Origin of the sequence: Brasilonema sp. UFV-L1 (genome assembly GCF_012912105.1) — a bacterium.
Taxonomy (GTDB): Bacteria; Cyanobacteriota; Cyanobacteriia; order Cyanobacteriales; family Nostocaceae; genus Brasilonema.
Genome location: NZ_QMEA01000027.1, coordinates 1 through 55,532, shown reverse-complemented (window position 1 = coordinate 55,532; position 55,532 = coordinate 1). Strand labels below are relative to the sequence as shown.

Sequence of the window (55,532 nt, the reverse complement as noted above, 5' to 3'; positions counted from 1 at the left end):
AGGGGGGACAGAGGGGGGTTGGCAGTGGGATATTAAGCTACTGAAAGACATTGATATCACTGATAATGTCGTTGAATTGATGATTAATCAGATTCAGAAATTATCACTGAAGACACAGAATATCCTAAAATTAGCTGCTTGTATTGGAGATAAATTTACCTTAGATGTTTTGGGTATTGTTAATCAAAAATCTTTGTCTGAAACAGCAGCAGATTTGTGGGAATCTTTGCAGACGGGTCTCGTTTTACCCTTAGACCAATCTTACAAAATTCCTTTAGTTATTAGTAGTCAGCAAAATGAACAACTAACAAATGACCTAGACGAGCAAGCGACTTCCCGTACGGTAGAACAACTGACAATTGCCTACAAGTTTCTACATGACCGAGTACAGCAAGCAGCTTATGCTCTCATTCCAGATTCGCAAAAAAAAGAAACTCATCTCAAAATTGGTCAATTATTACTACAAAATATTACGCCTGAAGAACGAAAAGAAAATATCTTTGCTTTAGTCAACCAACTGAATTATGGTACCGATTTACTCACTTTAGAGTCGGAAAAATATGAGCTGGCTGAACTTAATCTGATTGCAGGGCAGAAAGCGAAAGCAGCAGCGGCGTATGAATCTGCTATGCGCTATCTGAAGGTGGGTTTGGAATTATTGGCAGTCAATAGCTGGCAGAATCAGTATGAGCTAACATTGGCACTTTATGAGTCAGCAGTAGAAACAGCGTACCTCAACGGCGATTTTGAGCAGATGGAGAAATGGGCAACTGTTGTTCTGCAGCAGGCAAAAACCCCTATTGACAAAATGAAAGTTTATGAGGTCAAAATCCAAGCCTGCATGGCGCAAGTGAAACAGCTTGAAGCGATCAACATTGGGTTACAAGCACTAGAACTACTAGGAATCAGCTTCCCAGAGTCGCCTAGCCTTTTGGATATCGAGCAAACACTGACTCAAACAGCAAGAAATTTGAGCGGGAGAAATATCGAAGACCTGATTAACCTACCATTAATGACCGAGGTTGATAAACTAGCCGCTGTACGGATGTTAGCATGCCTAGGTTCTCCGACGTATCAAGCTGGACCTGCGTTGTTGCCGTTAATTGCGTGCGAACAGCTCAATTTGTCAATCAAACATGGAAATTCACCCTTCTCAGCTTATAGTTATGTTCTTTACAGCATCATGATCAACGGGTTATTTCAGGACATTGAGTCGGCTTATCAATTTGGTAAGTTGGCGTTAAGTCTTGTAGAACGATTCAATGCTGTAGAACTCAAAACAAGTGTCTTTTTTGTGGCAGGTTCATCTGCGTTTCATGGAAAAGTTCATGCTAAGGAAACGTTGCCACTTTTGCAGAATTCATACTCTAGTGGATTGGAGAACGGACATTTTGAATATGGTGGCTATGCCGCCATGCAAAAATGCTACTATTTATATCTCATCGGTCAAGAACTGGCAAAAGTTGAACGAGAAATGGCAGCAACCAGTAATATCCTTGCTCAACTCAAGCAAGAGAACGCCTTGAGTTGGAATAAAATATTTCAGCAGTCAATTCTTAATTTGCTAGAACCTTTTGAAAAACCGTGCTGTTTATTGGGTGAAGCATACAACGAGGAGAAATCTTTACCGCTGCTTAAGCAAGCAAATGACAGAACCGGACTTCACTACTTCTATTCAAACAAACTGATACTCTGTTATTTATTTGGAGAGCATCATCAAGCATTGGAAAATGGAGTTCAAGCCGAACAGTATTTAGATGGGGTAAAAGGATTTTTGATTGTGCCTGTGTTTCATTTTTATGATTCTTTAGCACAACTCGTGATTTATCCATCAGTACCACACTCGCAACAAGAACACCTCTTGAGTAGAGTGATCAAGAACCAGGAAAAGATGCGAAAATGGGCAGAAAATGCCCCAATGAATTTTCAGCATAAGTATGACTTAGTAGAGGCAGAGAAAGCGCGGGTATTAGGTCAATATTGGCAAGCAACGGAATATTATGACCGAGCCATTGCTGGAGCGAAGGAGCAGGGATATATTCAGGAAGAGGCGCTTGCAAATGAACTAGCAGCAAAGTTTTATTTTGAGCGTGGTAGAGAAAAGGTGGCTCAGACTTATCTCACTGATGCTTACTATGGATATATTCGCTGGGGAGCAACTGCAAAAGTTAGAAATTTGGCAGCCAGATATCCTCACATTTTCGCCCAAACACTGAACCGACAAACCAAAGGTTTAGAGATGAATCGGACAATTAGTTTTACGACTACAGGTACTCCCCGAGTTCTGGATTTAGCTGCAGTCATGAAAGCATCTCTTGCCCTTTCTGGTGAAATGGTTTTGGATAAGTTGCTAGCTAAATTGATGCACATTGTCCTTGAAAATGCTGGAGCAGAAACAGCATTTTTAATTTTAGAAAAAGCAGGACAGTTACTCATAGAAGCTTCTGGAAGTGTCGGGCAAGATGAGATAACCGTCCAACCATCGACACCTGTAGAATTCAGTCAGCAGCTACCTATATCCGTCATCAATTATGTGCGTCGCACTCAAGGACATGTCCTACTGAATGATGCTAGCTTGGAACCAGTCTTTGCAACAGATACCTATATTATTCATTATAAACCAAAATCTATTTTATGTACGCCAATTGTGAATCAAGGTAAACTCATTGGCATTCTTTATTTAGAAAATAACTTGACAATTGGAGCATTTACACAAGAGCGATTGGAAGTTTTACAACTTTTATCTTCTCAAGCAGCAATTTCAATTGAGAATGCACGTCTTTACAATGATTTAGAAGAATATAATCGGACATTGGCAGCGAAAGTCGAAGAGCGAACGCTGGAGTTACAACATAAAAATTTACAACTTCAACAGGAAATCAAAGAACGCCAGCGAGCAGAAGAAGCAGCCAAAACTGCTAACCGTGCCAAGAGCGAATTCCTGGCTAACATGAGTCATGAACTCCGTACCCCGCTCAATGGTATTTTAGGTTACACTCAAATTTTTAAGAAAGATAAAGCTTTAACTGCTCAACAAAAGAATGGTATTGATGTTATTCATCAGTGTGGTGAACATCTACTGACACTGATCAACGATATTTTAGATCTGTCCAAAATTGAAGCACGGAAAATGGAACTTTATCCAAAAGAATTTCATCTTCCGGAATTTATTGAGACTATTGCTGAGATTTGCCGCATCCGTGCCGAACAAAAGGGAATTTCGTTAATTTACCAAACGCTTTCTCCCTTACCAAGACTGATTCGAGCAGATGAAAAACGGTTGCGTCAAGTCTTGATTAATTTACTTAGCAATGCGGTTAAATTTACAGAAAAAGGTAGTATAACTTTCAAAGTAGGCTATCAGGAGGATAAACTTCGTTTTCAAGTAGAAGATACAGGTATTGGCATCCCATCTGAGCAACTAGAAGAAATATTTTTGCCATTCCACCAAGTGGGTGAGGAGAGTCGTAAAACTGAAGGAACAGGATTGGGATTGGCAATTAGCCGTCAATTAGTTCAGATGATGGGTAGCGAACTAAAGGTGAAGAGTACTTTAAGTCAAGGCAGCGTTTTTTGGCTTGATTTAGATTTGCCTGAGGTTTTTCAACAAAGTGATGTTCAGAGCATCGATGACGCCAATATCATTGGTTTTATGGAACCTGCGCGGAAAGTTTTGGTGGTAGATGATAAATGGGCAAATCGCTCTGTTTTAGTGAATCTACTACAGCCATTGGGGTTTGAAGTCACAGAAGCAACAAATGGTTTAGACGCTCTTGACAAAGCGCGTGAATTTAAACCAGATGTGATTTTTATGGACTTAGTCATGAGTGTGATGGACGGCTTTGAAGCCACCCGTCGCCTCAGAATGTTACCAGACTTCAAGGAAGTGGTTGTCATTGCGATCTCAGCTAGTGTTTTTGAGTGGGATCAAAAGCAAAGTCGAGAGGTTGGTTGCGATGATTTTCTACCCAAACCGATCCGAAAAGCGGAGCTTTTAGAAAAATTACAGGTGCATTTAGGGTTGGAATGGATTTATGAGCAGCCCGAAAATCAAGTCAGGGCGCAAAGCGTTGCACCTGCACAGACTCAAGACTCACTTATCGCTCCACCCGCAGAAGAACTTGCAGTCTTGCTTGATTTAGCAATGAGGGGCGATCTCAGAAGTATTGCACAACGAGCTGCAAAACTAGAGGAATTGGATGAACAATGGGTACCATTTGCTACTCATTTGCGTCAATTGGCTAAAGGTTTTAAAGGAAAACAAATCTTGGAGTTTCTCAAAAAATATTAAGAAAAAAGGAGTCAGAATGCTGAATTGGTAAATTCAGAATACTTCACTCATAAAGGAATGAGTTTTAGGAAGAGTATTTATACTGATTTCGCCTCTTCTGGAACGTTAGCGTCGCGGGAGGAAGTCCGGTTTTCAACCAACAACCAGTACCACTCCTGGAGAATTCATGACCAATTCCCTTGTCAATTATCAGTTATCAGTTATCGATTTGATAATTGTTCATTATTTGTTCATTGATGTTGACAGATTCTGACTCCTGATATCAAATCAATTTGTAGCAGAATTATTTCTCCTTCCTTTCGCTCAAGAGCGTCTGGTGCGGTTTTTTGATTATTCAAATACTACCGGATTTGATATGACTCCTGACTCTTTGTTGATAAATTAATAAGAGGTTTTATGAATATTGACCCGACTCAAAAAGGTGTCATCTTAATTGTTGATGACACTCCCACTAATTTAGAAGTGTTGTTCGATTTTTTAGCCGCTTCTGGATTTTCAGTCTTGGTTGCTGAAGATGGTGAAAGTGCGCTCGCCAGATCTGAATATGCGCCACCTGACTTGATTTTGTTGGACATACTCATGCCAGGAATGGATGGTTTTGAAACCTGCAGCCGTCTAAAAGCTAATCAATTAACAAAAGACATTCCGATCATTTTCATGACCGCACTTTCCGAAACAGTGGATAAGGTCAAAGGATTGAATCTTGGTGCAGTGGATTATATCACCAAACCGCTTCAGCACGAAGAAGTTTTAGCCCGGATCGAACTCCATCTGAGGCTGCAGAACCTAACAAAAACACTTCAGAAACAAAACCAGCAAATCCGCGAACAGGCTGCTCTGTTAGAGATTACCACAGATGCAATTCTTGTTAAAGACTTGGACAACCAAATCCGTTTTTGGAACAAAGGGGCTGAAGATTTGTACGGATGGAAAGCAATAGAAGCAATTGGCAAGAATGTCAATCAGCTTCTGTATTCAGTGGAAACCGAATTTCAACTTCAAAACCTCGAAGAAAGTTTAGCTCTTAGTGGCTCATGGCAGGGCGAGTTACATCAAGTGACGAAAGAAGGCAAGGAAATCATTGTTGCTAGCCGCTGGACTTTGATGCGCGATGAAGATGGGCAAGCAAAATCAATTCTTACAGTCAACACCGATATTACAGAGAAAAAACAACTCGAAGCACAGTTTCTTCGTGCCCAGCGACTGGAGAGCATTGGCACACTTGCAGGCGGCATTGCACATGACCTGAACAATATTCTGACTCCAATTCTGACAGCAGCGCAACTGTTGCAGCTAAAACTGCCAAATATTGATCAGCGGAGTCAGCAAATGTTTAGCACAATAGAAACTAACGCTAAACGCGGAGCAGCTTTAGTCAAGCAAGTGTTACAGTTTACACGTGGCGTTGAAGGCAAGAAACGCACGATTGTGCAAGTGAACCACTTGTTCTCAGAAATAGAGCAAATTGTTCAAGAAACATTTCCTAAATCTATCGAATTTTCCATAAATATAAAGTCAGATCTTTGGGCGATCGTTGGTGATGCGACACACCTGCATCAAGTGCTCATGAACTTAGTTGTCAACGCTCGCGATGCCCTACCCGATGGCGGAACTTTAAAGATTTCTGCAAAAAATGTGTTTATAGATGAACACTATGCCCGCATGAATCTTGAGGCAAACCTTGGTCCTTACATTATGATAAGCGTTACCGATACAGGAATCGGTATGTCGCCAGAAGTCGTGGATAGAATATTTGAGCCGTTTTTCACCACTAAAGAATTTGGCAAAGGTACAGGATTAGGTCTTTCAACCGTCAGGGGAATTATCACAAGCCACGGTGGTTTTGTCAATGTATCCAGCCACGTTGGTAGAGGAACTGAATTTAAAGTGTTCTTGCCAGCTGTGGAAGCAACAGCAACACCGCTTGTAGAAAACCTCGAATTGCCAAAAGGAAATGGAGAATTGGTTCTTGTTATAGATGACGAAGCCCCAATTTTAGAAACGACCAAAATCTCGTTAGAAACTTACAATTACAAAGTCTTAACAGCTAGCGATGGAATTGAGGCACTTGCATTATATGCTCAATACAAAGATAAAATTAGCATCGTGTTAGTAGATATGATGATGCCGTCAATGGACGGAGCACTAACTATTCGCGCATTGCAAAAAATGAATCCGCATGTCTTGATTATTGGTGTCAGCGGTTTGGTAGCTGGCGACAAACTGATAGAGACTGCACGAGTTAAAGCATTTCTTTCTAAGCCCTATACGACAAAGGAATTATTGCAAACTTTACACAGTCTTCTTTTTCAAGATGTGAGAAACACTAAGAGTGCAACAAATTGGAATAGATGGGACACAATAGGAACAAATCCTATCATTTGTTACCTTGAAAATACCCCAAAGAATCATCATTTTTAGCTGATGTCTTGTACTGTGACATCCTCCCTTACCCCCACGTTAGATAAAAGTCTATGACTCACTAAACTGTTTTTGCTCTATTTTTTCTAGTCATGTATTTCAGTTGAAAAGAACACAGAACGTAGAACTGTTGAGCTAGAACACCGATTCACTCATCCCAAAAACCCAGTTTCTGTTACCGCAAAGACCGAAATTACGCTTTTGCTTAACAGGAATAAACCAGGTTTTTTAGTCACAATTATGAATATTGAATCAATGTTCTAGGAATAATTCCACGGATGAACCCGCTTAGTGAAAAAACGGGTATATTTTTGGTATCTTTTTTGTAGAAGCCATTTTCTACTATCGAGTCAAAGTGAAAGTTAGTTACTGTATCAAACTGTAGTGGCTCGTATTTCTAAGCTTTCCATGAGATACGAGATTGAACTGTAAAAAATTTGTCCAATAACCGTAAAGTTACTGAATTCATAAAATTTTTACTATTACAAAACAAGTCATCAGGAACTGCTTGTCACAGCAGTGTGTTAATAATTGCATGTACAAACAATTGACTAAGACTCTGTGTGAAGGTGAAATTCACAACAACACAACAGGGGAATTATCTAAGATAACAAACCGAAATAACTACTATGGAAAGAATTGGTTATCTTCAGCTTGCAACAGCAAACGAAGCATCAACAACAAATGAGCATACTCCTTCTGTGCAGTTTGATTTTAATCTTTTTGCTGAGTTGAAGTGGAGAAAACTGTCGAGTCATGCAATAACACATCTTTTATCAGTAGCACTGACTTTGGTAGTATCGAGTATAGCAGAGCGTGCATTAGCAAACCAGCAAGTAGGAAGTACTGGAGCTCAAGTCTCAAGTATCCAAAGGTGTTTAAGCAAGTTGGGCTACTATAATGGTCCGGTAACAGGTAAGTTTGCTTCTTTAACCCGAGATGCTGTCATTCGATTCCAGCGAGCAAATGGACTACCAACTGTTGGATCTGTTGGTCCAAGAACTCAACAATTGCTACAATCTCAATGTCAAGCTAGAAGACCTGGTGCAAGTGTCAGCAGTGGTCTACAAACAGGTAGCAAGGGTCAAGCTGTTACCAGGTTACAACAGGATTTGCAGCGTCTAGATTACTTTAATGGTCCGATAACAGGTTACTTTGGTCCAGAAACTCAGCAAGCAGTCATCAGATTCCAGCAATCACGTGGAATAACTGCTGATGGTGTTGTCGGTGCGAGAACACAAGAAGCAATACGTATTGTTCTTAGCAGAAATAATTCTTTTGGTGGTGTCGATCAAGATAGATTACCCAATGCTTTAAATTTGGGTGACTCAGGTGGGCAAGTCAGACAATTGCAACAGGATTTGCAGCAGTTGGGATATTTTAGACTAAATCCAACTGGTTATTTTGGTCCAACAACCCAGGAAGCAGTAGCACGTTTTCAGCAAGATTATGGCATAGTACCCAGTGGTGTTGTTGACTCACAAACCTTAGGGGCAATAACGACAATTTTAGAAAGGCAAAGTTATGAACAAAACTCTGGACAAGGTTATGGACAAGGTTATGGACAAGGTTATGAACAAAACTCTGGACAAGGTTATGCTTGTTCGGCTAACGGAGATATTTGTCAAGGTGAGAAAAGTCAGCGAGTGAGTCTCGTACAACAACGTTTGCAAAATTTGGGATTTTTTAGAGGTGATGTCACTGGTTATTACGGTTCAGCAACTAGAGATGCGATCGTTCAATTTCAGCAATACAATAGGTTAGAAACGACAGGAACTGTCAATTTTCAAACTTGGCAAGCATTGGGGTTGAGCAACAATGCTAACAACTCTACACAATTGAATCCTCAAGATAATCGCTATGTTGTCATCATCCCGATTTCTAGGAACGACACTTTAGATCAAGTGCGTCAATTCATTCCTGAAGCTTTCCGCGCTGAATCTAAATTAGGTCCCTATGTCAATGCTGGACAATTTAGAGAACGCTCACAAGCGGAAGATTTATCTAAGTGGTTACGCTCACGTGGGTTAGATGCGCGGGTAGAATACTTCTAAAAGTCAAGAGCTACGAGCGAAAAGTGAGGAGTCATAACTTATAATTCCTCACTCTTGATTGTGTCGCTTGATTTCTCACTTGTTTTGGAAATCTAAAAATAATGGCAGAAACTCGGATTGGAATTATTGGTGGCAGTGGTTTATACAAAATGGATGCCCTCAAAAATATCGAAGAGGTTCAAATCCAGACACCTTTTGGTTCACCATCAGATGCTTTGATACTAGGGACTTTAGAAGGTACACGAGTCGCTTTTTTAGCACGTCATGATCGTAATCATACGCTATTGCCTTCTGATCTGCCATTTCGCGCTAATATCCATGCAATGAAGCAACTGGGTGTGGAGTATCTTATCTCTGCTTCCGCTGTAGGTTCTTTGAAAGAAGAAGTCAAACCACTGGATATGGTGGTTCCTGATCAATTTATTGATAGAACTAAAAATCGGGTTTCAACGTTTTTCGGCGAGGGAATTGTTGCTCATATCGCCTTTGGTGACCCGATTTGTAAAAATTTGGCACTTGTTGTAGCAGAGGCGATCGCCGGACTTAACTTACCAGATGTCACAGTGCATCGTGGTGGTACCTATGTATGTATGGAAGGACCAGCATTTTCGACAAAGGCGGAATCAAATCTTTACCGCAGTTGGGGAGCAAAGGTGATTGGAATGACCAATTTGCCAGAAGCAAAGTTAGCACGGGAAGCAGAGATTGCTTATGCAACCTTAGCTTTAGTGACAGATTATGATTGTTGGCATCCAGATCACGATAGCGTGACAGTGGAAATGGTGGTTGCTAATTTGCAGCGAAATGCAGTCAACGCTCAAAAAGTGATTCAAGAAACAGTACGGCGTTTGAGCGAAAACCCACCCTCAAGTGATGCACATTCTGCACTCAAGTATGCAATTTTGACAAACTTAGATAAGGCTCCCGCCGCAACGAAGGAGAAGTTGGAATTGTTGTTGAAAAAATATATGTAAAGACGAAAGCATCATATAAGGAAGGTGGGGAACTCGGAGCCTGCACGGAGGAGCCAGTGCGGACGCCACATGCCTGGCTGTCGGGAAACCCTCAAAGCAGCAGTGGCTCGTCTTGGGGTTTCACGCCAGGTGCTTTAAGCGGGGGAACCCCGCCAACGCACTGGCTCCCCAAGTGGAGCATCTGGCGTTGGGGATTAGGGGCGGTGGGCAGATGAAGTGAGATTCCAAATTTTGAATGCGTGTTAGCGCAGCGCTCCGCAGCGGAGCCGGAGCCGCTCCGCCTCCGGTCCATTTTGAATTTTGAATTATCTTGTCTCCCTCACCCAATTTCTTGATTTCACATTTTCAGACATCCTCTCATCATTCTTTAGATTTCATCTGCGCTGCTCCTTATTGTTCATGTATCGAATAATCAGGTAACTGATTGCCAATGAAAAAATTGCAACTGCCAATCCTATCAAATCTATTCCCGAAGATTTACTAAAATCGAAAATAATGATTTTACGAGCAACGGCAATTAAAGATGTGACAATCACTAACTCAACTTGAACGACATGTTTTTGCAGGTAAGCTGTGATATTTTCTAAAAGTTCTAGGGCAATTAAGATATTCAAAAATAAACCAAAGACTTGAATCAATATCTTGTTGAAAAAGCCCGTTGGAGGTGAAATTAACTCCTGAAATAGGAAGACTCCCAAATCAAAAATTGCCACCAAGATCACAACTACCATAGCAATAGCTAATGCTTTAGAGACAAAATTTTCTATTTGTTTGATGAACCACAGAAAATTCTCGTCTTTCCAGCTCGTTGCTGTTTGCTTGACAAATTTATTTTGTTGCCGCATTATCTAAATTTATTCGTCGTGAGCAAAACGGTGATAGAGGAAGTCCAAGGCTTGATTTCGCAGATTGTAGTATAGAGGATCTTCCATAATCCGGACGCGATCGCGCGGACGTGGAAATGGAATCCGCATCACTTCACCGATGGTTGCTGCAGGACCATTGGTCATCATCACCAGTTTATCTGCTAAGAACAGCGCTTCATCGATGTCATGGGTAATCATCAGCACAGTGCAGCGGTGGTCGTTCCAGATTTTCAGCAGTTCTTCCTGTAACTCTTCTTTGGTAATCGCATCCAAAGCACCGAACGGCTCATCTAAAATCAAGACTTGGGGACGAATTGCTAAAGCCCTTGCTATAGAAACCCGTTGTTTCATACCGCCGGAAAGTTGAGGCGGCTTTTTATCAGCGGCTTCCAACAAACCCACCATCGCGAGATTTTCCCGCACAATCGCTCTTTTTTCAGCTTGTGGCTTATTTGGATAAACAGCATGAACGGCTAGGTAAATATTTTCAAAAGCTGTCCGCCAAGGTAAGAGAGCATAGTTTTGAAACACGACCATGCGGTCAGGTCCCGGTTCGGTAATCTGCTTTCCTTGCAAGCGCACTTCTCCGCTTGTGGGATGAGCAAAACCCGATACCATATTCAGCAACGTTGATTTGCCACAGCCAGAGTGACCAATAACGCAGATAAACTCACCTTGTCCTACAGTTAAATTAACGTTTTGGAGTACTGTGTAAGGACCTTTCTTGGTAGGATAAACCTTAGAAACATTCTCAATTGCTAAAAATGGCTCGCGTCTTGTGGTAGTTGTCGTTGATTTTTGAGTTGCTTCGGTAGCAGAAAAATTCAGAGAACGGTTAACCATTGGTTTGATTGTAAGTATGAGTCAAATGGACAAGTAACAAGAATTGAAAGTTAGAAGGTTAGAAAAAGCTATAGCAATCCGCGCAGGATTCGTGAAATTCTCTCTTCTCTCTTTTCTTGGCGTTCTTGGCGTCTTGGCGGTTGTAAAAAAAATAGTTTTCACACATGAAATAGGATTGCTATACCAACCTTCTACTTTCTAAACGGCGATCGCTATACGAGGTGCATCAAGAATAACTTCCGCGATGCTGAAATCACGTTTAATCTCTAAACTATTGAGATAGCCAATGGGGTCTTCCGCAGTGAATGTCGTACCATCAAACATGGCGATCGCACCGCTGGTATACTTCACATCCAACACGCCAAGTTCTCGTGCGGCTGTGCTAAACACGCTCACTCGACACACCCGTTCCATAATTTCTACCCAATTCCGGGGGAAAGGCGTATGTCCCCAACGCGCCAACTGAGTCATATGCCAAAGGTGTTCGGTTCGACTGGGACGGTTGACGCCATCTCCAAAAAACAGGTGATGAGCATACTCGCGCATCGGTTGATCTAATGAACAAAAAACTTCGTTGGGATTTCCCAAATGGATATAAGCGACATCTGTATTGACATACTCTCGCTGGGCGACAATCTGACGCACCTCTTGGTCGTTGTTGGGGTCAGCACAATACTGCGCTGCTTCTAACAACGCTTTGACTAAAGCAATATGAGTGTTGGGATAAGCGTTTGCCCAGTCTTCGCGAACACCAAGAACTTTTCCTGGGTGTCCGGGCCAAATTTCCAAGTCTGTCGCGACGGTAAAACCAACTCCTTCCATAGCTGCTCGCGTATTCCACGGTTCCCCAACGCAGAATCCGTCGATGGTTCCTTTTTGCAAATCGACAATCATCTGAGCTGGAGGAATGCTTTGGAGTGACAAATCCTGGTCGGGGTCAAGACCACCAGAAGCCAGCCAGTAACGTAGCAGCAAATTATGCATAGAGGAAGGATGCACCAATCCCATCCGGTGCAGACGTTGCGGGGAATTGAGCAGCATCCGCTTAAAATCGGCTAAAGTATGTATTCCTTGCTCGTAAAAGCGTTTATCCAGGGTAATACCATTGCCATTACGAGTCATAGTCATGGCAGTGACGACGGACAAAGGTCGGTCTTGATGTCCTCCCAAAGTTAACCAGAGGGGCATACCCGAAGGCATTTGAGCCGCGTCTAAATAACCTCCAACCATACCATCGACAATACCACGCCAGCTGGTTTCGCGCACAAGGTTAACTTCGTCTAAGCCATGTTTAGCAAAGAAACCTTTTTCTTTAGCAACAGCAAGGGGAGCGCAAGCGCTTAGGGGAACAAAACCGATATCGAGGTTAACTTTTTCCAAACCATGACGTGCAACGACAGCTGTTTTCCTCGCCCGCATTTTCTTGATGCGCTTTTGCTGATTGAGGAAGTAAATCATTTCACTGCGCAAGCTATAGTAGCTGGGATGTTCTACCACTTCCATCCGCTTACGAGGTCGGGGAATATCCACCTCTGAAATTTGACCGATTTTGGAACAAGGTCCATTTGTCAGCATAACAATTCGGTCAGATAAGAGCACCGCTTCATCCACATCATGGGTCACCATGATTGCTGTAACTTGGTTTTCTTGGCAGATTTTCATCAACTGCTCTTGCAAATTGCCCCGCGTTAGAGCATCTAGCGCCCCAAAGGGTTCATCGAGGAGAAGCAATTTGGGACGGATAGCAAGAGCACGGGCGATCGCAACTCGCTGTTTTTGTCCACCCGATAACATTGCAGGAGCTTTATCAGCATGAGGGCGTAACCCAACCATGTCAATGTGTTGCTCCACAATGGCTTTGCGCTCACCAAAAGGCGCATCTTTCATGACTGCGTTCACAGCAAGAGCAATATTTTCTCGCACTGTCCGCCAAGGTAGAAGGGAATAATTCTGAAACACCACCATTCGGTCTGGTCCCGGTTGTTTAACTCTTTGCCCTTCTAGAGTCACGACTCCCTCAGTTGGCAAATCCAAACCTGCAATCATATTCAATAGAGTAGACTTACCACAACCAGAGTGACCGATAAACGAGATAAACTCACCTTTCTTAATCTGAAGGTCAATCCCTTTGAGAGCGATATATTCGCCACCTCCGGCGAGTGAAAAAACTTTATCAACTTGGTCAACAGCAACAAAAACAGACATGGCAATAAAAAGTATGAAGTTTCAAAAGTGTAGAAGCCTTTAACTGATCCAAATCAACGAAGAGATATAGGAGTCCTATCTGATTTGTGAAAAATATCTATGAAGAAACGAACCACACCAGACGCTCCAGAACACAGAGCTAAGACACAGAGGAAGAGAATTAGAGAGAGTATTTCGATTTTCACAAATGATTTAGGATTGCTATATCTGTGGTTTTAAATCGGTTTTAAATCTCTTAAACCTACTACAAAGAATAGGTTGTTATCGCTGTTCTGTTGGCAGAATTAACGTCTGAACCCAAGACATTAATTTATCTAACACCAAACCAACCACACCAATATAAACCAGGGCTAAGATAACTTCACTAACTTTGTTAGCCTGATAAGCATCCCAGATAAAGAAGCCAATTCCGACAATACCAGACATCACAATTTCTGCCGCGATAATTGCCAACCAAGCTAGACCAATTGCAATCCTCAAACCTGTGAAAATGTAGGGAAGAGCAGCAGGAATTAGGATGTTAAAGAAATATTCTCGCTTTGTCAGTTGCAGAACTTTGGCGACGTTGTTGTAATCTTGAGGAATTTGCTTCACGCCCACTGCTGTGTTGATAAGAATTGGCCAAATTGCTGTAATAAAAATTACGAAAAGTGCGGCAGGTTCATTTTTTTGCAAAGCGGCTAAGGAAATCGGCACCCAAGCCAGAGGCGGAACGGTTCGCAGTAACTGGAAGATAGGGTCTAAAGCCTTGGACATCATCTTATTTGTACCTATCAAGATACCCAAGGCGATACCAACAATCGCTGCAAGTGTGTAACTAATAGCGACTCGCTGCAAACTAGCAAGAATCTGCCAAAACAAACCCTTATCGGTTCCACCTCGATCATAAAAAGGCCAGCCAATCAGTATCCAGGTGTCTTGAATAACTTGTATCGGACCTGGTAGTGTTGCTCCTGGAGTCCAGGAAAAGAGCTGCCATATAACCAGAAAAATTGCGATCGCAATTGCGGGTGGTACAAGTTCAGGAAATTGCTTCTTCAGTCGCGACACCCAAGCGTTTGGGAAATTACGAGTTGAAGCGCGTCTTTGGAGTGTTGTCATGATTTGATTCTTCCTATATGTTAATGATGGATTGTTGATTAATGCTTATGAGCAAGCTACAAACAGCAAAGAACTAAACTCACTAAAGTTTGACTTTCTTGATTTTCAGGCTCTTCAAGTAAGCTTCTGGGTTTTCTGGGTCAAATTTGACGCCATCAAAAAATTCTTCAACACCACGAGATGTACTCTTGGGAATGTCAGCATCGGGTATCCCTGCTTCTTTAGCAGCTTGTTTCCAAAGGTCTTCTCTGTTGACTTTATCGATAAGAGTTTTTGCATTTGCTAATCTCTCTTTAGGTAAAAAGCCCCAACGAACGCATTCTGTTAAAAACCAAAGGTCGTGACTTTTGTAGGGATAAGAAACGCTACCTTTTTGATCTTTCCAGTAATACGGTGCCATTGATTTATCATCAATAACGCGTTCACCCATGTTGTACTTGCCCATGAATGGGTCAAAAAGAACTTCTTTTGGAACGTTAAAGTAATCGCGCCGAGATAGAATTTCTGACAACTCTTTACGGTTATTAAAGTTATCGCACCATTGCTGGGCTTCCATGATTGCTTTTAAGATTGCTTTAGTCGCCTTGGGATGTTGGTCAACCCAGTCTGCTCTCATTGCCAAGTATTCTTCAGGATGGTTTTTCCAAATTTCTGCGGTTAATGCAGCGACAAAGCCTATTTTCTCAGCAACAATTCGATAAGGCCAGGGGTCGCCCGTACTGAAAGCATCCATCGATCCTGTCTTCATATTGGCAACAGTTTGAGCGGCTGGAACTGTCAGAAGTGAGATATCATTATCTGGATCAATGCCTCCTGCTGCTGCCCAGTAACGAAGCCACAATTCCTGGTTTGCTTGAGGAAATGTGTAAGCAACTTTGAACTTATTGCCTGATGATTTGAGTCCATCAAAAAGGGACTTTGTACCATCAAGTTTTAAATTAATATTTTTGCCGAGATGTTTATTCGCAATTGCAATTCCATTCCCCTGAGTATTCAACTGAGCCAACACATACATGGGAATTTTTTTGTTACCTTTGGTGATTAAACCTTCAGAAATTTGATAGGGCATAGGCATTTGCCATTGACCTCCATCAATACCACCGCCCGCAGATCCAATTTCTACATTGTCTCTTGCTGAACCCCAGTTCGCTTGCTTGGAAACTTCAACTTCAGTCATGCCGTACTTAGCAAAGAAGCCTTTTTCCTTAGCAATAATCAGAGGAGCAGACTCTATAATTGCAATATATCCTAGTTTGACTTTGGATGTTTCCGGTTTTTGTTCTGGTGTCAGTTTAACAGGACTACTTATTTGTGCTTGAGTATTGCTACCAAAATCTGGTGGGTTTCCCAAGCAGCCATGTAGTAATATAGAACCGGCTGCTGACGCTCCAGCAGTTAACAGAAATCTCCGGCGGGAAAATCTTGAAAAATCGGTCATAATATCTCCTGACAACTAACTAAACTAATCCTTATGAAAACTAGTAACCTGACTTGGAAGTATTTTGTGCAAGCTCCGGCTATTCAATCAGCCATGAAATTATGGTTGATTGAATACATAAAACTTGAAAATCGTTTAAATTTTCATTATGATTTGAGTGAATATCACCTAAGATGACTTCACTGTGTCTGATGTAATAAGTAGAAAACAGAAAGTAAAAGGCTTTGCGTCTCTTGTTTTTTGTGAGTGCCGTTTTACGTTGAATTCTGTCCAACGACTTATTACATTATTTTATTGAATTTCAACTTAAGTATTAGATTACCATTTATAGCTAATGATTAATTAGCAAAAAAATCAAAAAATAAACAAAATATTAAATGATTACTATAAATACAATCATGAGTTCTTCGCTTCTGAGATAGTAATCAGTCTATTTAATAAGTGTTTATTGATGGTAACCATTTGTTTCATCTATAATTGGTTATGAAAAAATCATGAGTTCTTCGTTTTTGAGATAAGTAGGTAGGCACAAATAAACCTAACTATGTAACAAAATATAAAGTTGTCAAAACCCGCAGCGATTGCTAAGAAAGCGGGAAGCCCCCTCCGGGGTCTACGTTCCACTGCGTTCCACTCACTGCGGACAAACTGATAAATTTTCCCGCCCAGCTACTTAGTAAAAAGTTTATGGAATGCGTCTTAACTTATGGTAATCATCTAGTTTATCTATACTGATATCTTGCAGCATTCTCAACAAGACCCAAAAAAACCGGGTTTGGAGAACCAGAAATTAAGGTTTATAAGAGCAGGCATTGTCAAGAAACCCGGTTTTTAACTCAGGTGCAAGATCTGAGCCTCCGACTAGTGGCTTCGCAGCAAGCATTATATGAAAGAAACACCTTTTTTCCTTACACCCCTACACCCCTGTGTTTCTTAGGAGTATAGAAAAGCAAGAATCACATAGCCATCCTGTCTGATTTTGAGCAAAGGATTGCAGATAAAACCCTTATGAAACCTTATGAAACAGGTTTTTCAGTCTCAGTCCAGTCTCAGTATGTTTTCAAAAATCTTTGGAGGAGTCCTATAGGGGTTCTGTTGTTGTATCCAACCCTGCAATTTACGTCTCATAGCAGATATCGATGAATGCCCAATGGCAGAATTCTCCACTCAAACCAGGTGTTATTATTTTTTTCAGTGGTAAAACAAACTGCATCAGTTACCAGTCATCTACAACTATAAAAACTCGTTTACCATCCATCGCACCAAAAAGCTGACGAATATCACAGATAACTTATGTTGCCAATCTGTCACGAGAAGCAGTGATAGGGGTGATAATAGAACTGTGAGGAGATAAACGGAAGCTACTTGTATTACAAAGGGGGAAATCATATGAAATCCAAGATTATAGCAGCTCTAACCTTACTCGCTCCCCTATTCTTAGCTACTTCAGTCAACGCAGCGAATCCGCAGCATGTTAAAAAGTTGCTTTCTACTGGGGAGTGTGCTGGGTGTGATTTATCGAAAGCAAACCTCAGTGGCGCACATTTGATTGGTGCTGACTTGAGAGATGCAAATCTCCAAGGAGCAAACTTGACAAAGGCGAATCTTGAAGGTGCTGATCTTACAGGTGCTAACTTAGCAGGTGCTGACATGACGTCAGCTTTTGCAACGAATGTTGATTTCAAGAAAGCCAATCTTAATAAAGTCAATTTCACTCGTGCTACGATTCACGATTCTAATGTATATGGGGCATCAATGAATGACCTCAATATTACCAATGCTGAAATATTCAACACAGGTATCGGTGTTGGTGGTGAAGACGGAGAAGTTCCTGATTGGAAATAGAGAAATAGAACTAACTACAGTATTAGCATCGATTGCGAGAAGTAGGGATTAGGGCTGAAAACGGAACAGATTTTCTGATTAGGTTTATTAGTTTTACTAATCAGTCGCTCATAAGTGAAGATAAGCCGAAAAACAGGTTAACTATGGGCGATAATCCCTAAACCCTCTTCCTCTGATTAGAGACACAGGGCTGTTTGAGTCTAAAAGCAAAAAACTTGTGCCTTTTTCTTTTCTCCTTATATAAGGGGAAAGATGTATGAGGCGGATAGAAATAAACTGCGGTTATCAGGTAAGGCAAAGAATTGTCAATAGTCGATTGCTAATTTCTCTGTTGGAGAATGGAACAGCCCTGCTAATCAAAGATATTTGTTTCGGCTTCTGTATGAAGGTGTATCGCGGATATAAGAAGCAAAAATTTTTTTGGCGTATCGCAACAGCAAAAGTGTAGAAAATATTTTGCTTCACCTTACACAAGTAAATTGACAACGCAAAAGAGCGTGTCTCCACCTGAGTTGACAATGAGCAGGGAGAGAGTCAGGAAAAGAAGATTTTTATGATCACGAGTGTACACAGTTCATGATGGCGACTCTATAATAACTTTTCTAAAAAAATATAAAAAAAGTATAAAAATTATTAAGCTGATTTCAACCATTTGTTGTATGCATTCAGTATAATACGCAACTTTTCTGAGGTATGAATATCAACTAAATGTCTTGCTCAAAGATAGCAGCTTAAGATAGCTTAAATATCGGGTAAAATCGGCGTTTAGACTTGTATAAATGAAAGGTGGACTGAATTTTTGCATGATTTGTACTTTAGACGAGTACCATGAAGCAACCTACACAGCGTAGGACAACCCTACATTCAAGACTGTGGTCCATTAAAAATGAACTTAGAACACGACTTCTAAGCCATGCTACTGGTTAAATAGCTACTACCTTTTTAGCGGTTTTCTACCTTGTAGTTGATGAAGTAGTGATCGAGAGACAATTATGGTTATAGACAACTATGACCTGGTTGTACGCCAAAATTAGTTGTGTGGATGCACCGGTGCATCGCCTAGTCAACAGCCTTTTGGTTGTAACTGTCCGGATGAAAGTAACTTAAGTTTGAAAATAATGGAAGCCCAAATGCAAGAACCGGAAAATGTGGAAACTAAGTCTCCAGAGGCAACAATGCCAAATATCAACAACCAAACAGGAACCATAACCAAACTCCAGCCAACTGTGCAGTCTCAGGAACAATGGCTAAAATATGGAGAACAAGTTTCTGGCTTTTTAGCGACACTGCCCGACTATCTGGGAATCTTTTTTAATAAATACAAACAACCCCTGATTAGCATTGGTTTAATTGTGGGAGCAATTGTCGCTGTCAAGATAGTCTTGGCGATATTGGATGCTTTGAATGACATTCCTTTGGTAGCACCTACCTTTGAATTGATTGGTATTGGTTACTCCACATGGTTTATTTACCGCTATCTACTCAAAGCTTCAACTCGGGAAGAGTTAACCAATGAGATTACAACTCTCAAATCACAAGTTGTTGGCAAGCAAGTTTCAGGAAGCTAAATAGCTGCTATTGACGCAGTGCTAAGCCCTTTTGGCTGATGCGCTCTCTATTGGGACAGGAGTATTGCCTTCCAAATTTAACGTCTTCGGATGGAAGTCTGAGGTTAGCAAAACAAAGCCTGCGTAAGCAGGCTTTGAGTTTATGAGTAGCCACTGTTTGCTATTGTTTATTTTATAGAAAGTATTTTATAGAAAGACTCGGTTCAAGAAATCAGCACAACTATTGCCAACACATTAGCCAAAAGTCATGACAGCTAAACTGGAATTACCACAACAGCAACTGTCGAAAACATCAACTTTCATAGGAACTGCCTCGTTATTTGTCGCTCTGATTCCCATATCTTTGGCACCAGTCTTGGTCAAATTGTGCGAACGTGAAATTAGTGCAAATGCTGTCGTATTTCATCGTGCTTGGATTGCCACAATCGTCTTCGGGTTGTGGTGCGGACTTCAAACTTTGCTGCGTCAAAAGTCTGATGAGCAACCGATAGAACAGAAGCCTTTGACGAGAGGGGAACTGGCGCTATTGGTGGCAATGGGAACTGCAGGAGCTACGTATTTACTTTTGTGGGCTTGGTCCCTGACTCAAACTAGCGTTGCCAACGTGGCTTTACTATCTAATTTGAACCCCTTGTTTGTCGGCTTGGCGGGGTACTTGTTATTTGGTCGGCGCTTCGATAACAGATTCGTTATTGGTATGATTATGGCGGTAGGTGGGGCGATCGCCATTGAACTCAATAAGGTACAATTTGCGACTGACCAAATACTTGGTGATGCGCTCGCTTTACTAACTGCGATTTTTATCGCCGCGTATCTAATGTTGGTAGAACGCCTGAGAAGGCGATTTAGCACTGCAACTATTATGCTGTGGCGCTGCGGAGTCACAACAGTGTTTCTGTTGCCCGTCCTGCCCTCAGTCGAAGATAGATTGCTTCCCTATACATGGATGGGGTGGTTTTTCGTGATTTTCCAAGCTTTGTTGTGCCAAGTGTTTGGTCAAGGACTTTTGGCTTACAGCCTTAGTAAATTATCCTCAGGAGTTGTCGCCGTTACGCTGCTTCTCGAGCCAGTTCTTGCTTCTTTCTTTGCTTGGGTTATTTTCAATGAAAAAGTCAGTTTTTCTGATTGGGTAGCTTTCGTGGTCGTTTTATTCGGTATATATTTAGCTCAATCGAGTCAATCTGCCGTGAAAGCGACAAATTAAAGAGCTTGATTTTATGACAACTCATAAACAAACTCATAAACAAATATACATTCCTGGAATTATTGGAGGTAATGGTCCCCTTTCTCATACTGAGTTTGAGCGGAAGTTGATTGCAAAGAACGTTCAACGGGGTGCCCAAAGCGATCAGGAGCATCCCGTTTGGCTGCTTGTCAGTGCTGCTGATATTCCAGATCGAACTCAAAGTTTGCTAGGAGCAGCAGAAAGCTGTACTCCAATGCTTGTCAAGTATGGGCAGCTTTTGTACTCGGCTGGTGCTGATTTTCTAGTCGTCACCTGCAATACTGCCCACGCTTTTTACGAACAAGTGCAGCCACAGATCTCAATCCCTTGGATTCATCTGATAGATTCCACTGCCGAATTTATTCGCAGGAGTTACCCAAATATCAACAAAGTTGGTATCTTGGCAACTGATGGAACAATATATTCGCACTTGTATAGTAAGAGCTTGGCTTCTGTTGACCTAACCCCAATATCACCGCAGGTTGGTTCTTGCTTGCAGCAACTGGTGATGAAAGCTATTTACGATTGTGATTGGGGAATTAAGGCAACTGGCACTCAGGTTTCATCGCAGGCAATGAGCATCTTAGAAAAAGCAAGTTGCTCCTTAAAAGAGCAAGGAGCAGAGATAGCGATTGCTGGATGCACCGAATTATCGGTTTGTTTTGCCAGGATGAAAACATTAGCACTGCCTTGGGTCGATCCTTTGGATGTGCTTGCTGCGAACACTCTTGATTTAGCGTTTGGACGCCACCAGTTACCCTCTTCCTCCGTCAAGTAAGAACAGCAACCGTATTGCTGCAAACCTCTCAAGGTGTTTTCACAATGCTTTGAGATTCAATGGGTTGCAATCTTCCCATGCGCACCAAAGCTTGATGAACCATAGCAGCAACCTCAGCACGAGTTGCTTCTTGATTTGGAGCCAAAACTTGTAAGTCTGGGTGGTTGACTACAAGACGATTTTCTGTAGCTGCTGCTACCTTATCAAGGGCGTATTGAGGAATCTCTTTGGCATCTTTGTAGATGCTTAAAACTTTTTCAGGGGAAGAAGGGACTTTGAGATCTAACCCACTAGCAAGAGCAACTAAAACTTGTACTCGTGGAATTTTTTGATCTGGTTTGAAGGTGTTGTCTGGATAACCTTTTAAAAATCCAGTCGTGATCGATTGGTTAATTGCTGGAATTGCCCAAAAGTCTGCCGGTGTATCTTTGAAAGTTGTAGTATTTCCACCATTTCTTCTGTCAAAGGCTTGTTGCAAAATGGCAGCAAATTCAGCACGGTTTACAGGTTGGTTAGGTCTAAAAGAGTAATCAGGAAAACCTTTGATAATTCCACGAGATGAGAGAATATCAATGAAACGCCGTCCCCAAAATTCGGCAGGTACATCTGTAAAAGCGAGTGGTGGGGGAATTGTTGGCAATTTTTCACTCGGAGTGAGGACACGAGATTGTTCTGTAGTCGTGGTGGGAAAAGAGAAGAATGGATCTTGTGCTTGTGATGGTTCGTTTGGAGTTAAATCATAAACTGGAGGTAACTCATCGTCCGAGGTTTTTCCGTTAGTTGGGGATGGAGTGAGTGTTGGTTTTACACCAGGAAGAAGAAATGGAATTGGCTGTTGTTTAGGAATCCCAGGAAGACTTGGCATCACAGGAATCACAGGAGAAGCAGAGGAAGTTGGGTTCGGGGATGTCAACCCTGTGAAATTCCAATTAGAATTCTTACGGGAGAATGACCAAAACAGAATGACCCCAATAGTTGCAAAAGCAACAAGAATACCGATAAATTCATCAAAGCCAAGAGTATTGTTTGGAGATGACTCCGGATCTGAAGGATTCATATTTGTTATCTTTATAAAGAACAGGGAACAGGCGACAGAATAATGGTTATTAAGTAATAGGTTACAGTTTTTAGGTTACGGATTTGTTAAAATCCTTATAACTCTTATTTTTCAAAGGACTCGCAGCAAGCTAGGAATGGTGTCTACTGCTGCAAGAGTATGAATTTCTGTTAATGCTTGCCGAAAATCGCCTTCTCGAACATCGTGAGTGACAACAACAATTTCTGCAAGTTCTCCCTGAAAACCTGTTTGGACGATTGACTCTAAGCTGACTCCGTGATTACCAAAGCAAGTTCCCAATTTGCCAATCACTCCAGGTTGGTCTTGGGTGAGAAAACGAGTGTAAAATCGGGTGATAAGTTCTGCCATTGGCACAATTTGGCAGTAGTCTTGATGTCCGCACTTAAGCAGAGAATTTTGTACTGATGTACTTGTTTTGAGCACTGCTACGAGGTTCAAAATATCTGAGGATACAGCACTGGCTGTTGCCCCAGCACCAGCACCAGGACCAAAAAGCATCACTTGTCCTATGGGTTCACCTTCAATAAGAATAGCGTTATTCACGCCGTTGATACTCGCTAGGGGATGTGTTTTCGGGACTAAAGTGGGATGGACTCTGACTGAGATGGGAGATAAGGAGGATGAGGGTGTAGTTCTGTTGGCAATGGCAAGCAGTTTGATGACAAATCCTAATTTCTCGGCATAGGCAATATCTGTCTTACTGATTTGCCGAATCCCCTCACTGTAGACATCTTCTAGCTTAATACGTCCACTAAAAGCTAATGATGCGAGAATGGCGATTTTATCTGCGGCATCTAAGCCATCGACATCAGCAGTTGGATCAGCTTCAGCATAACCTAAGCGCTGGGCATCTGCTAAGACATCACTGAAGTGACTGCCTTCGGTTTGCATCCGTGAGAGGATGTAGTTTGTCGTCCCGTTAACAATCCCAGTGATCGTGTGAATGCTGTTGACACTTAAAGATTGCTTGAGAGGTTGAATGACTGGAATACCGCCACCCACGGCAGCTTCCAGCATAACGTAAACCCCAGCTTGATTAGCAGCGCTAAAGATTTCATCACCAAAACGGGAGATTGCTGCTTTGTTCGCAGTCACCACGTGCTTGCCATTTTGAATAGCTTTGAGGATGAGCGATCGCGCTGGTTCTAATCCCCCCATCACCTCGACCACAATATCTATCGCTGGATCAGTGACAATTGCCTCTAAATCTGTGGTTAACACGCTTTCTGGTAGTGTGACTGTGCGGGGTTTGTCAAGCGATCGCACTCCCACACGATAAATTTCTACTGACTGCAATAACGGGTGACGAAAACCGCTATTTTGTAACAATTGCACTGTACCCGTCCCTACAGTGCCTAATCCCAATATTCCTAGCTTTACACCCACAAGCTTTGTACCAATTTTAGATTTTGAATTTTAGATTCTTTTGTCAAATACAAAACAACAATAGTAGGGTAAGCATTGCCCACCCTACTAATTATCTTTCTTACTTACTTACAGTCTATAGCCTTTTGTCAAAAGCCTAATGACTCATGACTTATGACTAAATTAGTAAGTTTCTACGTGCCAACGACCAGCTTTCTTGAGGTCTTTTTGGTAATCACTCCAAGTCACGCCTTCTTTTGCAGCAGCTGCAGTCAGCGCCGCATCGATACCATCTTCCATACCCCGTAAACCGCAAATGTATGTGTGGGTTTTCTCTTCTTTAATCAATTTCCACAGTTCATCTGCGTGTTCTGCCACGCGATCTTGAATATACATTCTACCACCTTGGGCGTTTTTCTGTTCGCGGCTGATGGCATAAGTAAGGCGGAAATTGTCGGGATACTTCTGTTGTATTTCTTCCAGTTCTTTCTTATAGAGGATGTTAGGAGTTGTAGGAATACCAAATATCAACCACGAGAAGCCCTTGAACTGATAATCTGGGTTTGCTGCTCTTTCGTTGTCCATAAACATCCGCCACAGATAGGCACGCATGGGAGCGATACCTGTTCCTGTTGCCATCATAATCACTTTGGCTTCAGGGTCAGCGGGTAATAGCATTTCTTTACCAACTGGACCTGTGATTTTTACGTCTTCTCCTGGTTTAATGAAACACAGGTGTGTCGAGCAAACACCGTAGACTGTTTCGCCGCTTTCTGGGTGCTTGTACTCTAACTGACGCACGCAAAGAGAGACTGTTTTGTCATCCACATCATCGCCATGACGAGTTGAGGCGATTGAGTACAGTCTGAGTTTTTCTGGTTTGCCGTTCTTGTCCAATCCGGGTGGGATAATACCGATACTTTGACCTTCTACATAACGCAGATCACCATCAGAAATATCGAACTTGATATGCTGAACAATACCAATTCCGCCTTCTTCTACTAATGCTTCATTGGATATGCACTTACCAATAAATGGAGCGTTCGGACGGTAAATATTGACGGGAACGTCAGCGTGTGCTTCTTTTTTGGCTTTCGCTTGAGTCATGGTGTTGCCTTTTTTGTCTTTTTTGTTGGGCTGTTGCTCAGCTACAGGTGTGGCTTTACCATTTGCTTGATTGTTAGCAGTCTCAGCTTCACTGATCACACTTGCTGTAGAGATTTTTCCATTGAGTTGCTCCAAAGCGCTCAATTGCTGGATGCTAACAATTTTGCCACCTAGGCGAATGATACGCCGCATTTCCTGATTCATGCGGTTATAAGGCACTGTGATGAATACACTGCCACTTCTACGAATTGGGTAGTTCGTTTTATCAGTTTCTTCGCTCTGACGTAGACCCACCACTTCATATACGAAAACACGGCTACCTGATTCTGTGTTGGCAGCACCTTCAACAGCACCTTTTATGTACATTCCTTTTACCACTCCGATGTCTACTTAACCTTTTTTTGAAAATCCTTCCCAGCACAATGCGCCAGCTTTAGTTTACATGATTTTGGCTTGACAAAACTGGCGCTTTTTGGGAAGCGGCATCACTAGCCAATGCCTTCTACGTACACTCACCATAGACATGCAGGAGTTGTAAACACACACACCTGTTCACCTTCTAAAGTAGAGGATAAGTCTTTTGGAGAATGTTAATAATGAATCAATTTAATCTTTTTTTTTGAAGCACCACCTCCCAAAGAGGGGGATAACTTCTTACTGTCCGTTAAGTTTATAACTTCAGGAGCAGTTAGATTGGGAAACATCAATCACACTCAAGTTATTTGCGATCGAGTTTGACTCTCCCAATTTTGCTAGTTTCCCTCTTTCTACAAATCATGAATCTTGGAATTTTAGACATAACAATTCTAGCTGACTTTACATCTTCCATTGTGAGTATTTTTACAACTGAGGGGCAAAGTTCAGCGACAAAATTTTGATAGAGGAAAACCTCATATCAGTAACTAAAACAAGTTTTACTTGATGTGAAAAATCTGTCAACTACTACCAGTGTAATGCTAATATGCTCTGATTCAGAGTTTGAAGTGATATCTGAGGTGAGACGTAAAATCAGTGCTAAAAATCTTGTTATTCTCGCCACTGGCGCGTGGGATTTGATAAGTTCCTGATTTCAATATGGCAAGGACTGTCTAGCAATTAAAATTGACTAGATGTTAGTTTTCTTCTCCAAAAGAATTGAAAACAAATAAAAATACCGTATAAACTTATAAGTAGACTCACCAAGTGAAACCTTTCACACCACCACGCCGCTTACAGATGGTTGTCAAAATTTTGTTTGGTTTCTACTGACTGCAAAAGGAATCGAAAGTAAATACCAGCAAGCCTTGTATCGAGTACTTCCTTCTGTTACAATCCAATATAACACTAGGATTAAATACTTACCAGCAACAAATTCAGACTAGTCAACAGGTATCTGCCAACACAGTGTTGTGTACCCGTATAGTCTGTCATGACGCTGTTGGGGCGAAAACGCAGGATAAACCATTAGGTTACTCCTAGGTTGAAAATTGCTGTCAGAAAAATAATTGATTGATTCATCTTTAGTATCTAGAGGAGATTTATGACTAGTAAGCCGGAACGCGTGGTATTGATTGGAGTAGCCGGAGACTCCGGATGCGGTAAGTCTACTTTTTTGCGTCGCCTGATAGATTTGTTCGGTGAAGATTTAATGACAGTCATTTGCTTAGATGACTATCACTCATTAGACCGTAAGCAGCGTAAAGAAACGGGAATAACTGCACTTGACCCAAGAGCAAATAATTTTGACCTAATGTATGAGCAAATCAAAGCGCTTAAAGAAGGTCAAGCAATTAATAAGCCGATTTACAACCACGAGACCGGCGCTATTGATCCACCAGAAAGAATAGAGCCAAATCATATTATCGTGGTTGAGGGGTTACATCCTTTATATGATGAGCGGGTACGGGCACTCATCGACTTCAGTATCTATTTTGACATCAGTGATGAAGTCAAAATTGCTTGGAAAATCCAACGAGATATGGCAGAACGCGGTCACCGCTATGAAGATGTTTTAGCTCAAATCAATTCCCGTAAACCTGATTTTACAAAATACATTGAACCGCAAAGAGAATTTGCTGATGTGGTTCTCCAGGTATTGCCTACAAACTTAATCAAAGACGACAAAGAGCGCAAAGTCCTGCGAGTCCGTATGCTCCAGCGGGAAGGTAAAGAAGGCTTTACCCCAGTCTACCTCTTTGATGAAGGGTCAACAATTCAGTGGACTCCCTGTGGACGCAAACTGACCTGTTCTTATCCGGGTATGCAGCTATACTATGGCTCGGATGTGTACTACGGTCGGTACGTATCTGTGTTAGAAGTAGATGGTCAATTCGACAACCTCGAAGAAGTCATTTACATCGAAACTCATCTGAGCAACACATCCACCAACTACAAAGGTGAGATGACTCACTTGTTGCTTCAGCACCGCGAGTATCCTGGTTCCAATAATGGTACTGGCTTATTCCAAGTACTGACTGGTTTAAAAATGCGTGCTACTTACGAGCGATTGACGTCTAAGGAAGCAAAACTAGCTGCTAAGGTTTAGTTCAGGTAGCTCTTGTTGATGTCGAAGCTGTTGGGGGTGCTCACGGGTTTCCCCCGATTTTTGTCATCAAAAGCAGGTACGATTTTCATCTTAGCGTTTGCCTAGTTTTATCGTCATCTTTGTTGTTTTGTAAACAACGATAATCTAGTAGGGTAACTTTTATTTATCTTTAAAATAATCAGTCTTAAGTCATAATTTTAATAAAGGTAACATGACTTACGAACTGCGATTGTAAAAATATTGTTATGATGGCAGGTTAAAGTGGCTGAACTAGACACTTTCGTTTAGTCAGTGAGAAAAACCTTCTATGGAGGAATTACACTTGTCTCGTCGTTATTTATTTACCTCCGAGTCAGTGACCGAGGGGCATCCAGATAAAATCTGCGATCAGATTTCTGATACCATTCTAGATACCTTACTCTCACAAGACCCCAGTAGCCGTGTGGCTGCTGAAGTTGTGGTGAACACTGGTTTGGTACTGATCACTGGTGAAATTACCACTAAAGCGAATGTCAATTATGTGAATCTCGCTCGCAAAAAAATTGCCGAGATTGGTTACACCAATGCTGAGAACGGGTTCTGTGCAAATAGCTGCTCAGTGATTGTCGCATTAGACGAACAATCGCCTGATATTGCCCAAGGTGTGAACACTGCTCATGAAACTCGCGAGCAAAATAGTGATGAACTATTTGACTCAGTTGGTGCAGGTGACCAAGGTATCATGTTTGGCTTCGCTTGTAACGAAACACCAGAGTTGATGCCTTTACCTATCTCTCTTGCTCACCGTATTGCTCGACGACTGGCTGCGGTTCGTAAAACAGGTGATTTACCGTACCTGCGTCCTGATGGGAAAACGCAAGTGACCGTAGCATACGAAGACGGGCGACCTGTAGGAATTGATACCATTCTAGTTTCTACCCAGCATACAGCTACCATTGGTGACATCACCGATGAAGCAGCAGTACAAGCCAAGATCAAAGAAGATCTGTGGTCAGCAGTGGTCGAACCTGTATTCGGAGACATTGATGTTAAGCCAGATGCACAAACTCGCTTTTTTGTCAATCCAACAGGTAAATTTGTCGTCGGTGGTCCTCAGGGAGATTCTGGTCTAACTGGGCGTAAAATCATTGTTGATACCTACGGTGGTTACTCACGACATGGCGGTGGAGCCTTTTCTGGCAAAGACCCCACTAAGGTAGACCGTTCTGCAGCTTATGCTTCTCGGTATGTGGCGAAAAATATAGTCGCTGCGGGGCTTGCAGACAAATGTGAAGTCCAACTGAGTTACGCTATTGGTGTGGCGCGACCTGTCAGCGTGATGTTGGATACCTTTGGTACAGGTAAAGTTGATGACCAAATCTTACTGGAATTGGTCAAAAAGCATTTTGAACTGCGTCCAGCTGGCATTATTCATGCCTTCAATCTACGCAACCTGCCCAGCGAACGAGGCGGACGTTTTTATCAGGACGTCGCGGCTTACGGTCATCTTGGGCGGAACGATTTAGACTTACCTTGGGAGCGTACTGATAAAGCAGAATTGTTGCAGCAGGCGGCTAATAGTTTACTGTCGGCAACGATTGCATAAATACAATGAGGAGTTGGGAGACTAAATTAGTTTAATTTTTAGCTCTCTTGATTTCCCTAACCCCCCTAAAGGGGGGTTATTTGATCAACAATGTATGACTAAATAGTTAATAATGAGTCATGAATGAGATTTGTCTTTGTGTCTACTACTATAAGTAAAATCGCATATTATAATCTTTTTTGAGAATAAATTCTTTGAGTGACAAGATTGTGATAAGATTTCACTCCACATATAAAAATAAACGGATTATACAGTTTTATCAAGAAAAAAGTTAGAGTCATCCATCAGACTCATTCTGTTTTCGCAGTGTGCCTTTCGGGCATAGTTTGCACGACGAGTGAATCATTCGTATTAGTGACAAGCCGCACTCGCCTTCCTCAAATTCAAACTGTACTCGAAAGGGTGAGGGCATATTTTGAATTTCCCTGTCAGCTTAGCGTATACGCATGGCTTAGGGAATGTAGGGTTCCAACTGAGTTGGTTTATTCTGCGTTCGGAATTCTTCTCAACCCAAAATGTTACTAATTGCTTAATTATGATGATTTTTGTTTACAGCAAAGAAACATTGTTCAATCTTTATATGAAACTGCTCAAAGACAGTAGAAATCATGCTAACTATATTAAGTAGCCGTCACTATCTGCGTACGCCAGAACAGATGAAAATTTATTTTTTATTCTGCGTTGTGAGCATTTACCCTGCCTATACTCCGCCTCCGGTTAACAGTTGCTGGAGCGCCTAGCGAGGCGTTTGCGTAGTGCCCCCGCAAGGGGTATTCCTATAGGAGCTAGCCTGTTCTATTTTCGTGTAGCGTCTGGTGTCACCTGCCGTTCATTGGTAAAGATTACAGGCGTGTTGACAAATCTTTACATGACTCAATTTATTTTCCCCGGTCTACTATGATGTGTAGTCTTTAAAAAGAAGTATAGTTTTCCATAAAGACAAGAAGAATTGCCAGAAGCTGAAGAGAAACGCAAAAGAACAAAGGAGTATCAGCCCTGAAAAGGAATGAAAGATGTAGACAACTTTTGAAGAGTTCAGTGTAAGCGATAATAAGGGCGCTTTATAAAAACTTCATAGCAGATGCTTTAAAATTTAGCCTTGATTTCATACTTGAAAGTACATTCTTTAATTAAAAAGCCTGTGCTGCTGTTAAAAAAGAAGATGATGATCATATAGTAAGAGTTAATGACAAATTGAACGAAATCTTAGCTTTGAAAAAAATACGGTAACCTTTGCGGGAGGGCAAGGAGATTTGAGGGATGCAAGCTCAAAAGCCAACCGCTGTTGACAGCAATTTGGAAAGAACACAAGTGTCAGCCCAAGAGCCCTCTACTGATGAACTCCCAACTATAGAGTTTCCCTCGCCAGGGAAATTCAATGCCAGCTCTTGGCGTATTCATCAGAAAATTGGCTATGGGTACTTTCTGGCAATCGGGATTGGTTTTTTAGGCTCATTTACTGGGCTAGTCATATCGAATTTTTATTTGGGAATAGAAACTAAGCAACTGGAACATGCTCGGTTTCAAGCACAAGTGCTGGGTAGCTATAGGGATGCTTTAGTAGATGCACAATTGCACGGCTCTAACTTGATTGCTGTGGTAGACAATCCGCAACGCTTTTCTAGCACAAAAGCCGAATTGTTAAGCAGTGTGAAAAATGCTAAGAAGATTGAAGATAAAATTACAGGATTTATAGATAGCAAGCCTGGAAAATTAGCAGTCCCAGAAGATACTCTGCGAACTATATTGAATGACTCCTCCAGTAACCTGGAATCTTATGTTAAACAAATTGAGTCAATTTTACAGCAGTTTGAGGAGCAGCCAGAACAACAAAAGGTTTTTGTAGTCAGAAATGAGTTGTTGGGAGTGATGAGTGGTGAAACAGCTACACGGCTAGATGAAATACGTAAACGCTTAACTAACAACTTGCAAAGTGCTCAACAGCGAGAGCAGAAATTCACAACAGATCTGGCGATCGCAAAAGGAGTTGAAAAATTCATAGCCGTAGCAAGTATGCTAGTGTCAGTGGCGATCGCCGCCATTGTCGCATGGCGAACTTCTCGGGCGATCGCCGAACCAGTTATTATTGTCACTCAAGTCGCTGAACAGGTTGCCAAAAAGTCTAATTTTAATTTGCGAGCTCCTGTCAGTACAGAAGATGAAATTGGATCACTCGCCAAATCTCTCAATCGTTTGATTGAGCGGGTTTCTGAGCGAACGAAAGAATTGCAACAAGCTAAAGAATTAGCAGAAACTGCTAACAAAGCAAAAGGTCAGTTTCTGGCAAATATTAGTCACGAGTTACGCACACCGTTGAATGCTATTATTGGGTTAAGCCAACTACTACGCGATGATGCGATTGATTTTGGCATATCAAAAGATTTTATTGATGACCTTGAATCTATCAACGGTGCAGGTAGACATTTATTGATATTAATCAACGATATCCTCGACTTATCAAAAATTGAAGCGGGGAAAATGACTTTTTACCCAGAGACATTTGAACTCGCCGCGCTCATCAACAACGTTGTGTTCACAGTCAAGCCTTTGGTGGAAAAAAATGGCAACATTTTAGAAGTGAATTTTGATGGGGAGCTTGGTATTATGTACACGGACCAAACTAAGCTACGACAAGTACTGTACAATCTACTGAGCAACGCTGCCAAGTTTACCACAAACGGTAGGGTGAGATTTATAGTCAACAGAGAAATATTAGACATTCAAGGAAACCACACTCCTGGAATGATTACCTTTACTGTTGAAGACACAGGAATTGGTATGTCCTATCATCAACAGCAGCAACTGTTTAAACCCTTTTCCCAAGGAGATGCTTCGACAACCAAAAAATATGGTGGAACCGGATTAGGGTTATCAATTAGTCGTCACTTTTGTCATATGATGGGTGGTGAGATTTTTGTCACGAGTGAACCCGGAGTCGGATCAATTTTCACCGTTCGCCTTCCACTGATTGCTCGAGATTCGTCTTCTGGAATCAGCGGATTTTGATTTGTAGAATAAAATAAAGTTTCTTCTTTAAATTAAAGAGCTGTAAGCTCAGTTAACCCTCGCGACGCTCAAAAACTCAAAAATTATTTTATTTTGAATTTTGAATGAGCGAATGCGTGAATTTCCTTCACGGGGTATGGGGATTGATGATTAAGTTTTATGGAGCAGAGACTGAGCTATGATGGTTGTCGCTATGATTCGTCCAGGAATGTTACTTCAAGGGCGTTACCGAGTGATCTGTCAAATTGGTGGCGGTGGTTTTGGTAAAGTATTTGAAGTGGATGATGGCGGCACTCCCAAAGTCTTAAAAGTTTTGAGCCTAGAGCGTTTCCATAACCCAACAATCAAACAAAAGGCGATCGCCTTATTTCAACGAGAAGCTGAATTACTAACTCGTTTCAAGCATCCTGGTATTCCGCGCGTAGAGTCAGATGGGTATTTCACTTGGTCTGATGGCAATGGTGAGCCATTACACTGTTTAGTGATGGAGAAAATACCAGGTTTAAATTTGCAACAGTGGTTACAAGAGAGAGGAAATCAACCACTAACCACAGAACAAGCTCATGAATGGTTAATTCAACTCATAGAAATACTTAACGAACTGCATCAGCATCAATATCTTCATCGAGATATTAAACTCTCTAACATCATGCTAAAACCTGATGGACAACTGGTGCTGATTGACTTTGGTGCTGTTAGGGAAGTCACAAACTCTTATTTAGAAAAACAACAGGGTAAACATACTGGAACTGTACTTGTTTCTCCTGGGTTTACTCCTCCAGAACAAGCTGAAGGACACGCTGTTCCACAGTCGGATTTTTTCGCCTTGGGACGAACTTTTGTCTATTTACTGACAGGGAAATCTCCTCTCGATTTTCCGAAAAACTCAGAAACAGGAGAACTCATTTGGCGTGAGCAAGCACCAAGTGTTTCACCACAATTAGCAAACTTAATTGAGCGCCTCATCGCTCCTTTTCCTGGACAAAGACCTCAAAATTGCCAAACAATATTAAATTACCTGAAAGGCAATCAACAGCTTGAACCACTTTCTCAATATGGAACAGATACTTTACCACCAGATACAGAGATTGGAGTTAATAGTTTAGCTTTAAACAGCCTCTTAAAAAACACATTTTCTCTTGTCTTTAAGTCAGACAAAAAAGTCGTTGATAGACCAAACAAAATACAGGATAAGCTTTCCAAAAAAAAACGTTTTCAGTTTTGGTTGGCTGGTTTACTAGTCTTAGGTACTGGAGGCATAAATTTATGGAAAACTACCCCAGAAATAGCATTTAACCTTAATAATTTGGGATTTACAAAATACCAAGAGAAAAGTTTTGATACTGCCAAGATATATTATCACTTGGCTATGCTTATTAACCCAAAAATGCCAGAACCCCAGTATAATTTGGGCTTGCTTTATGAAGACGAAAATAAGATAACTCAAGCTCGCACTGCCTACCAAATGGCTGCCTTAAATGGGTTCGATAGAGCTTACAACAACTTGGCACGCTTGTACATTTTGGAGAAACAATATGGTGTCGTAGTACCTCTCCTACAACAAGGCTTGCAACGTGCTGAAGATGACAAAGCAAAATATGCAATGTTCAAAAACTTGGGTTGGGCATATTTAGAACAGGGAAATTACCAAGAAGCTCAAAACTACCTTCAAAAGGCAATTAATATTAATAGCGAGCGTGCTACTGCATATTGCCTTCAAGCCAAAGTTTTAGAAAAGCAAAATAATCAACAAGGAGAGTTATCAGCTTTAAAAAATTGTGTTAAATATAAAAAATCAGCGACGAAAGAAGAAAAACAGTGGTCTGATGAAGCAGCAACAAAAATTAGCAAAATATTGCAATCAGCCTCAATTTCTCAAACTTCAAGGACTCAATAATGAAGTTCAGTGCGCTACCAAAAAACTGGATAGTAAAGAGTAAAAAAACTAAAATTTCCGTTTGTTTATTTGCTTTTTGCTTATTGCTTTTCATATTAATCACACCAATTTTCTCAGCAGCACAGAGTACTCAAGTCAGTCAAATTCCCTTAGCCCAAGAATGCAAACGAGCCGACACTGGTGATCCTCGCAGTCCTAGCAACCCTGATATTCCCTACATTATCAGTCCTCGCCGAACGTTGCTACTAACTGACAAGCCAAAGCTACACTGGAATCAAGTTTTGGGTGTTAAAAGCTATGATGTCAGTTTACAAAAAGGTAATTCGGTTGTTTGGCAAACAAAAGTAAATACCAATCAAGTTGTGTATCCAGGAGAACCAAGACTAGAACCAGGTGTGGAGTATTCGCTGATTGTCAAAGCTGACAACGGTAAATTATCAACAGAAGAAAAACCAAATGCACGGGGTTTTAGTCTTTTACCCCAGGAAGAAACCCAAGTTGTAAAAGCAGCTATAACCCAACTTAATAATCAAAAAGTTTCTGACAAAGTCAAAGCTTTGCAATGTGCTTTTTTTTATATTGGTGCTGACTTAAAATCAGAGGCGATTGAGACACTAGAAGCTTTAATAACTAGTGGTATGAAAGAAGTTTCTATCTATCGAAAGCTTGGTTATCTTTACTGGCAAACAGGAGTCAATGCACGAGCTGAGATTCATTATTTAGATGCACAGAAATTGGCAAAAACTCGTAAAGATATTGTACAACAAGCGCAGATTGCCGAAACTTTGGGAGGTTTGTATCTAGCGGTAGATGACGAAAAAGAAGCTGTAAAATGGCTGACTCAAGCACGAGATAATTACAAAACCCTAGGTTATACGAAAAGAGTAGAAGAACTAGATAAGCAGATAAAAGAATTGAAAACAGACAAAGCTACTGTGTAAATTTTCAATCAAAATATAAATACTCGTATCCGGAATGGTGTGATTTCTGTTGGTATACATATATGTCTCTAACCGAAAATGAAATGTGTTCCAGAAATCACCCAACAATAGGAGTTCTACCAAATGAATGACCAAAAATTATGCCACAATCCAGATATCCGTAAGGGAGAAGCTGAAGAGCTATTAGCAAAAGCTAATCAACAGTTAGGAGAAGCTTTAAAATCTTACCAGCAAGCACTAGATATCTATCAGGAGATGGGTGAAGAGACTGTTGCGACTCTCATCTCGTATCTGATCTCCCAGAGCAAAGTTCTGACTGTTACTGGCACTGATAAGTCTGGTAATTCTAGAATAAACTTAAGTGCTGCTAGTGGTATATTACCTAAGCGCTCAAGGATAAACCGTCGTAAGTGAAGCAAAAGTTAATAAACTATGTAATGTATCTCAATGCTTGAATGCCATTTCGATAAAGTTTACAATAGGTGCATCTCAATATTTGTCAATAAACAATTTTTCATAACAAAGTGTTTTAGTTGCTTATTTTCTCAATAAGCAACTCTTTATTTTTAAGCAAAAAGTTTTTTCATGCACTTGTCTTCTTTTATTCGCTTTGGTGTCATCGCACTGATTTTGTGTTTTTTAAACGCCTCAGTTGATCAGGGAAAACCATCATTAGTCAGCAGTCGTTATAACACTGTAAGTCATTCTTTTAGGACACTCTTACAAGCACAAAAATCTGAAACTTTAAAGAAAGAAGCAGAACGACTATATGAACAAGGAGTTAAACAATATGATAGTAGTCAGTTTCAAAAAGCCTTAGAAATCTTCCAAAAAGCGCTAGTTATTTATCAAGAAATAGGCGAGCAACAAGGAATTCTTGATACACTGAATAGCTTAGGAGCAGCTTCTAAAGAGCTAGGTCAATATTCGCAAGCACTGAAATTTTATCAGCAAGCGTTGGCGTTTAGTCGGGAAGTTAATGTTGGCAAAGTTCCCAATCAGGAAGAAAAGAAAGCAATTGGAATCATCCTTGATAATATTGGATCCGTTTATCAGTCTATGGGACAATCTTCTCAAGCACTGAAATACTATCAGCAAAGTCTTAGCTTAATGCAAGAAATAGAAGATAAACTAGGTATTGGTTCTGCTCTAAATAGTATTGGTGGAATCTATTACGAAACAGGACAATATGCCAAAGCGCTTAATTTGTTTCAACAAGCTTTAACCAGTGTCCGAAAAGCGAAATCCTCTCTAGAAGAAGCAAACAATCTTGAGAGTATTGGGCTTGTTTACAGCGAGATTGGTCAATATTCTCAAGCACTAAAATATTATCAGCAAGCTTTAGCTATTTGGGAAAAAATTGGTAACGAAGAAGGTAAAGCTACGAGTTACAATAACATTGGCTTTGCCTATAACCAGATGAAGAAGTACTCTGAAGCTCTCAATTATTATCAACAAGCTTTAGCAGTTTTTAAAAAGATAGATAATCAAACCAAGATTGGTAGCACTTTCAATAATATAGGGTTTGTCTATCAACAATTGGGACAGTATTCGCAAGCAATAGAATCTCTTGAGCAAGCGTTGACAATTCTCCAAAAAATCGGAGAACGCGCTGTCGTTGGACGTACCCTTGATAGTATGGGAAGCGCTTACAAAAGTATGGGCAAATATTCTCAAGCGTTAACATCATATCAGCAAGCATTAGCTGTGAGTCGAGAAGTTGGTGAGCGAGGTGCTGAACGAATTACACTTGGAAATATTGGAGATTTACTGGCGCGGCAAAATAAGCCACAATTAGCAATTATTTTCTACAAGCAATCTGTGAATGTAACTGAAGCTATACGCAACGAATTGCGATCGCTTCCACGAGAACAACAACAATCTTACACTGCAACTGTTGCCGATACTTATCGCCGTTTAGCTGATTTACTACTACAACAAGACAGAGTACTAGAAGCACAGCAAGTTTTAGATTTACTCAAGATTCAAGAACTAGATGATTACCTGCGCGATGTTCGAGGAAATGAAAAAACTTCCAAAGGAGTTGAGTCACCATCTCCAGAACAGTCAATTAATCAAGGATTAAAAGTGATAGCCGACAAACAAATTGAAATTAGTAGACAACTCGGCGATCTGCAAAAAATTCCACCCACTAACAGGAAACCTGAACAAAAAGAAAAAATCGTTGCACTGGAGGCAAATCTTCTCACCGAATTTAACCAATTCATTGATAGCCCAGAAGTGAATGCTTGGTTAAAACAACTTAGCCCAAAAGCTTTACAACAGATGATACCATTAAGTTTTTTAAATAGCTTGCGGGATAACTTGCAGCGTCTTAACCAAAATGCTGTTCTGTTGTATCCGTTGATTTTAGAAAACCGTCTAGAATTAGTCTTAGCAACTTCAAATGCACCACCAATTCATCGTACAGTTTCAATTAAAAAAGAAGAAGTCAATCGAGTTATCCTAGATTTTCGTCGTGCCTTAGAAGATCCTGAATCTAATGCTACAGTCCCAGCAGAAAAACTATATGAATTGTTAATTAAACCTATAGAACAAGACCTGTCAAATGCAGATGCTAAAACAATTATCTATGCTCCTGATGGACCATTACGTTACATACCCTTAGCTGCTTTATATGACGGCAAACAATGGTTAGCACAGCGCTTCCGCACTAACAATATTACTGCTGTCAGTTTAACAGATCTTGATACTCAACCTTTAGCTCAAATAAAAGTTTTAGCTGGAGCAACCACACAGCGTCGTGTTGTACAAATTGAGTCTACTTCATTAGCATTTAAAGCACTGGAATATGCAGGAGCAGAGGTCAAAAATCTCGCAACCATGATGCCAGGAACTAAAACACTTTTAGATGATGAATTTAACCGTCAAACTATCATTTCTTCTTTAAATATCTACACAATTATTCACATGGCAACTCATGCCAAATTTGTCAACGGTAAGCCAGAATACTCTTTTATTTTAATGGGCGATGGTGGTTTAATTAAGCTACCAGAGATTCAACAGTTATCTTTGCCAAATGTAGATTTGGTTGTGTTGAGTGCTTGTGAAACAGCAGTCGGTGATCAAATAGGTCAAGGAGAAGAAATTTTAGGTTTTGGTTACCAAATAGAGCGTACAGGAGCAAGAGCGGCGATCGCCTCTTTATGGGCTGTCAGCGATGGTGGAACAGAAGCTTTAATGAATGCCTTTTACGCCTTCTTAAGTCAAGGCAAAATGAGCAAGGCTGAAGCTTTACGTCAAGCGCAAATCGCAACAATTACAGGCGATTATTCAAAGATAACTCAAGACCAAGACAAAGGAATTCTCAAATCTACACGCGATAACCTACCAACACAAATCGCTAATCGTTTGAGTCATCCTTATTATTGGGCACCTTTCATTTTAATTGGTAATGGTTTGTAAATGCTTACATCAATCAATTTTTTTTATGCCAGACTCATTAATGTATCAAGAAGATTATTTTGTTGTTTTAGAAACCAACCAACCTGAACAATTTCTTTCTGCTTCAGAATTATTAGAGAAGCTCAAGGGAATTTTACAACAACTGAAATTTGAGGATTTGCCACGTGATTTGCACTCGTTTGATTCTATAGAAGCACAAGCAAAATATTTAATTGATACGAGTTGCGATTTAGATGTTGGTACTGGAAAATATTTGCAATGGTATGCGGTTCGTCTAGAAAAGTAAAGATGAGATATGATATTATCATGTCCGGATGAACACTTGTAATAAGAAATGACACGGGGACACACCGGACGCGGAGAGTTTTGAATTGATTTGTCATTCGGCAAAGATGATATGAGTCCTTAGTCATTAACAAAAAACTAAGGACTTATGAATAATCACTTTCAACTGAAATCCAAAATTCAAAGAATTTAAAATTTCAAAGTTTTAAATTTCTTAATTATTTTTGAATTTTGAATTTTGAATTTTGAATTGGAGCGAAGCGAGGGTTAGTTCAATTCTTTCTGATTCTGGCTGTGTCACTTTTACCTCTACTCCAGGACCAAAAAAACTGGTCATTTTTTCCTGCTTTTGTTGCCAAATATCAATTGGTACAGATGGCGAATCAAATTCCAAAATTAAAGCATAAGCTCCATCAATTTCTGTTTCTTGTAATCCTGTAACAACTGGTATATCATCATCTGTAGAACCAAGACCAAGAAACGAGAGCGCTTCGTATAAATGCACGTCTTGACCGTAGCGATATCGAGTAATGTCTTCGCGTATTTGATTTTGAGTAGAAGTTGCTTGCTCTTTTCTAAGTGTCAACACTTGTGGCGTCGTAGGTTGACTGAAGGGCACAGGCTTAAGCTCATTAGCTTTGAGTGCTAATCCTCCTAACAAAAGAGGAATTCCATAAAAAAACCCTACAAGATTGAGTGTAGCATTATTACCAGCGTAGGCAGCAAAACCAATGATAGTCAAAACACTGCCGATGCTTATACCGAGGGTTCCCAAGGAAATTTGGCGTAACATATTTTAGTTCGTTATGAATTCTAAGTACCTTAGTTTTTCTATCAAAATAGTACGGGAGGGTGAGAACCCCTACGATTTATCGAGGGGATGAAACCCGACGCGTAGGGCTTTAGCCCTTTGTTTCTCTTTCGATATACTCTCTAATTGCTTCTCGAATTAGGTCATTAATTGACCTCTCGGTTGACACTGAAATTTTCTTCAAGTCTTCATACTCTTTATCCGATAATCTTAGGTTGTATCGTTGCATCATCCCATAGATGTGTTAATCTGGGATTAGTTTAACACTACAGGATGAAAAACTCCAAAAACAAAACGTAGAGTTAAATGTTTCAAGCAAAAACAAAAGTAGCCGCACAGCCAAAAATTGGTCGAGGCGGGTAGGACTGTTTGAACCAGTCAAAGCCCCTTTGGGGCAGGACAACGTTGCTCCCGTTGTGGCTTGAGCCGCACTTCGCAACAACAGTTCTGAATCCACATTTTTCAAAGCGTGGAGAGTTCAACATCGGTGATCACGAACAACTTAGGGAAGAGCTTAAACTCTCCTTGCTTTAAAAAGCAGGGAGAGTTAAAAATTTAATTTGTACAAAATTTTACTTAATTGTATTCTGACTACTGAATTCAGAATTCTGTATTCTTCTCAAAATATATTATCGTAGATTGAAGTAGAAAAGAGGAACAGAAAAATGGAAGTACAGATTATAAAAGAACGAGTCGTTAAAGTTCAGAGTCAACGAGAGTATTTACTGAGTCTATTGGAACAACCAAACTTGGGAACTTTGAGAATTGACGTGAATCAAGCTTTAGAAGAAATGGATGAACTGGTTGATGAGTTTAAACGCACTTTTCCAGAAGCAGAAATTTAGGTGAGTCGTCAGAAACGATACTTTTGATAAAAAGCAGCGTCGGTGAAACTGTAACTTACAAGGTAACTTACAACTTGACCGACGATGCTTTTCGATAACTCCATATTCTCCTGTTCCAAGATACTTAGTTTTAGATTGATCAAGCTATTTCGCTGTATCATTTACCTTGTTGTCACCAGCTGTTGGCTCCAGTTTGTCCTAACTTTTTAACCAAAGCAATAAGCTCGGTTGTTGGTGTGTCTTTCTTGCAAAAAGCGTCCAAGCTACCCAATTCCCTCGTTTCCTGACACTTAGTGTCTTCTACTGAGGAGTAAGCAATGATTTGAGTATTTGGAGCAATGGCTTTGATATGACCAGAGGCACGCCAACCATCCATGACTGGCATATGTAAATCTAGCACGATCACGTCAGGTTTATAACGTTTAACCATCTCTACAGCTTCTTGACCATTGCTGGCTAAACCAACAACTTGAATATTCTCTTGCCTAGAAAAGGCTAATTTTAGGGTTAAACGAGTCAGTTCGTGATCATCAACTACTAAAACACGCAATGTAGAAGGCTCACAGGATAACATTAACATCCACGTTAAAGAAAAACAACTTATGATAACCTTTACAGTTTATGAGAATAGCTGCTTACACTTACTCTATCCAATGGTTGAATAACTAATGTTGCCCAATTCAAGTATGAAATGAAAAAATCAACAAATGAGACTAGCTCTTTGTGCCTGGTACGTCTGCTCTATTCATATTGTCAATCAGCAACGCCGAATAACTTATGTGTTTCTATAGTAATTAGTTGAATATTTAAAAAAGATTAAATTTTTGCATAAACTTTTATGAAGTGAGTTCACTATCAAGATTTACAGCAGTTCTGTTTAAGTTGTGACATAAAAGTATGAAATAAATATAAAGAAATATCCGCCTTACTCGCTACACTTAAATTCACGCATTCGCTCATTTGCTGCCGTAGGCAGCGAATTGCCTATCAGGCTGCAAGTTGGACTGCTTGAATCACTCAAAGCCACCAGAGTTCAAGAAGTAACCTTATCGTTAGTATTGCTGAGGGGCTAAGAACTGTTTGTGAAATAAACCTCTCAGCAATACTCTCAGCAACATAACAAGCTAGACGATGCTTCCAGAGGAAGTCGCACCTGGCGCGATCAGCGCATGCGAGTTTAAAGCCATTGACATAAGAATTTTTTGTGAACTAGCTTCTGGGATTTCTTCACCAGGACGTCTTTGAATGTACCTACCATCTGGCTGTAACTCCCAAGCTTGACGATTATCTGCCAGCATAATTCCTAAGATTTCTTGCAAATCTTTAGCAATATCTGTATCTAAGATTGGGGTAATAACTTCAACCCGACGATCTAAATTACGTCGCATCCAGTCAGCACTACCGATGTAGATTTCCTCCTGCCCATTGTTATAAAAATAGAAAATGCGGGAGTGTTCTAAAAAGCGACCAACGATACTGATAACGCGAATATTTTCACTGATATCTTTGAGTCCAGGACGCAAACAGCAAATTCCACGCACAATCAAATCAATCTGCACGCCAACGCGGGAAGCTTCGTATAAATGGCAGATAATTTCTGGGTCTACCAATGAATTCATTTTGGCAACAATCCGCCCACTCATGCCATTATGAACATTCTCCATTTCTCGCTGAATCATAGAAATGAAGCGATCGCGCATCGTCACGGGTGCAACCAAAAGTTTTCGGTATGACTTTTGCCGCGAGTATCCTGTTAAGAAATTGAAAACATCTGTGACATCAGCTCCCAAGTCTTCATGGCAAGTAAATAATCCCAAATCTGTGTACAAGCGTGCCGTTTTATGGTTATAATTACCAGTCCCAATATGTACATAGCGAGAAATGCGTTCTTGTTCGCGCCGCACAATCATAATCAGTTTACAGTGAGTTTTTAGACCAACCAAACCATAAACTACGTGAACTCCAACGCTTTCCAACCGCTTCGCCCAATAGATATTATTCTCTTCATCAAACCGCGCTTTCAGTTCCACCAGTACAGAGACTTGCTTGCCATTTTCAGCAGCAGCAATTAAAGCATTCACTATCGGTGAGTCAAAAGAAGTCCGATAAAGAGTCATCTTAATTGCTAGTACATTCGGATCATAAGCTGCATAGGTTATGAAGTTTACCACAGAACTCGAAAAGGATTGATACGGATGGTGTACAAATAAATCCTTTTCGCGAATGATTGTAAAAAAATCTTTTCCTTCTTCTATCTCGCGTATCTCTGGGTTTATGCTTGCGTCTTTAATTCTTTGTAAGCGAGGATGTACAACAGATTGCCAAGGTTGGTCTTTGAGTTCTGGAACGGGCAAAGACATGAAGTACATCATATCCTTGAGTCCCATGATGCCGTCTACTTCGTAGACATCATTTTCTTCTAATTCTAAATCCTCTAACAGTCGTTTTCTGATGGATTCAGGAGTTTGAGAATGTATTTCTAACCGTAAAGGACTCCCGCCAACGCGCCGTTTTCGCAGTTCCTGTTCAATCGCCAACAGCAAGTCATCGGCTTCATCTTCTTTTAATGCCAGGTCACCATCACGGGTTATACGGAAAGTATGGTATTCTTGTATATTCATTCCTGGAAAGAGGGACTCCAAGTTATGGGCGATCGCCTGTTCCAAAGGAACACCAGTCCAGACTGCTGGTTGATCGTGAGCTTGAATTCCCAAATCTGGCGGTAAAGCCAAAAATCGTGGCAAAACTGTTGGAACTTTGACTCTGGCAAACAATTCCTCTTCTGTTTCCGGGTTTTTGACGACAACAGCCAAATTCAAGCTGAGATTGGAAATATAAGGAAAAGGATGGCTGGGATCAACAGCAAGAGGAGTCACAACAGGGAAAACTTGCTCTTCGTAGTATTTGTCTAAATAACTTCTCTGCTTTGGACTTAAATCTATGTAATCTAAGATATGTATACCGTGATTTGCAAGTTCAGGTCGCAGAACTTTCTCAAATTGTTCATGTTCTTTGGCAACTAATGGACGCAGCGTAGAGCTAATTTCGTCTAGTTGCTGTTGTGGTGTGCGACCATCAGAAGCGAGCAAGCTGACTTTTGCTTCTACTTGTTGCTTGAGTGCTGCAACGCGCACCATAAAGAACTCATCCAGGTTAGAACTCCATATTGCTAAAAACTTCAGGCGTTCTAGAAGGGGCGTTCGTGAGTCGCAGGCTTCATGTAAGACCCTTTTGTTAAACTCTAGCCAGCTTAACTCTCGGTTGAAATAGTATTGAGGGTCGTTGAGATTGATTTGATGAGCGGTCTTCTTTGATTTTGGCATGATGACCACAAAAAGGAAGGTGTAGCTTAACACAACTCGGATAGCATACTAAACATAGTAGAGGAAAAAAAGCCATCACTTCTATCTCAAGGCAAAGAGAAAGGGAAATTTGCGAAAGGATTGGGAAAGTTGGGTTGAACGATGCGGACACCCGAATCAAAACAGCTAGATGGAGGAGTGTTCGACCAAGTAGAGATGCTTACTGGGTAGATTTCAAACTTTGCGACACTAACCTCAATTCTAGAGAGCGATCGCTTTTTTTAAGAAAATTCATCAAAAGGAGTCATTGTTGTGGTTACATGTAAAATCCTGTCAGTAGTTTTTTTCAGCGCGGCTTTAATGGTATTGAGTATAAGGAAAGCTACTGCTGTAACTTTCAGTGATGCTCCATTGTTTCAAGATGTTGCCAGCTACACGACAACTATCACAGCTAATAACGATTTAGCCGATATCTACTACCCCAATCCATCAAATTTAAAGACTAGTAATTATTCATTTCCTGTGGCACTTTTGTTGCAAGGTTCAAATATTGATAAATCAAATTACTCCAATTACGCTAATTTAGTAGCCCGCTACGGATTTGTGGTAGTTGTACCCAATCACCTAAGAACTATGCCACAAACTGGTATGATAGGACTTTTACCTGAACCCTCACAAATTAATGCTGTTTTGTCACAGATGAAGGCAGATTCGGAAAGTCCGACTTCGCCTGTGAGTGGTATTGTTGATACACAAAAATTAGGCTTGCTTGGTCATTCTGCAGGAGGCTATGCCGGATTAGCTGCGATTGCAAACGCTTGTCTTCCCTTTTTTTGTGAAGACTCTTTCAACCGACCACCAGAACTGAAAGCAGGAGTGTTTTTCGGTTCTTTTCTACGAAATCTATCAACTCAAGAGTTTGTCCCTATCAATAATTCAGGAATTCCTGTTGCCTTGTTACACGGGACGCTTGATAGCATAAATACTATTGAGACAGCAAAGTTAACTTACGAGCAAATTCAAGATTCGCCCAAATTATTTGTCACCATTGATGGTGCCAACCACTACGGGATTACGAATATTAATGACCCTTCAAAGTCTGGATTTGAGAAGAACACACCTACCATAGCTCAAGATGTAGCAACTGAAACTATCGCCCGTTGGAGTGGATTGTTTTTACGTGCCAGCATTCTTGGTGACAAAAGTGCTTTTGATTATGTCTATTTTACAGGTGATGTGAAAGATACAAATGTCAGTGTCACCAAACAAATAAAGCCAATTCCTGAAGCACCCTTAACATTGGGAGTGATGCTAATAAGTACCTGGAGTGTTTTATCGCGATTGAAAAAATCGCGATTGAAAAAAAAGTTATCAACTCGGAAATATCTATGTTTCAAGCGACTCGTCGCCGTCTTGCCATATGGTACACTGCTGTGACAGCTGTGCTACTACTGTTGTTTGCAACTGGAGTGTATTTATATGTGCGTAGTACACTGATTGAACGGATTGATGATACCTTGAATCATGTGGTGGAAGTTGTCGAGCGATCGCTCGTTATTGAGGCAGTAAACTCAGACTTGAGTCAATCTCGTATAAATGTAGAAGCTAGTTTTCGTGACAATACTGACACCGCAGAAGATGACCACATTGACTTAGAATGGTTTAGCCCTACTGAAGAATTACTTTGGTCTACTTTCTCACAACCTTTAAATCTTCCACTACACTTTAACACAACAGGTGAGACTGTAAAAGTTGTCAGGAAAGAGGACAAATCAATTCAAAATTTGGAATCTTTCTCCACTTCTCCACTCGTTCTGAGACAAGTGACACAACGGGTGCAAGTTGGTAGGCAAGTATTAGGATATTTGCGTGTTAGTCATCCGTGGTTTGAAGTTACAAAACCCAGTCGTCAGTTGATTTTTGATTTAGCACTGGGGACAGGATTAATGGTATTTTCTGTTGCAGCAAGTGGCTGGTTTCTTTCAGGTAAAGCGATGGAACCAGTACACGAATCCTATCAACGTCTCAAACAGTTTACCGCTGATGCTTCTCACGAATTAAGAAGTCCAATTACCTTGATTCAAACTAATGTGCAAGTTGCACTAACTGATTTGGAATTAGCTGAGTCAGAAGGTTTTATTCCATCCCACTATCGGCAACAATTAAAAGTGGTGGAACGCCTCACCCAACGTTTAGGTAAGTTAGTTAACGACTTACTCTTTTTAGCAAGACAAGATAGTGGTTTAATCAAAGAGATTTTTTCTCCTTGTCCTGTTGATGCTTTGTTAATAGAAGTCGTTGAAGAACAACAACTGTTAGCGACAGAAAAAAAGATTACCCTCTCTCTAGATTTGATTGACCCTCCTGTTTGCGAAACTGATCCTGAATTACTGGATAATTGGTTTACAGTTGTTGGCAACTGGGATCAGCTGATACGACTGTTTACAAATTTGATCAGCAATGCCTTACAATATACTCCCCCTCAAGGACGCGTGAATGTGGAATTAGCACGTATTGAGGTGACAAATGGTGTTTCTGGACTGCGTTACAACTCTCCACAGTTACTCTTTAAGGTAAAGGATACTGGAATTGGTATCCCTACCGAGGCGCTACCCCATTTGTTTGACCGTTTTTACCGAGTTGATCCAGCACGTACTCACACAACCGAAAGTATCGTAACACGAAGTACAACTGGCTCAACTGGATCAGGATTGGGGCTGGCGATCGCTCAAGCTATAGTTAAAAACCACCAAGGTCAAATTCAAATAGAAAGTCGTCAAGGCACGGGCACTATTGTCACTGTTATTTTACCCGTTACTTTGGATTCTTAACAAATATTTCTTGTGATAGATTTAAGGGTGCTTCCTGTGACAGATGCATAGAAGTATCTTTAGCTAATAAGTTAATGGCAATGCTTGATGAAGTGAGCAAAAAAATCTAGCAATTTGACATGACTACTTCTGAGACATTTCTAAGTAGTTTTACAAATTGCTAGATTTCTTTTGGAAAAATTCGCTTTTAGCATCAATCATTATATAAAAACTCATGTTTTGAGGAGGATGAATGACAAATACTCCAAAATCTGTAGATGAAAACCAATCATCTCCTATCGCTTCAAAAGATATCCCTTTTTTAGAGAAGGTAAAGGCTAAAGGTAACCTAGAGGATATCTATGACGCGAGGGACTTTACTGAAATCGTTTTCCGTGTAATGCGTGACCTGATGACCACGGAAGCTGCAGATCGAGTTGCTGAAGAACTAGAAGGTAAGCCAGCTGAAATCAGTGATGACAAAGCGCTGCAAAATGATATTGTAGAGCTTTGGAAAGATACAAATCCAATTGTGGGTTTCTTGAGTCGTGTTCGCCCACCTTGGCAAGGTCCTGGTATTTTTAAAATTGATTCCGACCGCTTTTTATTCCGAGTCGCAAATGAAGGTGGATTACCACCCAATGTAGACCGAGAACAGGCTGTTAAGGCTGTATTCTCTGCAACGAAAGACGAATTATCTCAAGAAAGAATTCAGGAAATTGCAAGTTGGTTACCTGATAAGGTTCGCCAACTCTGGGAAGAAGCATAACAAATTCAAAAGTTATTAGGAGTTAAGAATTAGGAGTAAAATTCCAATTCTTGGCTCCTTATTTATGACTTAATACCAAGTTGTTTTCTAATATGTCATTCTGACCGGAGGGAAGAATCTCTAACCAGTCAATTATCAGTTACCAGTTATCAATTATCGATTTGATAATTGCTCATTGTTCATTGTTCATTGATTCTTGACAATTCAAGCATTTTTGCAAAAAGTCTAATATAATACGGTTCTGTTTTCTTACGAAAGCGCTAAAGAGTAATAACTAAACTTCTGATTTCATTTCATCAATCTCAAATAAAGAAACTAGAACCCCGGTAATCGGAATAGAAATAAAAAGTCCCAATAGACCTGCAACTTTAGCTCCAACAAGTAAAGCAAAGAAAACAACAACCGGATTAAGATTGAGAGCACCTTGCATAATTCGAGGCGTAATTAAGTTATCTTGTATTTGTTGAAGTATGATGCAAGCTACCAAGACTTTAAACGCCATCCAAACACTTTGTGATAACACAATTAGAGTAATGACACTAATTCCTAATGTAGCTCCAATACCAGGAATGATGTCTAGTATTCCGACAATAAATGATAATATCAATCCAAAAGGTACTTTTAATATCAAGAAAACAAGAAAAGTTGAAGATGTTAAAAATAAAGTTAATATCAACTGACCTCGAAAAAAGCCTAAGAAGTTGCGCTTGATTATATTTGTAAATCTATCTCGTCGTTTCTGTGGTACTGTTTTGATCAATAAATACCAAAGCTTTTCGCCATCTAATAACAGAAAAAAAGCGACGACTGCAATCAAGATAAAAGTCACAAAATTAGTAATCATGCTTTGGAATATATTTAAACTATTAACAAGTATAGATATAGCTTGATTACGTAATTGTTCTTCAATGACGCTTAAATCTATTGGTAAATTACGTTTACGAAATAAATTCTCAATTTGCTCTATTAATGGTATTAAAGAGTTTAAGAATGCGGTGAAGCTGTCAATTAATTGTTGTCCTTGAGATAAAACTGCTAAGCCTACAGTAATTGTCAAACCACCAAGAAGTATTATGCTTAATAAAAAAACAACAATAACAGCTACACCATGTGGTAGAAAAGGTCGCAGCCATTGTACAGGATAACTCAACAAAAAAGCTAAAATTGCAGCAAATGTAAAAACAACAATAACTGATTGAAAATACTCTATAAGCAGTACAATTGCGCATCCAGAAGCAACTAAGAGCAAAAAACGAACTAACGTCACATTGTTCAGGCGATACCAAAAATTGTTGCCATCAAAACCACTCATATATTTTTCAGAAAAGCCTAATTAAGGTCAATTAAATCCAGCAGTGTAGAACTATCAAGTTAAATTTCAGATTTTATATTAGGTTTTGTGGTCTCTTTACCAAGTATAGAGATACAAAAAATCTACTGGTTTTCAGATAATGAGTGACAATTATCAACATCCATGAATGATTCAAAATCTAAAATTTAAAATTGATGGTTTTAAATTGACACAAATCTACTGGCTCTCGCCACTTCCTTCAAGCATATCCTTAGCATATCCTTAAGGATATTTTCAGGCTCTTCCAAATTATCGTCCCAAATCGTGGAGCATGTTAATTGCTGCTGTACACTCTTGCGTTAACGCCTCCAATTCCTCTTTCTCATCAGAATTGGGAGCATCAATCAATTTGCCGATTCGCACTGTCACTGGAACTGGACGAGGAATCGAACCTTGTTGTTCAATCGCCTGAGTTCCCCACAAACATATGGGCAAAAGTGGAACTTTTGCTTTAGCAGCAATCAGCGCTGCACCTCTTTTAGGATCTGTAATGCGTCCATCCGGAGTACGTGTTCCTTGCAAAAAAATACCCACAGCCCAGCCATCATCAAGATACTTCATCGCAGCACGGATAGCAGTGCGATCGGCACTTCCTCGACTCACAGGATAAGCACCGTATAACTGAATTGCTTTGTTCAAAACTGGAATTTTAAACAGTTCTTCCTTTGCCATATAGGCAACTGGACGACGTACGCAATTAGAAACAATGGGTGGATCATAGTTACTCGCATGATTACTAACAACCACTAATGGTCCAGTTTGAGGGACATTTTCAGCACCATAAATCCGTCCTTTAAAGTAAACGTGAAACATGGGACTGACCACTGACCACTTAAAAGCGTGGTAAAGTAACAAACTTACAGACGGTTCACGGCTTTGAGACATGGTGAAGTGGAAGGGGAGATGAGGAGTGAAGGAAGGAGGGAGTCAAGGAGTAACAAAGGAAGATAAACAGATGAATTTATCTTCCCTGTCTTTTCCTATATCCCTTAGTTTGCCAGTACCTTTAAATCAGCCACACCGCTGATATTTTCTAAGATTAAATCACAGCAAGTACGTTTAATTAAACCAGTTAGCACATTACCAGGACCAACTTCTACGACTCGCTCAATACCATTTTCTGGTAATGCTAGTGAAATTTCTCGCCATCGCACTCCTCCAGTCATTTGTTGGATTAAACGTTTTTTTAAAACAGCCGCATCAACAGTGGAAACTGGTTCTACGTTTGATAAAACTGGCACAAAAGCTTGGTGAAATTCGACAGATTCTAAAATATCTTGGAATTCAGTAGCAGCCGCTGCCATTAGAGGTGAGTGAAATGCTCCAGACACATTCAGAGGTTTAGCACGCTTTGCCTTCACTCGTGATATTACGGCTTCTACTGCTGTGGGCGTGCCTGATATAACCACTTGAGCCGGACTATTGTCGTTTGCTACCACCGCGTCTGGAGTTTCAGCAATGACTTTTTCTAACAGTTCGCGATCAAAGTTCATTAAAGCTACCATCGTACCACCTACGCTACTTTCCATGAGTTCGGCACGACGCTTTACCAAGCGCAACCCAACAGACCATTCGAGTACGCCAGCCACATACAGGGCAACATATTCTCCTAAGCTGTGACCTGCAACTAAATTCGGTTTTTCTTTTTCTCGTAAAATATCAGCAAGAATGCTTTCTACAACGTATAAACAAGGCTGCGTATACAGAGTGTGCGATAGCTTTTCGGCATTGTTCTGACAGATTTCAATCACAGACCAGCCTAATATGTCTTCGGCTTGAGCAAATTTTTTTTGCGTAGATGGCACATCTAGTAAGTCTATTCCCATTCCCTGAGACTGTGAACCTTGTCCAGGAAACACCCATGCAGTTTTAGTCATTGGTCATTAGTCATTGGTCATTATGAGGCAGTGCTCGAAAGCGGGTTTCATAGGCTACAAGAGCCAATGCGGACGCCACATGCAGCTTGATGGGAGACAAGGACTGCTCTACTTGGCTCGTCTTAGGGTCTCCCCAGGACGAGTATTTGGCGTCAGCTACCGTTAATTGGTCATTAATCAAGAGTTTCTCTGGCTTGACTTTTAACTATCTTCCCCACTGGAAGATGATTGCACCCCAGGTCAGTCCAGCACCAAAGCCAGAAGCAGCAATAATATCGCCCGTTTTGATTTTACCCTGCCGCACTGCTTCATCTAAAGCAAGAGGAATGGAAGCGGCAGAAGTGTTGCCGTAATTGGCGAGATTACTAATAACTTTGTGTTCTGGAATATTCAGGCGCACAGCAACAGCGTCGAGAATGCGCTGATTTGCCTGGTGCAATAAAAGCCAATCTATTTGGTCAACATTAAGGTTGGCGCGAAACAAAGCTTTGTCAATAACTTCTGGTACTTTTTGCACGGCAAAACGGTATACTTCTTTGCCGTTCATGGTGATGGGTTGGAAGTTACCTTTGCCAACATTGACGCCTTGAGTGAGTTCTATGGCTTCAGATGCATACGCAAGGTTCAGGCAGTTGTTCTGAGTTCCGTCGCTCCTGAGTTCAAATCCTAACAAGCAATCCTTTTGGTTTGCCTGTATGACCACAGCTCCTGCACCATCACCGAACAAAACACAAGTACGTCGATCCTGCCAATCTACCCAACGAGAGAGGACATCCGCTCCAACAAGCAGTACGTTTTGATAGACGCCAGTCCTGATGTATTGAGCGGCGGTAACTAGTCCAAACACAAACCCAGAACACGCTGCCGTTAAGTCAAAGGCTACCGCGTTGGTTGCTCCCAATTGGGCTTGAATTTGACAAGCACTGCCAAATAAATCATCAGGAGTAGAGGTCGCTAAGAGAATTAAATCCAACTCGTGTGGATAAATTCCAGCCATCGCGATCGCCTGCTGACTTGCAGCAGTCGCAAGCTCAGTGATACTTTCACTTGCTTTTGCCAATCGCCGTTGACGAATTCCTGTTCTTGTGGTAATCCATTCGTCTGATGTCTCAACCAGTTCTGTTAGTGCCTGGTTGTCCAGGAAGATTTCTGGTGCTTGTGACCCACTTCCTGTGATTGCGATTCCTAAATTTTGCACTCTGGCATCTCCAAAGCTATCAGCTTTTTGTCCTTTGTCAGATCCGTTCTGTTGGTAGAAGCCTGCCCTACGGGCATAGCTGGGTTCCGAACTAGTGTGCTCAAAGGAGGTACCCCTTGCACCGACAGTCGGGCATTTGCTCTTGGCAGTTCTTCATTGAGAGAACCCCAATCAAGAACTGCCTCACCAACGCAATGGCTCCTAATGACTAATGACCAATGATTATTGCTAACCACTCTCGCGCTGAATGCTTTGATATTGAGACTGAATTCTGTGCAAAACGCGGTTATCTACAGCTTCTTTTGCCATGCGAATTGCATTAAAAATCGAAGGTGCTTGGGAGCTACCATGACTAATAATGCAAATTCCATCAACGCCTAAAAGCAAGGCACCCCCATGTTCTGCATGATCCATGCGCTGCTTTATTCGCTTGAGGTTTGGTTTTAAAATTGCTGTCCCAATTTGACCGTGCAATCCTTGGGGTAATTCTTCCCGCAGAATCTGCAGCATGACTTCCCCAATCGCTTCGGCAAATTTTAATAACACGTTTCCCACAAACCCATCGCACACAATCACATCAAAGTGACCGGAAAGGACATCACGTCCTTCAGCATTGCCGATAAATGAAATCTGGGGGTTTTCACGCAGCAGTTGGTTAGCACGAACGGCTGCGTCGTTGCCTTTAGTGTCTTCTTCACCGATGTTCAACAAACCTACTTTGGGTTCTGGAATACCCAGTACATACTGTGTATAAATAGACCCCATAACAGCAAACTGCTCTAGAAACTTAGGACGGCAGTCTACGTTGGCACCGACATCCAGTATGAGTACTGGTTTACCTGCTACCATCGTCGGGAACACCGCACCAATTGCTGGACGGTCAATTCCTCGGAGTCGTCCCAAGCGGAGCAAAGCTGCTGCCATTGCTGCCCCAGAGTGACCTGCAGAAACCACAGCATCAGCCTGCTGAGTTTTGACCAAATCCATTGCGACGTTGATTGAAGCCTTGGGTTTGCGTCTGATGGCGCTTAAAGGCTCCTCGTCCATTGTGATCGTTCCTTCTGCAGGAACGATCTCTAGCTGCCCCAGATGAGTTTTTGGCGGCAGTTTGCTTTCTATTTGTTGGGGATCGCCCACTAATAAGACTTCTACACCCAATTCTTCTCGTGCTCGCAGTGAGCCAGCAACGATTTCACCGGGTGCGTGATCCCCTCCCATTGCATCAATTGCGATCCGTGCGCAAGTCGATCCCATTGCTCAGAGCTTTTAGAAACCTTACAAATTTTACCAGATGCCTCTACTGAAAGTAGTGGATATTCTGAATGAAGGCAAAAGTGATGAAGTCTAAATTATAAAATTTTCAAGCTTCATCCTAATTCCTTCACGTTTTCTTATGAATTCTGCCAAGCTCAACATAACATGAATTTCCTCCATAAAATGACGAGCAAAACTACGGCGTTGAGAATGAAATTTTATCGCTTTCACAAAAACGGCATTTTTGCAGTATAAAAAACACAGGCTTGCTTAAAATCAAAAAATTAGCCTGATTTCAGCGCTAACCTCAGAAAATGTTGGATAGACAAAAATGAGTCGCCTGACAGCAAGAACTAGATTCACCCATAGCACAAGATGACAACCCTCCATGCCCAAATATTATGAAGTGAAGGTTATACTTTCTACAAAAACTTCTTTATCTACCGCTTCATGAAAAAACTAAAAAATCTGCCAATCCTTCGGGTCTCGCCAGCTTTGTACGACAGTTGTTGCCTACCGAGGAGCCAGTCATCATCCGTGATATCCTTAGGGCGTTGGAAAACGCCAGTTTCTAGAATGGGTGGGAACTCCGGTGGATGAGCTCTCTTCCTATAGGACAGAGTGCTCGCACAAAGCAAACAGCACTCCCCTGATTAAGTTTTACCATTTCACATTCATTGGTGATATAAATCTTTTCTTTGCTGCTTTCTTGCTCAAGGCAAGAGAATTGTTTAATTCTGTCAACCTTAAAGTGAAATGGTATCAACAATCGCTTCTAAGCAGGCGTTGTTAACGCATCCGGTTAAGGATTCGCAGAAAATGGCATCTTTACATGTTTAAATTCAATGCTGCTTCCGCATGGCAAACTAGGGCGGTTATCATAACTCAATGCTTAATAGCAGGGAAGACTTGCATAATAATACACAAAACAACGTAGCACATTTTACAGAGGCAGTGAAGCATGCTGGAATTGTTTGGTTCAGGTTTGATTTCTATTTGGTTAGAAATGGCAGGAGTTAATGTCAAGCCTATAGATGCTTTGGATATCTTAGCTTGGCAAGGTAGCCCCGGCCTAGTTCTTGCCGCCGATCCAAATCCAGCTGGGGCAAGTACAGTGTTGGAATATCTTAAGGGACTACAAACATTAAAATTAGTGGCACCCAATCAAATCCAGAGCCAGGGAATTTGGATACAATCAGGACCGATGCTTATGGCTAATCACGAAGGCACGACTCCTCTACCGGCTGCTTCCTTAACCAAAGTTGCTACCTCACTCGTTGCTTTAAAGAATTTTGGTCCAGATCACCAATTTCAAACTTTGGTCAGTGCTACAGGACCGTTGCATAATGGAGTCTTACAGGGTGATTTAGTGATTACAGGTGGTGGTGATCCGTTGTTTGTTTCGGAGGAAGTGATTGCCATTGGTAATAGTCTCAATAAGATTGGCATTAAGCGAGTTACAGGAAATTTGGTGATTACTGGCAATTTTGCCATGAATTTCCAACGTCATCCACTGCTAGCAGGTCAAATACTCAAGCAAGCCTTGAATTCTGCAACTTGGTCCCGTGGAGTCACTTTCCAACACTCGCTGATGCCGAAAGGAACTCCTAAGCCTCAAATTGTCATTGCTGGGGGAGTCAAAGTCCAAGCACAAGCAAATCCCCAACAGACCTTGCTACTGCGTCACTACTCGTTACCCTTAAAACAAATTATCAGGGAAATGAACGTCTTCAGTAACAATGAAATGGCTCAGATGCTAGCAGATGCTGTGGGAGGAGCGCAAGTTGTGCAATCAACCGCTGCTAGACTTGCAAGAGTACCACACTCAGAAATTCAGTTAATCAACGGTTCAGGGTTAGGGCAGGAAAATCGCATTTCTCCCAGAGCAGTTTGTGCTATGTTTATGGCGATTCAACAAGAAGCACTTACCTATCAGTTGACATTAGCGGACTTGTTTCCCGTCTCAGGGATAGACAATCGTGGAACGATGCACTCCAGACACTTACCTACTGCTACAATCATGAAAACTGGGACTCTGCGAGATGTCAGTGCTTTAGCAGGAGTCGTACCTACACGCGATCGCGGTTTGGTCTGGTATGCCATCATTAACCGTGGTACAAACATTGGAGCTTTACGCGCTGGACAAGACCAATTGTTGCAACGTTTGGTGCAGCAATTACAAGTTGCAACAGGTGTCCCTGCGTCTCTTATTCCCCACATCACTACTAGCACAATACCTCAATTAGGCGCAGCTAATCGTAATGAGATGTTATACGGAGGCTAGTAAAAAATTCACGCATTCAAAATTCACGCATTCAAAAAGAAGAAATGAGCGTGCTGGTAAGTATTTGCTTATTAACCAATCAATTATCAGTTACCAGTTACCAGTTACCAGTTACCAGTTTGAAGAAGAATTCAGCAATTGGTGCAATTCTTGATTCAGAAGAAATAAATAAAGAATTGCGACTCCTGACCGGAGGCGGAGCTTTCCT

Annotated in this window: 38 protein-coding genes; 21 read left to right on the top strand and 17 right to left on the bottom strand. The window is 41.0% G+C overall.

From position 1 onward, the window contains the following. The 4 genes from DP117_RS11110 to DP117_RS11095 all read left to right on the top strand — a co-directional run. The coding region (locus DP117_RS11110; RefSeq protein ID WP_169218365.1) for an ATP-binding protein at positions 1 to 4,291 on the top strand (4,291 nt) is incomplete at its 5' end. Positions 4,292 to 4,687: 396 nt separating this feature from the next. Then, positions 4,688 to 6,712 carry a response regulator gene (locus tag DP117_RS11105; RefSeq protein ID WP_169218364.1) on the top strand — a complete coding sequence of 675 codons (2,025 nt, stop codon included), beginning with the start codon at positions 4,688 to 4,690 and terminating at the stop codon, positions 6,710 to 6,712. Between the two features lie 629 nt (positions 6,713 to 7,341). Next, positions 7,342 to 8,766 (top strand): peptidoglycan-binding protein, encoded by a 1,425-nt coding sequence (locus DP117_RS11100; RefSeq protein ID WP_169218363.1) that lies wholly within the window; start codon positions 7,342 to 7,344, stop codon positions 8,764 to 8,766. 101 nt (positions 8,767 to 8,867) lie between these two features. Further along, on the top strand, positions 8,868 to 9,740 hold the full coding sequence (locus DP117_RS11095) for an S-methyl-5'-thioadenosine phosphorylase (protein ID WP_169218362.1): 873 nt from the start codon (positions 8,868 to 8,870) through the stop codon (positions 9,738 to 9,740). 374 nt (positions 9,741 to 10,114) lie between these two features. Here the strand turns inward: DP117_RS11095 and DP117_RS11090 are convergent, their stop codons facing one another. The 5 genes from DP117_RS11090 to DP117_RS11070 all read right to left on the bottom strand — a co-directional run bounded on the left by DP117_RS11090 (position 10,115) and on the right by DP117_RS11070 (position 16,193). Continuing rightward, the gene (locus DP117_RS11090; protein WP_169218361.1) at positions 10,115 to 10,585 is read right to left on the bottom strand and encodes a phosphate-starvation-inducible PsiE family protein; all 471 of its coding nucleotides are present in this window, start codon (positions 10,583 to 10,585) and stop codon (positions 10,115 to 10,117) included. A 9-nt stretch (positions 10,586 to 10,594) separates the two neighbouring features. Beyond that, positions 10,595 to 11,449 (bottom strand): nitrate ABC transporter ATP-binding protein, encoded by an 855-nt coding sequence (locus tag DP117_RS11085; RefSeq protein ID WP_169218360.1) that lies wholly within the window; start codon positions 11,447 to 11,449, stop codon positions 10,595 to 10,597. Positions 11,450 to 11,647: 198 nt separating this feature from the next. Further along, positions 11,648 to 13,654 carry a nitrate ABC transporter ATP-binding protein gene (locus DP117_RS11080; RefSeq protein WP_169218359.1) on the bottom strand — a complete coding sequence of 669 codons (2,007 nt, stop codon included), beginning with the start codon at positions 13,652 to 13,654 and terminating at the stop codon, positions 11,648 to 11,650. Between the two features lie 261 nt (positions 13,655 to 13,915). After that, positions 13,916 to 14,755, bottom strand: coding sequence for a nitrate ABC transporter permease (gene ntrB, locus DP117_RS11075; RefSeq protein ID WP_169218358.1), 840 nt, complete (start codon positions 14,753 to 14,755; stop codon positions 13,916 to 13,918). Between the two features lie 82 nt (positions 14,756 to 14,837). After that, positions 14,838 to 16,193, bottom strand: a complete 1,356-nt coding sequence (locus tag DP117_RS11070; RefSeq protein WP_169218357.1) for a CmpA/NrtA family ABC transporter substrate-binding protein — start codon at positions 16,191 to 16,193, stop codon at positions 14,838 to 14,840. Positions 16,194 to 17,582: 1,389 nt separating this feature from the next. Between DP117_RS11070 and DP117_RS11065 the strand changes: the two genes are divergently transcribed. The 4 genes from DP117_RS11065 (at position 17,583) to DP117_RS11050 (ending at position 21,609) form a co-directional block, all read left to right on the top strand. Next, the gene (locus tag DP117_RS11065; RefSeq protein ID WP_169218356.1) at positions 17,583 to 18,038 is read left to right on the top strand and encodes a pentapeptide repeat-containing protein; all 456 of its coding nucleotides are present in this window, start codon (positions 17,583 to 17,585) and stop codon (positions 18,036 to 18,038) included. A gap of 1,118 nt (positions 18,039 to 19,156) precedes the next feature. Continuing rightward, on the top strand, positions 19,157 to 19,606 hold the full coding sequence (locus tag DP117_RS11060; protein ID WP_169218355.1) for a CAAD domain-containing protein: 450 nt from the start codon (positions 19,157 to 19,159) through the stop codon (positions 19,604 to 19,606). 247 nt (positions 19,607 to 19,853) lie between these two features. Continuing rightward, on the top strand, positions 19,854 to 20,810 hold the full coding sequence (locus DP117_RS11055; RefSeq protein WP_169218354.1) for a DMT family transporter: 957 nt from the start codon (positions 19,854 to 19,856) through the stop codon (positions 20,808 to 20,810). 13 nt (positions 20,811 to 20,823) lie between these two features. Then, positions 20,824 to 21,609: an amino acid racemase gene (locus tag DP117_RS11050; RefSeq protein WP_169218353.1), complete on the top strand. Its 786-nt coding sequence runs from the start codon at positions 20,824 to 20,826 to the stop codon at positions 21,607 to 21,609. Positions 21,610 to 21,637: 28 nt separating this feature from the next. On the opposite strand, the gene DP117_RS11045 is transcribed toward DP117_RS11050, so the two are convergent. The 3 genes from DP117_RS11045 to petH form a co-directional block, all read right to left on the bottom strand. Then, the gene (locus DP117_RS11045) at positions 21,638 to 22,666 is read right to left on the bottom strand and encodes an S-layer homology domain-containing protein (RefSeq protein ID WP_211176042.1); all 1,029 of its coding nucleotides are present in this window, start codon (positions 22,664 to 22,666) and stop codon (positions 21,638 to 21,640) included. 111 nt (positions 22,667 to 22,777) lie between these two features. Next, the gene (locus DP117_RS11040; RefSeq protein WP_169218352.1) at positions 22,778 to 24,073 is read right to left on the bottom strand and encodes a homoserine dehydrogenase; all 1,296 of its coding nucleotides are present in this window, start codon (positions 24,071 to 24,073) and stop codon (positions 22,778 to 22,780) included. Positions 24,074 to 24,235: 162 nt separating this feature from the next. After that, complete coding sequence (gene petH / locus DP117_RS11035) at positions 24,236 to 25,525, bottom strand: ferredoxin--NADP reductase (protein WP_169218351.1); 1,290 nt, start codon at positions 25,523 to 25,525, stop codon at positions 24,236 to 24,238. Between the two features lie 1,153 nt (positions 25,526 to 26,678). On the opposite strand from petH, the gene DP117_RS11030 reads away from it, so the two are divergent. The 8 genes from DP117_RS11030 to DP117_RS10995 all read left to right on the top strand — a co-directional run bounded on the left by DP117_RS11030 (position 26,679) and on the right by DP117_RS10995 (position 38,824). After that, positions 26,679 to 27,683 carry a phosphoribulokinase gene (locus DP117_RS11030; RefSeq protein ID WP_169218350.1) on the top strand — a complete coding sequence of 335 codons (1,005 nt, stop codon included), beginning with the start codon at positions 26,679 to 26,681 and terminating at the stop codon, positions 27,681 to 27,683. A gap of 322 nt (positions 27,684 to 28,005) precedes the next feature. Continuing rightward, positions 28,006 to 29,268, top strand: coding sequence for a methionine adenosyltransferase (gene metK / locus DP117_RS11025; RefSeq protein WP_169218367.1), 1,263 nt, complete (start codon positions 28,006 to 28,008; stop codon positions 29,266 to 29,268). 1,260 nt (positions 29,269 to 30,528) lie between these two features. Continuing rightward, the gene (locus tag DP117_RS11020; RefSeq protein ID WP_169218349.1) at positions 30,529 to 32,274 is read left to right on the top strand and encodes an ATP-binding protein; all 1,746 of its coding nucleotides are present in this window, start codon (positions 30,529 to 30,531) and stop codon (positions 32,272 to 32,274) included. 178 nt (positions 32,275 to 32,452) lie between these two features. Beyond that, a complete protein-coding gene (locus tag DP117_RS11015; protein WP_169218348.1) occupies positions 32,453 to 34,171 on the top strand; it encodes a serine/threonine-protein kinase in 1,719 nt (572 codons plus the stop codon). Then, a complete protein-coding gene (locus DP117_RS11010; RefSeq protein WP_211176041.1) occupies positions 34,171 to 35,112 on the top strand; it encodes a tetratricopeptide repeat protein in 942 nt (313 codons plus the stop codon). Before DP117_RS11015 ends, DP117_RS11010 begins: the two co-directional genes overlap by 1 nt. Before the next feature lie 123 nt (positions 35,113 to 35,235). Then, positions 35,236 to 35,526, top strand: coding sequence for a hypothetical protein (locus tag DP117_RS11005; protein WP_169218346.1), 291 nt, complete (start codon positions 35,236 to 35,238; stop codon positions 35,524 to 35,526). A gap of 171 nt (positions 35,527 to 35,697) precedes the next feature. Continuing rightward, a complete protein-coding gene (locus tag DP117_RS11000) occupies positions 35,698 to 38,538 on the top strand; it encodes a tetratricopeptide repeat protein (RefSeq protein ID WP_169218345.1) in 2,841 nt (946 codons plus the stop codon). A 25-nt stretch (positions 38,539 to 38,563) separates the two neighbouring features. Next, a complete protein-coding gene (locus tag DP117_RS10995; protein WP_169218344.1) occupies positions 38,564 to 38,824 on the top strand; it encodes a chlororespiratory reduction protein 7 in 261 nt (86 codons plus the stop codon). A 213-nt stretch (positions 38,825 to 39,037) separates the two neighbouring features. Here the strand turns inward: DP117_RS10995 and DP117_RS10990 are convergent, their stop codons facing one another. Beyond that, a complete protein-coding gene (locus DP117_RS10990) occupies positions 39,038 to 39,616 on the bottom strand; it encodes a DUF2854 domain-containing protein (RefSeq protein WP_169218343.1) in 579 nt (192 codons plus the stop codon). Positions 39,617 to 40,299: 683 nt separating this feature from the next. Here DP117_RS10990 and DP117_RS10980 point away from each other — a divergent pair. After that, on the top strand, positions 40,300 to 40,479 hold the full coding sequence (locus DP117_RS10980; RefSeq protein WP_169218341.1) for a hypothetical protein: 180 nt from the start codon (positions 40,300 to 40,302) through the stop codon (positions 40,477 to 40,479). 172 nt (positions 40,480 to 40,651) lie between these two features. Here DP117_RS10980 and DP117_RS10975 read toward each other — a convergent pair whose 3' ends face one another. Both DP117_RS10975 and ppk1 read right to left on the bottom strand, forming a co-directional pair. Then, the gene (locus tag DP117_RS10975) at positions 40,652 to 41,059 is read right to left on the bottom strand and encodes a response regulator transcription factor (protein ID WP_169218340.1); all 408 of its coding nucleotides are present in this window, start codon (positions 41,057 to 41,059) and stop codon (positions 40,652 to 40,654) included. A gap of 544 nt (positions 41,060 to 41,603) precedes the next feature. Continuing rightward, positions 41,604 to 43,802, bottom strand: a complete 2,199-nt coding sequence (gene ppk1, locus DP117_RS10970; RefSeq protein ID WP_169218339.1) for a polyphosphate kinase 1 — start codon at positions 43,800 to 43,802, stop codon at positions 41,604 to 41,606. Positions 43,803 to 44,093: 291 nt separating this feature from the next. Between ppk1 and DP117_RS10965 the strand changes: the two genes are divergently transcribed. The 3 genes from DP117_RS10965 to DP117_RS10955 all read left to right on the top strand — a co-directional run bounded on the left by DP117_RS10965 (position 44,094) and on the right by DP117_RS10955 (position 47,360). Then, complete coding sequence (locus tag DP117_RS10965; protein ID WP_339381166.1) at positions 44,094 to 45,218, top strand: alpha/beta hydrolase; 1,125 nt, start codon at positions 44,094 to 44,096, stop codon at positions 45,216 to 45,218. After that, positions 45,170 to 46,612 (top strand): HAMP domain-containing sensor histidine kinase, encoded by a 1,443-nt coding sequence (locus tag DP117_RS10960; RefSeq protein WP_169218338.1) that lies wholly within the window; start codon positions 45,170 to 45,172, stop codon positions 46,610 to 46,612. Before DP117_RS10965 ends, DP117_RS10960 begins: the two co-directional genes overlap by 49 nt. 232 nt (positions 46,613 to 46,844) lie before the next feature. After that, complete coding sequence (locus tag DP117_RS10955; protein ID WP_169218337.1) at positions 46,845 to 47,360, top strand: DUF2267 domain-containing protein; 516 nt, start codon at positions 46,845 to 46,847, stop codon at positions 47,358 to 47,360. A gap of 274 nt (positions 47,361 to 47,634) precedes the next feature. Here the strand turns inward: DP117_RS10955 and DP117_RS10950 are convergent, their stop codons facing one another. From DP117_RS10950 to plsX, 6 genes are all read right to left on the bottom strand, one after another. Next, a complete protein-coding gene (locus tag DP117_RS10950; protein ID WP_169218336.1) occupies positions 47,635 to 48,672 on the bottom strand; it encodes an AI-2E family transporter in 1,038 nt (345 codons plus the stop codon). 288 nt (positions 48,673 to 48,960) lie between these two features. After that, on the bottom strand, positions 48,961 to 49,596 hold the full coding sequence (locus tag DP117_RS10945) for a lysophospholipid acyltransferase family protein (protein WP_169218335.1): 636 nt from the start codon (positions 49,594 to 49,596) through the stop codon (positions 48,961 to 48,963). A 104-nt stretch (positions 49,597 to 49,700) separates the two neighbouring features. Further along, positions 49,701 to 50,588: an ACP S-malonyltransferase gene (gene fabD, locus DP117_RS10940; RefSeq protein WP_169218334.1), complete on the bottom strand. Its 888-nt coding sequence runs from the start codon at positions 50,586 to 50,588 to the stop codon at positions 49,701 to 49,703. Between the two features lie 205 nt (positions 50,589 to 50,793). After that, positions 50,794 to 51,786 (bottom strand): beta-ketoacyl-ACP synthase 3, encoded by a 993-nt coding sequence (locus DP117_RS10935; RefSeq protein WP_169218333.1) that lies wholly within the window; start codon positions 51,784 to 51,786, stop codon positions 50,794 to 50,796. After that, the gene (locus DP117_RS10930) at positions 51,774 to 52,022 is read right to left on the bottom strand and encodes a hypothetical protein (RefSeq protein ID WP_169218332.1); all 249 of its coding nucleotides are present in this window, start codon (positions 52,020 to 52,022) and stop codon (positions 51,774 to 51,776) included. The genes DP117_RS10935 and DP117_RS10930 overlap by 13 nt, the downstream gene beginning before the upstream one ends. Continuing rightward, the gene (gene plsX, locus DP117_RS10925) at positions 52,015 to 53,040 is read right to left on the bottom strand and encodes a phosphate acyltransferase PlsX (protein WP_169218331.1); all 1,026 of its coding nucleotides are present in this window, start codon (positions 53,038 to 53,040) and stop codon (positions 52,015 to 52,017) included. The genes DP117_RS10930 and plsX overlap by 8 nt, the downstream gene beginning before the upstream one ends. A gap of 961 nt (positions 53,041 to 54,001) precedes the next feature. Between plsX and DP117_RS10920 the strand changes: the two genes are divergently transcribed. Beyond that, positions 54,002 to 55,324 (top strand): D-alanyl-D-alanine carboxypeptidase, encoded by a 1,323-nt coding sequence (locus tag DP117_RS10920; protein ID WP_169218330.1) that lies wholly within the window; start codon positions 54,002 to 54,004, stop codon positions 55,322 to 55,324. The last annotated feature ends 208 nt before the right edge of the window (positions 55,325 to 55,532 follow it).

Bases quoted from the DNA above. Each gene is read 5' to 3' on its own strand.
- DP117_RS11105 (WP_169218364.1), top strand. From the start codon at position 4,688: ATGAATATTGACCCGACTCAAAAAGGTGTCATCTTAATTGTTGATGAC.
- DP117_RS11100 (WP_169218363.1), top strand. From the start codon at position 7,342: ATGGAAAGAATTGGTTATCTTCAGCTTGCAACAGCAAACGAAGCATCA.
- DP117_RS11095 (WP_169218362.1), top strand. From the start codon at position 8,868: ATGGCAGAAACTCGGATTGGAATTATTGGTGGCAGTGGTTTATACAAA.
- DP117_RS11090 (WP_169218361.1), bottom strand. From the start codon at position 10,585: ATGCGGCAACAAAATAAATTTGTCAAGCAAACAGCAACGAGCTGGAAA.
- DP117_RS11085 (WP_169218360.1), bottom strand. From the start codon at position 11,449: ATGGTTAACCGTTCTCTGAATTTTTCTGCTACCGAAGCAACTCAAAAA.
- DP117_RS11080 (WP_169218359.1), bottom strand. From the start codon at position 13,654: ATGTCTGTTTTTGTTGCTGTTGACCAAGTTGATAAAGTTTTTTCACTC.
- ntrB (WP_169218358.1), bottom strand. From the start codon at position 14,755: ATGACAACACTCCAAAGACGCGCTTCAACTCGTAATTTCCCAAACGCT.
- DP117_RS11070 (WP_169218357.1), bottom strand. From the start codon at position 16,193: ATGACCGATTTTTCAAGATTTTCCCGCCGGAGATTTCTGTTAACTGCT.
- DP117_RS11065 (WP_169218356.1), top strand. From the start codon at position 17,583: ATGAAATCCAAGATTATAGCAGCTCTAACCTTACTCGCTCCCCTATTC.
- DP117_RS11060 (WP_169218355.1), top strand. From the start codon at position 19,157: ATGGAAGCCCAAATGCAAGAACCGGAAAATGTGGAAACTAAGTCTCCA.
- DP117_RS11055 (WP_169218354.1), top strand. From the start codon at position 19,854: ATGACAGCTAAACTGGAATTACCACAACAGCAACTGTCGAAAACATCA.
- DP117_RS11050 (WP_169218353.1), top strand. From the start codon at position 20,824: ATGACAACTCATAAACAAACTCATAAACAAATATACATTCCTGGAATT.
- DP117_RS11045 (WP_211176042.1), bottom strand. From the start codon at position 22,666: ATGAATCCTTCAGATCCGGAGTCATCTCCAAACAATACTCTTGGCTTT.
- petH (WP_169218351.1), bottom strand. From the start codon at position 25,525: ATGTACATAAAAGGTGCTGTTGAAGGTGCTGCCAACACAGAATCAGGT.
- DP117_RS11030 (WP_169218350.1), top strand. From the start codon at position 26,679: ATGACTAGTAAGCCGGAACGCGTGGTATTGATTGGAGTAGCCGGAGAC.
- DP117_RS11020 (WP_169218349.1), top strand. From the start codon at position 30,529: ATGCAAGCTCAAAAGCCAACCGCTGTTGACAGCAATTTGGAAAGAACA.
- DP117_RS11015 (WP_169218348.1), top strand. From the start codon at position 32,453: ATGATGGTTGTCGCTATGATTCGTCCAGGAATGTTACTTCAAGGGCGT.
- DP117_RS11010 (WP_211176041.1), top strand. From the start codon at position 34,171: ATGAAGTTCAGTGCGCTACCAAAAAACTGGATAGTAAAGAGTAAAAAA.
- DP117_RS11005 (WP_169218346.1), top strand. From the start codon at position 35,236: ATGAATGACCAAAAATTATGCCACAATCCAGATATCCGTAAGGGAGAA.
- DP117_RS11000 (WP_169218345.1), top strand. From the start codon at position 35,698: ATGCACTTGTCTTCTTTTATTCGCTTTGGTGTCATCGCACTGATTTTG.
- DP117_RS10995 (WP_169218344.1), top strand. From the start codon at position 38,564: ATGCCAGACTCATTAATGTATCAAGAAGATTATTTTGTTGTTTTAGAA.
- DP117_RS10990 (WP_169218343.1), bottom strand. From the start codon at position 39,616: ATGTTACGCCAAATTTCCTTGGGAACCCTCGGTATAAGCATCGGCAGT.
- DP117_RS10980 (WP_169218341.1), top strand. From the start codon at position 40,300: ATGGAAGTACAGATTATAAAAGAACGAGTCGTTAAAGTTCAGAGTCAA.
- DP117_RS10975 (WP_169218340.1), bottom strand. From the start codon at position 41,059: ATGTTAATGTTATCCTGTGAGCCTTCTACATTGCGTGTTTTAGTAGTT.
- ppk1 (WP_169218339.1), bottom strand. From the start codon at position 43,802: ATGCCAAAATCAAAGAAGACCGCTCATCAAATCAATCTCAACGACCCT.
- DP117_RS10960 (WP_169218338.1), top strand. From the start codon at position 45,170: ATGTTTCAAGCGACTCGTCGCCGTCTTGCCATATGGTACACTGCTGTG.
- DP117_RS10955 (WP_169218337.1), top strand. From the start codon at position 46,845: ATGACAAATACTCCAAAATCTGTAGATGAAAACCAATCATCTCCTATC.
- DP117_RS10950 (WP_169218336.1), bottom strand. From the start codon at position 48,672: ATGAGTGGTTTTGATGGCAACAATTTTTGGTATCGCCTGAACAATGTG.
- DP117_RS10945 (WP_169218335.1), bottom strand. From the start codon at position 49,596: ATGTCTCAAAGCCGTGAACCGTCTGTAAGTTTGTTACTTTACCACGCT.
- fabD (WP_169218334.1), bottom strand. From the start codon at position 50,588: ATGACTAAAACTGCATGGGTGTTTCCTGGACAAGGTTCACAGTCTCAG.
- plsX (WP_169218331.1), bottom strand. From the start codon at position 53,040: ATGGGATCGACTTGCGCACGGATCGCAATTGATGCAATGGGAGGGGAT.
- DP117_RS10920 (WP_169218330.1), top strand. From the start codon at position 54,002: ATGCTGGAATTGTTTGGTTCAGGTTTGATTTCTATTTGGTTAGAAATG.